49 protein-coding genes and 1 rRNA gene (1 of these 50 running past the window's edge) are annotated in these 57,671 nt (G+C 32.7%); 22 read left to right on the plus strand and 28 right to left on the minus strand.

The window, feature by feature from the left end:
- Positions 1-89, plus strand: a 5S ribosomal RNA gene (rrf, locus tag OM075_RS14810); the annotation flags it as partial.
- A 68-nt stretch (positions 90-157) separates the two neighbouring features.
- On the opposite strand, the gene OM075_RS14815 is transcribed toward rrf, so the two are convergent.
- Entirely contained in the window at positions 158-1,204 is a 1,047-nt protein-coding gene (locus tag OM075_RS14815; RefSeq protein WP_301191310.1) for an NAD(P)/FAD-dependent oxidoreductase, read from the minus strand.
- 167 nt (positions 1,205-1,371) lie between these two features.
- Positions 1,372-1,665, minus strand: a complete 294-nt coding sequence (locus OM075_RS14820) for a hypothetical protein (protein WP_301191311.1) — start codon at positions 1,663-1,665, stop codon at positions 1,372-1,374.
- 209 nt (positions 1,666-1,874) lie between these two features.
- Between OM075_RS14820 and OM075_RS14825 the strand changes: the two genes are divergently transcribed.
- A complete protein-coding gene (locus OM075_RS14825) occupies positions 1,875-3,134 on the plus strand; it encodes a C1 family peptidase (RefSeq protein WP_301191312.1) in 1,260 nt (419 codons plus the stop codon).
- Between the two features lie 60 nt (positions 3,135-3,194).
- Here the strand turns inward: OM075_RS14825 and ahpF are convergent, their stop codons facing one another.
- Positions 3,195-4,757 carry an alkyl hydroperoxide reductase subunit F gene (gene ahpF / locus OM075_RS14830; RefSeq protein ID WP_301191313.1) on the minus strand — a complete coding sequence of 521 codons (1,563 nt, stop codon included), beginning with the start codon at positions 4,755-4,757 and terminating at the stop codon, positions 3,195-3,197.
- Positions 4,758-4,823: 66 nt separating this feature from the next.
- Entirely contained in the window at positions 4,824-5,387 is a 564-nt protein-coding gene (ahpC, locus tag OM075_RS14835) for an alkyl hydroperoxide reductase subunit C (protein WP_301191314.1), read from the minus strand.
- A 119-nt stretch (positions 5,388-5,506) separates the two neighbouring features.
- Here ahpC and OM075_RS14840 point away from each other — a divergent pair, with 119 nt between their 5' ends.
- Positions 5,507-6,433 (plus strand): hydrogen peroxide-inducible genes activator, encoded by a 927-nt coding sequence (locus OM075_RS14840; RefSeq protein ID WP_301191315.1) that lies wholly within the window; start codon positions 5,507-5,509, stop codon positions 6,431-6,433.
- Positions 6,434-6,435: 2 nt separating this feature from the next.
- On the opposite strand, the gene OM075_RS14845 is transcribed toward OM075_RS14840, so the two are convergent.
- The 10 genes from OM075_RS14845 to OM075_RS14890 form a co-directional block, all read right to left on the minus strand.
- The gene (locus OM075_RS14845; RefSeq protein WP_301191316.1) at positions 6,436-7,251 is read right to left on the minus strand and encodes a hypothetical protein; all 816 of its coding nucleotides are present in this window, start codon (positions 7,249-7,251) and stop codon (positions 6,436-6,438) included.
- Between the two features lie 33 nt (positions 7,252-7,284).
- Positions 7,285-7,959, minus strand: a complete 675-nt coding sequence (locus tag OM075_RS14850) for a hypothetical protein (RefSeq protein ID WP_301191317.1) — start codon at positions 7,957-7,959, stop codon at positions 7,285-7,287.
- Positions 7,960-8,013: 54 nt separating this feature from the next.
- Positions 8,014-8,490 (minus strand): hypothetical protein, encoded by a 477-nt coding sequence (locus OM075_RS14855; protein WP_301191318.1) that lies wholly within the window; start codon positions 8,488-8,490, stop codon positions 8,014-8,016.
- An 11-nt stretch (positions 8,491-8,501) separates the two neighbouring features.
- The gene (locus OM075_RS14860) at positions 8,502-9,050 is read right to left on the minus strand and encodes a GNAT family N-acetyltransferase (protein WP_301191319.1); all 549 of its coding nucleotides are present in this window, start codon (positions 9,048-9,050) and stop codon (positions 8,502-8,504) included.
- Between the two features lie 34 nt (positions 9,051-9,084).
- On the minus strand, positions 9,085-9,936 hold the full coding sequence (locus tag OM075_RS14865; protein ID WP_301191320.1) for an alpha/beta hydrolase: 852 nt from the start codon (positions 9,934-9,936) through the stop codon (positions 9,085-9,087).
- Between the two features lie 60 nt (positions 9,937-9,996).
- Positions 9,997-10,893, minus strand: a complete 897-nt coding sequence (locus OM075_RS14870) for a DMT family transporter (protein WP_301191321.1) — start codon at positions 10,891-10,893, stop codon at positions 9,997-9,999.
- 161 nt (positions 10,894-11,054) lie between these two features.
- Positions 11,055-12,083 (minus strand): oxygen-dependent tRNA uridine(34) hydroxylase TrhO, encoded by a 1,029-nt coding sequence (gene trhO / locus OM075_RS14875; RefSeq protein ID WP_301191322.1) that lies wholly within the window; start codon positions 12,081-12,083, stop codon positions 11,055-11,057.
- 285 nt (positions 12,084-12,368) lie between these two features.
- A complete protein-coding gene (locus tag OM075_RS14880; RefSeq protein WP_301191323.1) occupies positions 12,369-13,250 on the minus strand; it encodes a VIT1/CCC1 transporter family protein in 882 nt (293 codons plus the stop codon).
- 40 nt (positions 13,251-13,290) lie between these two features.
- Entirely contained in the window at positions 13,291-13,761 is a 471-nt protein-coding gene (locus OM075_RS14885; RefSeq protein WP_301191324.1) for a magnesium-dependent phosphatase-1, read from the minus strand.
- 54 nt (positions 13,762-13,815) lie between these two features.
- Positions 13,816-14,235: an ArsC/Spx/MgsR family protein gene (locus tag OM075_RS14890; protein ID WP_301191325.1), complete on the minus strand. Its 420-nt coding sequence runs from the start codon at positions 14,233-14,235 to the stop codon at positions 13,816-13,818.
- A gap of 270 nt (positions 14,236-14,505) precedes the next feature.
- Here OM075_RS14890 and OM075_RS14895 point away from each other — a divergent pair, with 270 nt between their 5' ends.
- From OM075_RS14895 to OM075_RS14940, 10 genes are all read left to right on the plus strand, one after another.
- Positions 14,506-15,093, plus strand: coding sequence for an RNA polymerase sigma factor (locus tag OM075_RS14895; RefSeq protein ID WP_301191326.1), 588 nt, complete (start codon positions 14,506-14,508; stop codon positions 15,091-15,093).
- 364 nt (positions 15,094-15,457) lie between these two features.
- Positions 15,458-16,606: a FecR family protein gene (locus OM075_RS14900; protein WP_301191327.1), complete on the plus strand. Its 1,149-nt coding sequence runs from the start codon at positions 15,458-15,460 to the stop codon at positions 16,604-16,606.
- 54 nt (positions 16,607-16,660) lie between these two features.
- Complete coding sequence (locus OM075_RS14905; RefSeq protein ID WP_301191328.1) at positions 16,661-19,999, plus strand: SusC/RagA family TonB-linked outer membrane protein; 3,339 nt, start codon at positions 16,661-16,663, stop codon at positions 19,997-19,999.
- Between the two features lie 12 nt (positions 20,000-20,011).
- The gene (locus OM075_RS14910; RefSeq protein ID WP_301191329.1) at positions 20,012-21,442 is read left to right on the plus strand and encodes a RagB/SusD family nutrient uptake outer membrane protein; all 1,431 of its coding nucleotides are present in this window, start codon (positions 20,012-20,014) and stop codon (positions 21,440-21,442) included.
- 44 nt (positions 21,443-21,486) lie between these two features.
- Positions 21,487-22,281 carry a DUF4843 domain-containing protein gene (locus OM075_RS14915; protein WP_301191330.1) on the plus strand — a complete coding sequence of 265 codons (795 nt, stop codon included), beginning with the start codon at positions 21,487-21,489 and terminating at the stop codon, positions 22,279-22,281.
- A 25-nt stretch (positions 22,282-22,306) separates the two neighbouring features.
- Entirely contained in the window at positions 22,307-23,920 is a 1,614-nt protein-coding gene (locus tag OM075_RS14920) for a hypothetical protein (RefSeq protein ID WP_301191331.1), read from the plus strand.
- 220 nt (positions 23,921-24,140) lie between these two features.
- A complete protein-coding gene (locus OM075_RS14925; RefSeq protein WP_301191332.1) occupies positions 24,141-24,659 on the plus strand; it encodes a TlpA family protein disulfide reductase in 519 nt (172 codons plus the stop codon).
- Between the two features lie 18 nt (positions 24,660-24,677).
- Positions 24,678-25,844 carry a TlpA disulfide reductase family protein gene (locus tag OM075_RS14930; protein ID WP_301191333.1) on the plus strand — a complete coding sequence of 389 codons (1,167 nt, stop codon included), beginning with the start codon at positions 24,678-24,680 and terminating at the stop codon, positions 25,842-25,844.
- 41 nt (positions 25,845-25,885) lie between these two features.
- Positions 25,886-26,767 (plus strand): S1 family peptidase, encoded by an 882-nt coding sequence (locus OM075_RS14935; RefSeq protein ID WP_301191334.1) that lies wholly within the window; start codon positions 25,886-25,888, stop codon positions 26,765-26,767.
- A 148-nt stretch (positions 26,768-26,915) separates the two neighbouring features.
- On the plus strand, positions 26,916-27,587 hold the full coding sequence (locus OM075_RS14940) for a GDSL-type esterase/lipase family protein (protein WP_301191335.1): 672 nt from the start codon (positions 26,916-26,918) through the stop codon (positions 27,585-27,587).
- Positions 27,588-27,670: 83 nt separating this feature from the next.
- Here the strand turns inward: OM075_RS14940 and OM075_RS14945 are convergent, their stop codons facing one another.
- From OM075_RS14945 to OM075_RS14955, 3 genes are read right to left on the minus strand one after another with little or no spacing between them, the layout of a single operon-like run.
- The gene (locus tag OM075_RS14945) at positions 27,671-28,705 is read right to left on the minus strand and encodes a hypothetical protein (protein WP_301191336.1); all 1,035 of its coding nucleotides are present in this window, start codon (positions 28,703-28,705) and stop codon (positions 27,671-27,673) included.
- A gap of 10 nt (positions 28,706-28,715) precedes the next feature.
- Positions 28,716-29,426, minus strand: coding sequence for a hypothetical protein (locus OM075_RS14950; RefSeq protein WP_301191337.1), 711 nt, complete (start codon positions 29,424-29,426; stop codon positions 28,716-28,718).
- Positions 29,423-29,971 carry an RNA polymerase sigma factor gene (locus OM075_RS14955; RefSeq protein WP_301191338.1) on the minus strand — a complete coding sequence of 183 codons (549 nt, stop codon included), beginning with the start codon at positions 29,969-29,971 and terminating at the stop codon, positions 29,423-29,425. Before OM075_RS14955 ends, OM075_RS14950 begins: the two co-directional genes overlap by 4 nt.
- A gap of 229 nt (positions 29,972-30,200) precedes the next feature.
- Here OM075_RS14955 and OM075_RS14960 point away from each other — a divergent pair, with 229 nt between their 5' ends.
- From OM075_RS14960 to OM075_RS14975, 4 genes are all read left to right on the plus strand, one after another.
- Positions 30,201-31,682: a xylulokinase gene (locus OM075_RS14960; RefSeq protein WP_301191339.1), complete on the plus strand. Its 1,482-nt coding sequence runs from the start codon at positions 30,201-30,203 to the stop codon at positions 31,680-31,682.
- 32 nt (positions 31,683-31,714) lie between these two features.
- Positions 31,715-33,040 (plus strand): xylose isomerase, encoded by a 1,326-nt coding sequence (gene xylA, locus OM075_RS14965; protein ID WP_301191340.1) that lies wholly within the window; start codon positions 31,715-31,717, stop codon positions 33,038-33,040.
- 141 nt (positions 33,041-33,181) lie between these two features.
- A complete protein-coding gene (xylE, locus tag OM075_RS14970; protein WP_301191341.1) occupies positions 33,182-34,564 on the plus strand; it encodes a D-xylose transporter XylE in 1,383 nt (460 codons plus the stop codon).
- A 161-nt stretch (positions 34,565-34,725) separates the two neighbouring features.
- Positions 34,726-35,694 (plus strand): ROK family protein, encoded by a 969-nt coding sequence (locus OM075_RS14975; protein WP_301191342.1) that lies wholly within the window; start codon positions 34,726-34,728, stop codon positions 35,692-35,694.
- A gap of 54 nt (positions 35,695-35,748) precedes the next feature.
- On the opposite strand, the gene uvrB is transcribed toward OM075_RS14975, so the two are convergent.
- From uvrB to OM075_RS14990, 3 genes are all read right to left on the minus strand, one after another.
- Positions 35,749-37,755 carry an excinuclease ABC subunit UvrB gene (uvrB, locus tag OM075_RS14980; protein ID WP_301191343.1) on the minus strand — a complete coding sequence of 669 codons (2,007 nt, stop codon included), beginning with the start codon at positions 37,753-37,755 and terminating at the stop codon, positions 35,749-35,751.
- A 120-nt stretch (positions 37,756-37,875) separates the two neighbouring features.
- The gene (locus OM075_RS14985) at positions 37,876-38,700 is read right to left on the minus strand and encodes a hypothetical protein (RefSeq protein WP_301191344.1); all 825 of its coding nucleotides are present in this window, start codon (positions 38,698-38,700) and stop codon (positions 37,876-37,878) included.
- Positions 38,701-39,024: 324 nt separating this feature from the next.
- Positions 39,025-40,884 carry an AMP-dependent synthetase/ligase gene (locus OM075_RS14990; protein WP_301191345.1) on the minus strand — a complete coding sequence of 620 codons (1,860 nt, stop codon included), beginning with the start codon at positions 40,882-40,884 and terminating at the stop codon, positions 39,025-39,027.
- A gap of 261 nt (positions 40,885-41,145) precedes the next feature.
- On the opposite strand from OM075_RS14990, the gene OM075_RS14995 reads away from it, so the two are divergent.
- Positions 41,146-42,495 (plus strand): tetratricopeptide repeat protein, encoded by a 1,350-nt coding sequence (locus OM075_RS14995; protein WP_301191346.1) that lies wholly within the window; start codon positions 41,146-41,148, stop codon positions 42,493-42,495.
- 34 nt (positions 42,496-42,529) lie between these two features.
- Here OM075_RS14995 and rbr read toward each other — a convergent pair whose 3' ends face one another.
- The 7 genes from rbr to surE form a co-directional block, all read right to left on the minus strand.
- Positions 42,530-43,105, minus strand: coding sequence for a rubrerythrin (rbr, locus tag OM075_RS15000; RefSeq protein WP_301191347.1), 576 nt, complete (start codon positions 43,103-43,105; stop codon positions 42,530-42,532).
- 159 nt (positions 43,106-43,264) lie between these two features.
- A complete protein-coding gene (gene dnaN, locus OM075_RS15005) occupies positions 43,265-44,392 on the minus strand; it encodes a DNA polymerase III subunit beta (RefSeq protein ID WP_301191348.1) in 1,128 nt (375 codons plus the stop codon).
- A 203-nt stretch (positions 44,393-44,595) separates the two neighbouring features.
- Positions 44,596-46,290: a gliding motility-associated ABC transporter substrate-binding protein GldG gene (gene gldG / locus OM075_RS15010; protein ID WP_301191349.1), complete on the minus strand. Its 1,695-nt coding sequence runs from the start codon at positions 46,288-46,290 to the stop codon at positions 44,596-44,598.
- 5 nt (positions 46,291-46,295) lie between these two features.
- Positions 46,296-47,027 (minus strand): gliding motility-associated ABC transporter permease subunit GldF, encoded by a 732-nt coding sequence (gldF, locus tag OM075_RS15015; RefSeq protein WP_301191350.1) that lies wholly within the window; start codon positions 47,025-47,027, stop codon positions 46,296-46,298.
- A gap of 30 nt (positions 47,028-47,057) precedes the next feature.
- Positions 47,058-48,188: a lipid-A-disaccharide synthase gene (gene lpxB, locus OM075_RS15020; RefSeq protein ID WP_301191351.1), complete on the minus strand. Its 1,131-nt coding sequence runs from the start codon at positions 48,186-48,188 to the stop codon at positions 47,058-47,060.
- 228 nt (positions 48,189-48,416) lie between these two features.
- Complete coding sequence (locus tag OM075_RS15025; protein ID WP_301191352.1) at positions 48,417-48,713, minus strand: hypothetical protein; 297 nt, start codon at positions 48,711-48,713, stop codon at positions 48,417-48,419.
- Positions 48,703-49,470, minus strand: coding sequence for a 5'/3'-nucleotidase SurE (gene surE / locus OM075_RS15030; RefSeq protein ID WP_301191353.1), 768 nt, complete (start codon positions 49,468-49,470; stop codon positions 48,703-48,705). Before surE ends, OM075_RS15025 begins: the two co-directional genes overlap by 11 nt.
- A gap of 291 nt (positions 49,471-49,761) precedes the next feature.
- Between surE and pheT the strand changes: the two genes are divergently transcribed.
- Both pheT and OM075_RS15040 read left to right on the plus strand, forming a co-directional pair.
- Complete coding sequence (pheT, locus tag OM075_RS15035; RefSeq protein WP_301191354.1) at positions 49,762-52,218, plus strand: phenylalanine--tRNA ligase subunit beta; 2,457 nt, start codon at positions 49,762-49,764, stop codon at positions 52,216-52,218.
- Positions 52,219-52,560: 342 nt separating this feature from the next.
- Positions 52,561-52,899, plus strand: coding sequence for a nucleotidyltransferase family protein (locus tag OM075_RS15040; RefSeq protein WP_301191355.1), 339 nt, complete (start codon positions 52,561-52,563; stop codon positions 52,897-52,899).
- A 198-nt stretch (positions 52,900-53,097) separates the two neighbouring features.
- Here the strand turns inward: OM075_RS15040 and OM075_RS15045 are convergent, their stop codons facing one another.
- Positions 53,098-55,359 (minus strand): aconitate hydratase, encoded by a 2,262-nt coding sequence (locus OM075_RS15045; protein ID WP_301191356.1) that lies wholly within the window; start codon positions 55,357-55,359, stop codon positions 53,098-53,100.
- A 240-nt stretch (positions 55,360-55,599) separates the two neighbouring features.
- On the opposite strand from OM075_RS15045, the gene OM075_RS15050 reads away from it, so the two are divergent.
- On the plus strand, positions 55,600-56,844 hold the full coding sequence (locus OM075_RS15050) for an ABC transporter permease (protein WP_301191357.1): 1,245 nt from the start codon (positions 55,600-55,602) through the stop codon (positions 56,842-56,844).
- Positions 56,845-56,863: 19 nt separating this feature from the next.
- Positions 56,864-57,671, plus strand: the 5' portion of a protein-coding gene (locus tag OM075_RS15055) for a glucosaminidase domain-containing protein (protein ID WP_301191358.1). 71 nt of this gene lie beyond the right edge of the window; the window shows 808 of its 879 coding nt (coding positions 1-808); its start codon is at positions 56,864-56,866; its stop codon lies off the right edge, out of view.

Below are 57,671 nucleotides of genomic sequence, written 5' to 3' on the forward strand. Positions count from 1 at the left end.
GTTCCACCTCTTCCCATTCCGAACAGAGAAGTTAAGCCCATTAGCGCCGATGGTACTGCATATTGTGGGAGAGTAGGTCGCCGCTGATTTTAAAGCAAGAGCAATTGAACAAGTTTCAGTTGCTCTTTTTGCGTTTATACACTTTATGTTGAAAGTATTATTTATAATATCTGTTTAAATCTATTTCAGGGTGTATTTCATATTGTGGATGTTCCATTTTATTTATGAGCTGATTTGCTACCCAGGAGGAAAGAAGAATACCTTTTGAACCAAGTCCGTTCATAATACCTAAACAAGGATTGTCTTTCAGAAATCCAATAACAGGTCTTCTGTCATTTGTTGTTGGTCTAACACCTGCCTGATGGTCTTCTATGATATAATTGAAATCTGCTATTTTATTTAGTTTTTCAGTAATTTCCTGTTTTGCATTCTCCGATGGTTGAGAATCATTAAAATCCCAACGAAAAGTTGAACCTGTTTTAAATTTGTTGTTCTGAATTGGTAATATGAAAATATTTTTAGAAACAATGTGATCGTTACTATATTCATCACTTTTTATTGTAAGTACATCCCCTAAGGTATTTTTAAATTTTACTTGTTTAAATACATTGTTTTTCTCTTCAGCGCTTCCTGTACAAAGAATTACTTTATCATAATTGTTACCTTTCCAATCAACCTTATGAGATGAAAATTTTAAGTCATAGGAAATATCAATATGTGCAGATATTAATTGCGAATTTTCCTTTAAATAGTTGTTATATGTACTAATTAAGGTTTGTATATCAAACCAACCTCCAACTTTTACTTTACCGTAGCCAAATGGTATTTTTAAATATTTTGAAATTGGGAAATATGCCGGTTCTCTATCTATATATTTTTCTAATCCATTGTCGATATATTTTTTTTGCCAAAATGAATCTTCATCTTTACCTAAAACTCTAAATATTGTTTTGGGATAAAACAGTTGTACATCTAAAAGCGTTTCTAATTCCTCACTGGTTTTAATAAACTCAGGATATAATTCATCAATCATCCATGATTTTGTAAGCCTTCTAAATACAACCGGGTTAACCATTCCTCCAGCTACAAGAGATGATTTTTTAAGAGAAGGATCATCAACAACTGTTACGTCATGTCCTTTTTGAATTAATTTAAAAGATAGTATTGTCCCCGCTAATCCTTGCCCAATAATAAGTACTTTCAATTTTCTCTATTTAAGTGATTTTACGGTACAAAAACAGAGGAAAATGAAAATTGTTTTAGCGTTTAGGTTCTACGTATTAAGATGAAAAGAGATGGGTAGCGTAATCTTATAAGGTTGAGAATTTAGGGAATAGATATTTCACTTTTGATTTTTGTATTATTCAAGTATTAAATGCTTACTTCACAGCTGTCTTCAATAAAACTTTTGTAGTCCAGAATAAATCTTCCTTTAAAACTCCCTCTAGTTAATTTTTCCTCATAACCTTCAATAACGGTGCAATTAAAATCAGCATAAACATCAATTATTCCATCAACTTCATCACTATAATAAATATAACTATCATACACGTTATTCAGGTCGGTGCCAAATACCTCACAGTTTAATTCTACACTATTAGGTGAAATAATACCTTTTAGTTTTTCATTAATTATTTGTTTGATATCATATTCAATATATTCCATGCTGAGTTTTCTTTTTTTGTAAGAGAACAAAAATAAAGATTTGAGGTTAAAAAGGAATATTTTGATAATTAATTAGGTATAAAATGAAGTAAACCTGTTATTAATCAATTTATATAAAAGTATTAAATTTTAATTTTGATGTTAATTTATTAGGGGTGACTTTGTTATAAGGTTGAAATTAGAAGTATTATATCAAAATATTAATAAGTATGTTTAAACAATTACTAACATTAGGGCTTGTGATTATTGTGTCATCATTGAATGCGCAAAACAATCAGGACAAAGCCAAAATTCAGGTTATCGAAAAGGGAAAAGGCTATTATTATGAATCTATTTTAAAGGATGTAAATGCAGTAAATGATTCATTGGATAACCAAGATCAGGATTCATACAAGCGTTTTATTATGGATCAGTCTAATATGGATTTACCCAATGATCCATCTTTGTATACTGCAGCTTGGTGTCAGCCTCTCGAATCACAAGGCAATACTGGTACTTGCTGGTGTTTTTCAACTACCTCTTTTTATGAAACAGAAGTATTTCGTTTAACAGGTAAGAAAGTTGAAATTTCTGAATTATATACAGTTTACTGGGAATATGTAGAAAAAGCTCGTCGTTTTATAGAAAAGCGAGGTGACTCAAATTTTGATGAAGGTTCTGAAGGAAATGCTGTAGCTCGAATTATGAAAGAATATGGGGCTGTTCCTAAAGAATTGTACACCGGGTTAATTGATAATAGAAAATTTCATACTCATGCAAAAATGTTTGAGGAAATGAAAAGCTTTTTATCATCATTAAAAGAAAGTAATACATGGAATGTAGATTTTGGTTTAGAAACCATTAAATCAATTATGAACCATTATATTGGTGTACCTCCAACTTCATTTAAAGTTGAAGGTGAAGCTTTTACTCCTCAAAGCTATTTAGCTGATTATTTAAAGCTTAATCCTGATGACTATGTAGAAATTCTATCATATAAACAGGAACCTTATTGGCAGTTAGTTGAGTATAAAGTACCTGATAACTGGTGGCATAGTAAAGAATATTACAATATTCCATTGGATGATTTTATGAAAGCAATTAAAACAGCAGTTAAAAAGGGATATACATTAAGCATTGGAGGTGATGTGTCAGAAACAGGTTTTAGTCGAGAAACCAATTGTGCTATTATTCCAGATTATGATATTCCATCTGCATATATAAATGAAGATGCCCGTCAGTTTAGATTTTCAAATGAAACAACGACTGATGATCACGGAATGCATTTAGTAGGTTATTTAGAAAATTATAAAGGAACAGGAAAAGATTGGTATTTAATAAAAGATTCCAGTTCTGGGTCTAGAAATATTGGTCAAAATGATGCACGATTTGGATATTATTTTTTCCATGAGGACTATATTAAATTAAAGATGATGGGTTTTACAATTCATAAAGACGCCGTAAAAGACATTCTGAAGAAGTTTAAATAATAAAAAAAGGAGCTATCGTTATAATAAACAATAGCTCCTTCTTTTTTTGAGGAATATATTTTAATTTGCCAGTTGTAAATTTTTAATGTTATCCTCAAAAGCTGATAAAGCAGCCTTGGATCCTTCACCCATTGCAACTACAATTTGTTTATAAGGAACCACCGAAACATCTCCGGCAGCATATATACCGGCAGTATTAGTCCGGCAAGCAGCATCAATTTCAATTTCTCCCATTCTGTTGGTTTTAACAATATCTGCGAATACGTGGCTATTGGGTTTTAATCCTATTTGCACAAATACTCCATCCACATCCAGAAATTTTTCTTCCTCAGTATTTCGTTTTTTATATTTAATTCCGGTTACTTTTTGTCCGTCACCTTCGATATGTTTGGTTTCAATACCTGTAAGAATTTTTACATTAGATAATGATTTTAACTTATCCTGAAGCACCTGGTCTCCTTTTAGTTCGTCCATAAATTCAAATACAGTAACTTCCGAAGCAATGGATGATAAATCTATGGCAGCTTCCAGGCCTGAGTTTCCTCCACCTATAACTACTACTTTTTTATTTTTATAGAAAGGACCATCACAATGTGTACAAAAAGCAACTCCGGATCCTATATACTGATCTTCGCCTGGTACACCCAGTTTTCTCCAACTTGCACCTGTTGCAATAATCATTGCAGGTGTTGTGATTACTTCGCCTAACGATGTTTTTAATTGTTTATAACCATCAATGATTTCAACTTCTTCAACCAATCGATTTTCCAATACATCAATGGGGTAATCTTTTAAATGGCTCATTAAATTTGCCGAGAGTTGCGAACCTGTTGTCTGAGGAATAGAAATCATATTCTCAATAGAAACAGTTTCAGTTACCTGACCACCTACTTTTTCTGCAATAATGGCTACAGAAAAACCTTTGCGGGCAGAATATACTGCGGCAGAAACTCCCGCGGGACCTCCTCCAACAATGGCTACGTCATATTTTTTATGTATAGTAAGCGGTTCTGCATTTTCATCGGAACCTACTAGTTTCTCAAGTTTATTTAATAATTCTCCTAATGAAGATCTGCCAACATGCAATTGCTCACCATTGGCATAAACTGTTGGCACTGCCTGAATTTGTAATTGTTCAACTTCTTCCTGATTTATGGCACCATCAATAATTTGATGCGAAATATTTGGATTGATAAGTGACATTACATTTAAAGACTGAACTACTTCAGGACAGTTTGTACATGTTAAAGAAATATAGCTTTTAAGTTCAATCTTTCCATTTAAGTTTTCAATTCTTTTAGCAATAACTTCATCAGGTAAATTCTTACCTATGCCATCTGCATTTAAAATAGCAGCCAAAAGTGAAGAAAATTCATGTCCTGTAGGAATTGCTCTGAAAATGATATTTAAAGGCTTGTCTTCTTTAAAAATTCTGAAAGATAAGTCATCGCCATCATTAACTTGAGTGGTAATTTTATCGGAACACGATGCAACTTCATCTAATAACTCAATCAATTCTTTTTTTTGAGAATGATTTTCATCTGCGTTTACTTGCAAAGTAAAATTACTTTTAAGATTACCAAAAACGGTTTTCAATTGATCTTTTATAGCTTGTTCTAACATGTCTTTAAATTTTAATGGGAGAGGAAAGCCTCTCCCTAAGTTTATTAGTGCATTTTCTTGTGGTGATTAAATTACACCAACAAGATCAATACTAGGTTTTAGTGTTTCAGCACCTTCTTTCCATTTAGCAGGACATACTTCTGAAGGGTGTGCAGCTACAAACTGAAGTGCTTTAAGTTTTCTCAATAACTCATCTGCATTTCTACCTACATTACCAGCAACTACTTCGTATGAAACAATCTCTCCCTCAGGACTTACAATGAATGTTCCTCTTTCGGCCATACCATCTTCTTCAATCATTACTTCAAAACCTCTCGAAAGAACACCTGTAGGATCTGCTAACATTGGGTATTTAATTTTTTTGATGGTATCACTTGCATCATGCCATGCTTTGTGTACAAAATGAGAGTCTGTTGAAACAGAGTAAATTTCTGCTCCGGTAGCTTTAAATTCATCATATGAATTTGCTAAATCTTCCAACTCAGTTGGGCATACAAAGGTGAAATCTGCAGGATAGAAAAAGTATACTGCCCATTTTCCTAATGTATCTTCTTTTGATACAGTTTCAAAATTATTATTTGCGTAAGCCTGTACTTTAAAGTCTACTACTTGTTTTCCAATCTGTGACATAGTCTTAAATTTTTTATTTGTTAAACATTTTCTTATTGTTTCTGAAACAAATGTAGAGCCCTTTGCAGTATAAATCAAACAGATATTATCTATATTTGTATAAGTAATATTTATATACTATGACTATTCAGCAGTTAGAATACATTGTGGCCTTAAATAAATACAGGCATTTTGTTACAGCATCAAAAGAATGTGGCGTAACTCAACCCACATTAAGTATGATGATTCAGAAATTGGAAAACGAATTAGATGTTTCTATTTTTGACAGAAGTAAGCATCCGGTAGAACCTACAGAAGTTGGTTTAAGGATAATAAATCAGGCAGAGGCTACCTTAAGAGAGTTGAAAAAGGTTAAGCAGGTAGTTATTGATGAAACAGAATCATTGTCGGGACCTTTAAATATAGGTGTTATACCCACACTTTCTCCATATTTGATTCCTCAGTTTATAAAGGAATTTAAGACAAATTATCCTGAAATTCAGTTAACTATTTCAGAGATGAATACAGAAACTTTAATTCAGGCTTTGAAACGAGAGAGTGTTGATATGTTTATTGCAGCTACGCCTTTAGAAGAAGAGGAGTTTTTTGAAATTCCACTGTACTACGAAAAGTTTTTAGCTTATTTTTCTAAAGACCATCCATTAAGGGACATTCCTTTATCTGCAACAAATTTACCCCAGGAAAATCTATGGATATTAGAAGAAGGTCACTGTTTAAGAGATCAGATTTTTAATTTTTGTCAGCGCTCACTACCATATAATCATACGTTTGAGGCAGGAAGTATTGATACATTAGTTAGAATTGTAGATATGAATGGAGGATATTCTGTAATTCCGGAACTGCACATGGATTTTTTAAGAGAAGAACAGCAAATAAATGTTCGGGAGATTAATGATCCACCTGCAATAAGAGAAATTTCGATAGTGATTAAAAATAATTTTATTAAGGAAAAGATGATTAATGCAGTTGCTGATAGCATAAAATCAATTATTCCTAATCATATGCTGGATGAGCGATTGAAGAAGTTTTCAATTAAATTATTGTAGTACTAATTAATTTGAATATGTATATGGTCATCATGTCGAACTGAACGACATCCTTGAAATCGAACCCGGGTATCTTTTATTCCCATTCGATTTTTGAGGTGTGGTTCAATAAATATTTTACTGATTGTTTTCTCTTTTAAAAGGGCTAACAGCAGTTGTTTGGTTCCTTTTTCAGAGAACTTTAAATTAGAATTTATTCTCCCTAATGTCAGATATTTTGGGAAATCATATTGTAAATACCCCTGCTCAAAACATCTTTGAGTTTGGTTAAATTCGTTATTTAAGGCATTTTCGAAAACACCATATCCGCTAATGGACTTACTTTTATTAATAATTATACCATCCTGATTTTCGTAAACTAAACTTAAATCAATCTTTTTTCCATCATTATGGCTAAGGTGTGGAAGAAGAGGGAAACCATTAATGAATGGAAAACAGGCATCAAGATATCTGATTTGAATGGAACTGTTTTGATATTTTAACTCATAAGCAGCACTTCTCAATAATTTATTGACTTCTGGTAATACATAATTTCTATTTAAAATGACAGATATATAATTTGCTGGTTTAATAGATGATGATTGTATGACTTTTTCTCTGCCTGAAATTTTAGCAATTTTGGGTACAAGTAAAAAGGTAGCAGTGCTATATAATATGATGAAAACCAACAATGTTTTAAATGGTAATTTATATTTTATTGTTTTCGAAAGTAGCAGTGTTATAACAAGTATAATACCTCCAATTTGTGTAAGTACAGTTAAAATAACAAATAGTAATACCAATAGTATATAGAAAAGTAATTTGTAAACTGTTTTCATTGGTTAGAGTATTTTTGATGCTTTTATACTGAATTAAAAAGATTGGTAATTCATATTGCGATTACTCTTAAGTTTGGCTAAAACAGTTTGCATGGCTTTTAATAAATAATAGCGTCTTTCTTCCTTTAAGCCTATTCCAAAGCACACTCTTCTTTTTCCCTCAAGGCATAATTTTATATTTTGTCTGCCGTTGGTTCTAATGTTACTTGTAGTTTCTCTAATGGTTGAAACTTCATCCCAAGTAAATGTTTTTGTAAAACCAATATTGCCAATTCCTGTAAAAATTTTACCTCCCTGTTTATTTAATTTAAGTTCAACCTTTCCTGCTATAGCCATTGCAGTTATGCTCCAAAAAAATATTGAACCAAGTAAAAAAGGTATTCCAAATAACGACATACCGATATTTAATTCTCCTGATGCAATTTGAGAACCGTAAATACCACCTAAAGAACCGCCCGACCAGACAAGCATAAATGGAACTAAGAAGAATGCGATAGGTGATTTTGTAGAAGCTCCAAGAATAATGATGTCAAAATCTTTTTGAAACCAAGTTCCTTTTGGTGTATCTCGAACATCAAAATCATCGTTTACAACCTGAATATGTTCAGATATTTTAAATATATGATCACAATTAATGCATTGAGCAATATCTGTTTGAATGTTGATGTTTTCTTTAAGAATAACAGAACCACATTTCGGACAATCCATATTTTTAGCGTTTAATAGTTTGTGAGTAAAAATAGTAGAATATTATTTAGATGATTACAATTCAAGAAGTTCTTGTATTTCATTCATATGAAGCAATAAATGTTCTGGATATCCTTCTATCATTTGTTTTAGCGTTGTAGTTTCACCTTCAAAATTTTTCCAGGTATTATTTAGTTTTTTAATATCTACAGCATCAATCATCTGTATAATATGTAAATTATAATATTTCCATAGTTGAATGAGGTTAAACCAATCGGCTTTTTCATATTGCTGCAATTGAATCCATAAATCATTATCCTGTTGATAATCCGGAAAAACCAACTCTTTGGAGTACTGCAATCTTACCATACGTTGATGGTTGTTAGAAGCAGAATCTATCAAGTGACCTAAAATTTGTTTTATATTTCGGTGTTGTTTATTCCGGTTTTGAGTAATTTGGATATCATTTAATTCAAGTAGTGTTTTTTCCCAATGACTAAGGCATTTGTTTATCGTAGTCTTGACTGAAGTAAAATCAGGTTGAGTATTCATAAAGATAGATTTTATTGTTGAAGTATATTCTTTTTCCATTGATTTCTTCGGATTGAGTATATCATTTCATCATGATAAACACCTTTTTTAAATATTGTTTTCTCAAAGGAGGCTTCCAAAACAAAATGGTTTTTTAACAATACTTTTTGTGAGACTATATTATTTCCAAATACTGCTGCATATATACGGTTTATATTATATTTTCTAAAAGCATAATCAACAATCCGTTTAATGGCTTTAGATGCAATTCCCTTACCCCAATATGGTTCGGCCAACCAATAACCAATCTCTGCATTTTTACAATAAATGTCACTTTGGGGCATAATTCCAATACTGCCAATAGCTTCTCCGTATACCTCAATGGCGAAGATACTGTCACTTTCATCATTCATAACGGAGTCAATAAATATTTTAGCGTCATTTTCCGAATAGGGGTGTGGATATCTGTTACTCAGGTTTTGAGCTATATTCCAATTATTTGCATGAGCCGCAACAGCCGGAGCATCAGGAATTTTCCATGGACGAATTTTAAATTCTATTTGTGCGTACAGTGTAGTCATAATTGGTTAAAGATGGAGTAAATAATTGCAGTCATTATTTGTCTTTTTTTAAGTAACCCAGATCAATTAAAAATTGATTCATATCGGTTAATGTGTGATTGTAATTTGAAGTATGCTTGTAATTAAAGAATCCGTGTTTCTGATCTTTATAAAATTTTATTTGACAAATGCTTCCAACACTATCCATCTTTGTTTTATAATTTTCTATAGTCTTTACTGGAATGAGTTGATCTTTTGTTCCGATTAGAATAATTGTGGGAGGAGCTCTTTTAACAATATTGTGCATTGGCGAAAAATGCTTGTATTCATCACCAATTCTTTCAAAGCCATATCCTTCAGGGCCATTATCTATTACCGGGTTAAACAATATGAGGGCATTAGGTTTTGGACTAATATTTATATTATCCGATATTGAATTATAGCTATTGATTAATGCAGTAGCTGCTGCAAGATGACCTCCAGCAGATCCTCCACAGGCTATAATTTTTGAAGTGTCAATTCTGAGCTTTTGGCCTTGTTGTTTTATGTATCGCATGGCCGATTTTGCATCCTCTACAGCATCAAATGGTGTGGATCGATGTCGTTGTTCAACCCGGTAATCTACTAAAATTGTAACAAAACCTTTCTGTTTATAGTATTCTGCATGAGGAGCAAACTGATTAATTGAACCATATTTCCAACCTCCACCGTAAAAGAAAACAATTGCCGGCTTCTTTTTACATTTATGTTTCTTGGGGAAGAATATCTCCAGATGTAATTGAGTTGATTCAATGGTTTTGTATATAGCTGTCTGATCAGGTCTATATTTATTATCTTCATCTTTAGGTAATAAGGTAAAAGAAGATAATGTTAATAAACAAAAAAGTACAGAAAGGATCTTATACATTGACGGAATAGTTAGCTTAAATATATTCCCAAAGTACTTACAATTTAGTATGATTGCAAACTACTTTTTGCTTTTTACAACAGCTAAAACTACTCCCATTAGTGCCATTACTGCACCAATTATAGTTAAAAATGAAAATGTTTCAGGACTAATCCATGAAACATGGTAATAACTTAAGAATATCATGGCGCCGAAAGTGATCAAAGGATTTAGTGTAACAATAACACTAACTTTGTTTGCTTCGGTGTATTTAAATGCAAGTGCCAAAGAACCATAGGCCAGCAAAGTGTTTAAACCCAGGTAAGCCATGAGTAACCATTGGCTTATCGTTAAATTAGCAAAAGCATTAAATTCAGCTACCGGAGTTAGTAATAAAGCCGGAACACCAAATATAATCAGGTTTAGTTGTAATGGATCAAAGTCGTTAACTACCTTCTTTTGAAAAATAGCATATAACACCCATGTTAGTGCACCAAAAATCAGAACTAATACGCCTATTTTAAACAGTTGTATATCCTCATTCAGACTAATCATCGACATTTTATCTTTATAAAATACCAGCATTCCAATAATCACCACAATTAAGCCGGTAATTTGTCGCAGACTCATTTTTTCTTTAAAAAGGAAAATGGAAGAAAACGCTAAAACGGCAGGACCAACTTGCGCAAATACCTGCGCAATTGTAGGAGTTGTCATTTGTACTCCTGAAATAAAACCTACATAATTACATCCTAAAAACACTCCGGCTAAAATGGCAAACAGGGGAGGTCGTTTTATAATTGAAAGCTTTTCTTTTTGTTTGAAAGCATAAAACAGAACCATTGTTGCAAAGGCTAGTGCAAACCTAAACCAAGTAACAGTTATTGGAGGAACTATATTAACAGCAACTTTTAAACCAATAGCCAGAAAGCCCCATAAAAAGGCAGTGAAAATAGCGTAATATATTCCTTTGTTCATATTGTGCAAATTATCTGGTAAAGGTAAAGTGTATCTGTAATAAATACTCTTAAATAAACTTTTTTATTGTTTAATAAATTTGAAACTATTCAACTACTCATTCCATTAATAAGGAAGAGTTGTTGAATAGTTTGCCAGAAATTTAATAGTAAAGAAAGAAGTTAAATTCTATGGAAATATCTTTTTACTGGTCTATAATTATGTATTTGATCCAATTGAATACGTGTGTCTGTATTTGCTAAAACATATTCTTTACATTGATCAGAACAAGTGTGCTCATATTTTTCAGCACAGCTAGTACATTGAATAAACAATAAATTGCAGCGAATGTTTTTACAATTTGTATGTGTATCACAAAGTTCACCACATTGATGGCACCGACTAATTACATCTTCACTGATTCTTTCACTTAATCGATTATCAAAAACAAAGTTCTTACCCTTAAATTTATTTTCAAGTTGATTTGTTTCTTTGATTTGTTGCTTGTAATTGATGATACCTCCGTACAGCTGATTTACATCATTAAATCCATGATGCTTTAAGTAAGCACTTGTTTTTTCGCAACGTACGCCACCTGTACAATAAAGTAAAATCTTCTCATCTTTTTTATCCTTTAAAATATCAAGTACTTCAGGAAGTTCATCTGTAAAGGTTTCAGCTTTAGGAAGTATAGCTCCTTCAAAATGGCCTATTTCACTCTCATAGAAATTACGCATATCAACCACAATAGCACCTTGTTCCATTGCAGCATTCCATTCGTTGGCATCTAAATGTTTACCTACATTGGTAACATCAAATTCATCGTCATTTAGTCCATCGGCTACAATCTTATGACGAACTTTGATCTGTAATTTTAAAAATGATTTACCATCATCTTCAATGGCAATTTTAAATGGAATATCTTTTAAATAAGGATTTTTCTGAATACCTTCTACAAATTGTTCCCAGTTGTGTTCAGGAACATTCATTTGAGCATTAACGCCCTCATGGGCAATGTAAATACGCCCTAAACAATCTAAGTTTTTCCATTCGTTATATAGAGCATCTCTAACTTCATGAGCATTTTCTATAATAACATATCTGTAAAAGGATACGGTTTTACGTTTGAATGTTTCGTTGTTTAGCTTTTCCAGAAGTTGTTCAGGACTTAATCTGTTTATTAAATGAGTTTTGCCTTTATTCGGATCCATTATTATTTTTTTTCGGCAAATATAATAAAAGATAAATAAATCCGAATATCTAAAATGTGGTAATGGAGGTGTAGAAACTTAAAAGACATTGCTTTAATAAAAGAATTTATTAAAGCAATGTCTTAATTATAATAGTTTGGTAAATTTTTATGACTATTTGTGGTTTGATGTGCGATATTTATAAATTATTGATTTTAAACATCATGAAAATGAGTCTATAATCAAGGATCTAAACTCTAATGATCTATTGAATTAATATAATTATAGATTTAATTGAACGATAGATTATATTTCAATGCCAAACAAATGTTTTACAGCAAAACCAATTCCAAAAGATAGGGCAGATACGCCCAAACTGATTAATGCCATTTCAGTAAAACGTTGTTTAAAATTTAAGTCCTTGGCAATTGAGATATAGTAATTAAATCCTAAAATAATAAGAATGGCAATAGATAAAGTAATACCTAAACAAACCAGATAATTATCTAACAATAGATAGGGGAGAATAAGTAATGCAACAGTAATAATATATGCAACCCCTGTATAAAGGGATGATTTAAGCGCATCTTTTCCTTCTCCATCAGCTTTTTGAGATAAATAATCAGATGCAGCCATCGAAAAGGATGCCGCAATACCCGTAATTAGTCCAGCCATGGCTATAATTTTTGAGTTTTGCATAGCTAAAGAAAAACCAGCCAAACTACCTGTTAATTCTACCAGGGCATCATTTAAACCAAGTACAATAGAACCAACATATTTCAGTCTTTCTTCATTGATTAAATCAATCAGTTGTTTTTCATGTTCTTCTTCGTGTTCAATAATTCTTTTAAAGTCAGGAATGGTTTCTACATATTGTAAATATCCAGCTTGGGCTTTTTCCTCTCTTCGTTCAAGTAGCTTTACGCCAAAGGTAATTCCAAATATTCGTGCGATTATAAAGAACCACCAAATCTTAAATTTATTAGGAGCAATGTCTTTCCCGCTGTACCTTTTAAGCAATTCGTAATGCAATTTTTCATCATGAGCAATTTTACTCAGAACCTTTGCATTTTCGGGGTTCTTAATTACTTTGGATAGTCGTAGATAAGTCAGGTGGCCATTTATTTCGTCTTTTTGAAAACGTTCAATTGCTTTTTGTTGCTTGGGTGATAATGATATTGACTTCATTTATTTTTATTTATTGAAAAGATCTGTCGTTAAGGAATTTTTATTGTTTGTGATTTAAAGCTTCATTTACCAGATGGTTGTTTATTCCATTTTCAACATAAACAGCATGAACACCAAGAGAACCAACCTCGCTGATGTTTCTCATTTCGTCGTCAAAAAATATCATGTCTGAATATTTAAAACCACGGGCTTTTTGCAATCTTGAAAAATGAAGGATTTTGCTTCCTGGATATATTTCCTGAAGTTCAAAAAAGTGTTCTATTTCAAGCAAATTTAATAATTGTCTGGCCCAGGATGGTGCACTGGTCCTTGAAGCAAGAGCCATTTCAATCTTTTGATCCTTCAATTTATTTAAGATGTCTAATACATCCGGATATAATTTAATTTTACTTCCGGAAGCATCAACTACATGATTATTCACCTTTTTATAAGGTGGATTTGTACAATCACACCAGGTTCCTCCTGCGTCCCACAAAGTAAAGTCTAGATCAAAAACAACTAACTTCTTCATATTAAAATAGGATTTTGAGCCTCAAAATTAAATAAATTAAGACAAAATCATCCTTTATATAGAAGTTAGATCATCGCAATTTTTGTTTTCTGCCATTTTAGGGCATTGTAATAAAGCATCTACATTTATCCCTTTAATTAAATCAGTAGCTAATGAGCTGTCGAATCCGCAACCAAATTTCTCACCGTACTGAATCAATGGACGTTTAATTAAAAATGGATCTTTTATCATTGCTTCAAATGCAGATTGTTCATCAAAATCATGAATAGAAACTTCACCATTTTTTATCCGAGGCGCACTCATATTAAACCTTTCTTTTAATGGGCGATCCTTCATGAAAGTTTCCAGTTTTTCTGCAGTCCATTTATATGTTAGAATGTTTTCAGCAATTACAGTATAACCTTTTTCTGCTAAAATTCTCTTCTGTTTGGTATTATTAATACAACCCGGTTTTTCGTAAAAATGAATTTCCATAATATTTTTTAATAGGAGATAAAACAATGGTTGATCCATTTTTGTTATATGTTTTATTAATAATGATTTAGATATGCATGTTTATACAAAAAAGTAGGATTGTGATATTTGAAATTACTTTATTGTTGTTTAAATTATTACGCTTATTTCCCCAATTTAGATTAGAGGAGAAAATGTAAGTAATTATTGTGTTTATGCTTACAACTATTAATTAAGATTTCTTTTTTTAAAAGATTTTCTAAATTTGTCCGGTGAGAGGGGAAAATAAAAATGAATATTAAAAATGAACAAATATTAAAGGGAGTAAATGAAAAGGATAAACAATCCTGGCAATTCCTGTTTGATCATTATTACCCCTCACTATGTTCCTATGTTGAGCGTTTTTTAAAAGATACAGAAATGGCTCAGGATGTTGTTCAGGAAGTTTTTATTGGACTTTGGAAATCGCAACAACAATTTGATGATGTTAAAAATCTCACCTACTACTTATATAAAAGTTGCTATCACAGATCACTAAATCATATTCGTAATCAAAAAGCACGCGATAATAAATTAGAGTCTATCGACGATAAGAATGCGTTTGAAAGTGAGGAAGTGTATGAAGAAACATTAAAGGAGGAGATTGTACGGTTACTTTATCATCATATTAATAAATTACCTACACAGCAAAAAGAGGTATTGCTTCTTAGGTTAAAGGGATATGGATGGACAGAAATAGCCGAAGAGCTGGATATTAGTATTAATACAATTAAAACTTATCGACAAAGGGCATTTAAAAGTCTAAGCGCTCAAATGAATGTGTCGGAACTATTTGTTGCTATACTATTCTTTTCGGTTCAAATGTTCTCAAATCATTAGCAAATAGCTCTTTGGTATTCTTCTTATTACTTGCTTATAGTAATACACTATCACTACTTTTTTTCTTGCTTTTTTAATTAAGGTATTATTATTATAAACATATAGATTATAAAAAAGGCCCTGTTAATTTTAGTTACAGTCTGCTAAAAATGTATCAAATAAAGTTACTGTTTGTTGTTAAAAATAAGGGTCAACTAAAAAAAAAGTAATTTTTTTTTATTCAAATGACACCCTTTTAATTTTTGAGGGTGTCTTAATAGAAAACACAGGCATGAAATGAGCCATGAATGTACTTTTTTCGTAATGGAGAATAACAAAAATGGTAAGTTTTATAGAGCAATTAAAGAAATTTTAGATTAGACATATGAAGAATAGTCAGAAGCTACATAAAGAGACTCGAAAAATTGGTGAAACAATTATTAATTCATTAGAAAAGGATAATAATGCCGATTTGGGATTGAAGAATAAGCAACTGGAAAATGTGTTTAATTATTTTTTGAGTAATAACAATTTGGTGAATCATATAAATAAATACAAAAAGTATTCATCAAAAGAAGGATACGAAAGATTTTTATTAGCCATTGAAGATTTACCAGCAAATGTTAATCGTAAAAGTTTAACATTAAAATATTGGATGTATGGTGCAGCAGCATCAATTATATTAATTATAGGATTTAGTTTGTTTTTGATGCAACCAAAACAATACCAGCATCAGGCCAATATTAGCCATGGTATTTCAAAATCAACATTAATATTATCGAACGGAAAAACAATTACAGCATCGGCAGAAGATTTTACATACGAACAACAAAATATGAGTGTAAAATACCAACAAGGTACTTTCTCATATTCCAATGACGTTAGTTCGGATGAATTAGTCGAAAATACGTTGGTTGTTCCTGTTGGAGGAGAAGCTAATATGACTTTGAGTGATGGTACAAAAGTATGGGTAAATGCCGATTCATATTTGAAACATCCTGTTAGGTTTATTGGTAAAACAAGGGAAGTTACTATTAGTGGAGAAGTGTTTTTTGAAGTGGCAGAAGATAAAGAACATCCATTTATTGTGCATACAAATAATGGAGACGTAAAAGTGTTGGGTACAGGTTTTGGAATTAGTTCGTATCCTGATGAAAATGCTTATGTGACTTTAGCTCATGGTAAAATTGCTTTTAGTGATAACAGTCACGAAACAATGTACTTAGAGCCAGGCGAACAAATTAAAATTGTAGGTGATGAGTGGGAAAAAAGAGTGGTGAATGTAGATGAATATGTAGGATGGAAAGATGGAAAATTTGTTTTTAACGACAGGCGTTTGAGTGATATTATGAATACAATGGAAAGATGGTATGATGTGGATGTTGTGTTTGATTCACCAACGTTAAAAGACATTCGTTTTTCTGGAGATATCAAACGTTATGGATCGATCAATGTTTTACTTGATGCTCTTGTTTTGACACGAGAGATGGAGTATTCAATAGAAGATAGTACGATTATTTTATATCAGAAATAGCATACGAATAAAGAATATCTTAATCTAAATATTAAATAATAAACAATTATTTTTATGGGAAACTTATGCAAAAAAAGGTGGAAAAAAACTTTGCTCTATTGTTTTTTTCTATGGTTAGGAGCCGGAGTTTTTGCAGCTCAACCAGTGCGTAGTCAGCAGGGTAATACAAATGCCAGAACCGTTTCAATAGAAACAGTTATAAGCTACGTAAAGGAAAAAACCAGTTTAAACTTCTTGTATAATTCAGACGTGCTGAAGGAGTTATCTGAAGTTAGTGTTAATTTTGAGGAGGATTCGTGGGAGTCAGTTTTAAAGCAAGCCCTTGAGCCTAATGGTTATACCTATCAGGTAAAAGATGATATTGTAGTCATTAGTCGTGAGGTAAAAGTTAATATTCCGCAAGATCCGCAAAAATTTAAACCAAGAGACATCGAAGGTACGATCAGAGACCAGGATGGAGAAACGCTTGTTGGTGCTACTGTTGGAGTAATGAAAAAAGGTGGTAGTTCAGTATATACTATTACTGATTACAATGGTCGTTTTAAAGTTCAGTTAAAAGGTGACGAAACACTTATTTTTGTTTCATTTATTGGATTTAAGGAAAGTAAGGTTGCTATTGATCCTGAGGTTTCAAACTATAACATTGTTCTAGAATCGGAGATCAATGATTTAGATGAAGTTATTGTAACAGGTATTTTTGATCGTCCTAAAGCTAGTTTTACTGGTGCTGCTACCATTATTACTAAAAAAGAGATTCAGGCATCAGGTAACAGAAACTTGTTAAGAACACTTTCTAATATCGATCCTTCGTTAGATATTCAGGAACAAAATGATTTTGGATCTGACCCTAACAACACAAACTTAAATATTCAAATCCGTGGAGCTTCTTCTATTCCTGATGTGAATCAACTTCAGCAAGAATCAAGAGGACAGTTAAATACTCCTTTGTTTATTTTAGATGGTTTTGAAGTTAGTGTGGAGAGAGTTTTGGATATGAACCAAAATGATGTGGAATCGGTAGTAGTTTTAAAAGATGCCAGTGCCACTGCAATTTATGGATCAAGAGGTTCAAATGGTGTTGTTGTAATTACATCAATGCGTGCACCTGCAGGTAAATTAAGAGTAACTTACTCAGGGGGTGTAAATTTTGAAATTCCGGATTTATCCTCTTATGATTTGTTAAATTCTCGTGAAAAGCTGGAAATTGAACAAATTGCTGGATTATATACAGATGAAGATATTGATGAGCAGTTAAGATTGAATGAATTATTTAATCAAAATAATAAAGCTGTTCAGGAAGGTGTTAATACTGATTGGTTAAATATTCCTACCAGAATTGGTGTAGGACAATATCACAGATTAGGAGTTGGCGGAGGTGACGAGCAGTTCCGTTATAACTTAAATGTTTCTTATAACAGAATTACAGGAGCCATGAAAGGTTCTAATCGTGATAACGTGAATGCCGGGCTTAATTTGCAGTATAATTACCGAAAAATTAATGTTTCTAACCGTTTAGAGTTAGGTTTCAATAAAGGAGTTAACAGCCCTTATGGTCGTTTTTCACAATATTACTATATGAACCCATATTGGCGTCCATATGATGAGAATGGTGATCCTGTTGTATCATACGAAACATTTGGACCGGATAAATATAATCCATTATATGATGCTAAGTTGGCTAGTTTTTCAACTTCTGATTATACTAACATCCGTAACCAGACTTCTATTGTTGTAAACTTTACACAAAATTTAAAATGGGATTCTAGTTTAGGTGTTACACTTCGTAAGGGAGGTACTGATAATTTTGATTCACCTCTTGCTTCAAGTAACATTATTCAAAATATTCACCCAATGTCAAGGGGTAGATATATGAAAGGCTCAAGGGATGAAAGTTCTTATCAAATCATGTCTACATTAAGCTATGGTAAAACCTTTGATAAACATTCGGTTTATGTTGGTGTGAGTGGACAGCTTTTAGAAAGTCAATCTGAATCAATGAATATTATTGTAACAGGATTTACCAACGAAAAGTTAAATGATATTTCAAATGGTATAAACTATTATGGGGAGCGTCCAAGTACATCAGAGTCTACAACTCGTAGCGTAGGTGTTACTGGTATATTAAACTATAATTATGATAACAGATATTTTCTTGATGTTTCAGGTAGGGTAGATGGAGCTTCTTCTTTTGGTGAAGAGAGTCGTTTTGCACCATTCTATTCATTAGGATTAGCTTGGGACCTTGGTCAGGAACGTTTTATCAAAGAAGGTCTACCATTCATTGATCAGGTTAAGTTTAAGTATTCTTATGGTATTACCGGTTCATTAAACTTTTCTGCTTATCAGGCATTAACTACCTATAATTACGATACAGATCAACAATATACCAACATTACTGGTATGACTGTTGCTGCCATTGGAAACAGTAATTTGAAATGGCAAAATAAGAAAGAGCATAACTATGGTTTAGATATGCAGCTTTTAAATAATCGATTAGGTGTTACGTTTAACTATTACAGAAATACAACGGATAACTTAGTATCTCAAGCAAGTTTGCCATTTTCTAATGGATATACTTCATATACGGAGAATTTTGGAACAACCAGAAACGTTGGTTACGATGCTAATGTAAGTATTAATATACTAAGAATACCAGCAAAACAGATTTCATGGTATATTAAATTAGGTGCTTACCACAATGATAATAAGTTAGTGAAACTATCCCAGGCTATTAAAGATGCCAATGAGCTTTTTGAAGGATCTAACTATAGTGATGGAACATATTATCAGTACAGAGAGGGAGAATCAATGGAAGATATGTATGTTTTAAAATCTCCGGGAGTTGATCCTTTAACAGGACGAGTTATTTATGAGGATGCTGAAACTGGTAATATTACAACGACTTCTGCAGGAGAAATTAGAAAGATTGCAGTGGGAAGTACTTTACCAAAGATTAATGGTAGAATAGGTTCATCACTTCGTTATAAGAGTTTAATGGTTGATTTATCTTTTACTGCAAGATATGGTGCTAAAAAGTTAAATAATACGCTCTTAAGAATTGAAAACGCTTATGTTATAAATAACATGGATAGAAGAGTTTTAAATACAAGATGGCAACAACCAGGAGATATTACAGCATTTAAAAATATTAGTAGTAACGAAAATACTTATCCTAACGACAGGTTTGTATTTACTGAAAGAACGCTTGCTTTAAGTAACGTAAATATTAGTTATCAGTTACCACAAAAGTTAATTGAGCCATGGCATTTAGTACAGGCATCTATTACAGGTTCTATTGCAGATGTTTTTTACTTATCTAATATCAAAAAGGAAAGGGGAACTGATTATCCATATTCAATCAGACCAACATTAACTTTATCTGTAACCTTTTAATAATTTATGATGATGATAAAAAAATATATATTACTTTTTGCTTTAGCCATTACAGCACTTACATCATGTGATGAATGGTTAACTGTAGAACCAAAAAACATGGTTTCTGCAGATAAGGCTCTTGATTCAGACGATGGTTATACTGCCGCATTAGTAGGAGTTTATCAGCTTTTAGAAGGTGTTTATAATCCAAGTGGATTTATGATGGGAAGCGGAGTAGATGTGTTGGCTAATATTTATCAAGAGCAAACATATACTTCTAATGCCTATTTAAGTAGTTGTTTTAATCACGATTACGAAAATACAAACTTTGATGGAGCATCCGGAACTTCATACTTACAGTTCTACAAAGCTATTGCTAATCTTAATTTATTAATTACTTCAATTGATGAAAAAGATGTATTACGTGGAGATCTTAGAAATATGATCGAAGGAGAGGCAAAGGCGTTAAGAGCTTTCTTACATTTTGATTTGTGGCGTGTTTACGGAACAGTACCTGGTGATCCTTCTGGTTTATCAGAAGAGGTACTTCCTTATGCTACTGAAATGACAATTGATTTAATTGAAAAACAGAATTACACAGATTACTTTAATTATATTTTAACTGATTTAGAGGAAGCTAAAGAATTACTTGCAGAATCTGATCCAATTGTAAAGTACAGTAATGATGAATTAAATAATGAGGGATCTATTTCTGAGTATGGAGTTGAATTAGGATGGTATAATCGCCAAAACAGATTTAATTATTATGCAACTCTTGGTGTCTTAGCTCGTGTACAGTTGTGGATGGGAGATTATGAAGGTGCATATGCCAGTGCTAAAGAAGTAATAGATGCTACAAATCCAAATGGATCAAATAAATTTAGATTAGGAGTTCGAACAGATTTAGGTTATGATAACGTATTTTTTGCTGAACAACTTTTCGGAATAGAAACTGTAGGTTATGATGATGATCCTTATAATGGTGCAGCAAGTCAGGTTGTTTGTTATAATGATATAAATCTAATCACTCAATATTTCTCAAGAGTAGAAGATATTCGTTTAGAAATGTTGACTAATATAACTGCTGATCCATATGAAACAAGAGTTTCTTCAATAAAGTATGATCAAATGTCTGAAACTGATTTAGGAACCAAGAGTTTCCCTATTATCCGTTTATCAGAAATGTATTTAATACTTGTGGAATCTGCAAGTTCATTATCAGAGGCTCAAACATACTATGATGCTTTTGTTAATACAAGAAACGATCAGAATGTTGAGTTAACTCAAGATAACGTTTTAAATAATGTGATGCTTCAGTATATCAGAGAGTTTTGGGCTGAAGGACAGATTTTTTACGCTTATAAAAGAGTTGGAGTAGGAACATTACCAATTTCAGGTAATGAAATGAGTTATGACACATACCGTGTGTCACTTCCTTCAGGTGAAGCTACTTCTAATTAATTTACAGGGTATTTAGTTGAATAAATAATTTTAGAAATAAGAAAATGAAATACTTAATATATATATTTTTATTCTGTGTAGCCCTTACTTCATGTGAAGAGGATTATCCTAAATCATACGAGGGATTACCATATATCAGGTTTTCAACTGATGAGCAGGCTACAAGTGTGTACGTTCAGCATCAATACGTAAATTATTTGTATTTAGGAGATGAAACTATTGTACGTGATACAATCGATATTCCAGTAGAAATAGTTGGTGCTGCACCTGAGCAAGATCTTCATTTGTCACTAGAGGCTTTTGATAGTGATGATTTATCTTACCCTGAGCGTATTGACAGAAATACAATAAATGCAGAAGCTGGTGTTCATTATGTTCCTTTTGATGATGCAGAAATGTCAGATCTGCTGACTTTCCATGCTGGAAGAATGCAGGATACAATCTCAGTAATTATTTTAAGAGATGCTACTTTACAAGAGAGTACATATCGCTTAACATTCAAATTATCAGATTCTGAAAATTCAATAGTAGCAGATAACGATGAAAATAGAGCTGTTGTTTATATGGCTGACAGATTAAGTCAACCAAGTAACTGGAGCAGCCTTTTATTCACTTTGGGCAATTACGGATTTGTAAAGCATGAATTCATGATCAGGCATTCTGATTTAATTTGGAATGATGAGGATGTTGAGATGATTGCCAATGATTCATTTTTAAGCTCTTATTATAAATACAAGTTTATGCAAGACTTGGAGGCCGAAAATGAAGCTTTAGGTGAAAATGGTCCTCTAAAAGAAGCAGATGGAAGTGTTGTTACGTTCCAATATAGTTATTATTAATTTGATATTTAAGCATATGAAAATTATGAAATCATATATAAGCTATTGTCTGTTAATTGTTTTATCAGCAATGACAATGTATTCATGTTCTGACGATATAGAATATGTAAAGCCGCTTCCTGAAATGAATATTGATTTGGGAACGATTAACGAAGTGTATTATTTTAATGATAACCTGGTTATTGAACCTCAAATAACATTAGGCGAAAATGCAGAATCAACAACACATGATTTTTCATTTGAGTGGAGTTTAGTAGGAGAAAGTAACATTGAAGTAATTTCTCAAGAAAATATACTTAACTATACTTTAGATTCTATTGGAACAATTAATTTATTGTTAGAAGTAACAGATAATAATACCAGCATTATTAAATCAAGCATTAATACTATTGAAGTAGTAATGAATGGTACAACGAATCAAGGATGGTATGTTTTAAAAGAAACATTAGAAGGAAAAACAGATATAGATGGTTTTTACCTGATAGCAAAAAATCCTGATTACAATATTGTTGAACGACTTTTAGGAGAGTCATTAGAAGGGGCTCCTGTTTCATTTGCATTCTCAGATCGTTACCATTATAGAGGTATGGATCCTTTTGAGTGGCAATATCCTGCAGCTTTAATGGCATTTAGTAAAAATGGAGGTGTTGTATTTAACATCGCTAATCAATATGATGAAAGAGTACTAGCTGGTTTAGAGGATATGTTCTTCCTTGATCCAAGTCAATCTGAACATACTATTAACAGTGGTTTGGTTTGTAACAACAAAGTTGTTATTTCAATGGATGATGGTTGTTATGCTATGAATAGTGGTAATCCAGCCTTTTTCCCAGCAATAGAAGGAGACTATACTGTAGAAACTAGCTTTGTTTCAAAGGGTAGTTATTATCCTACTTTTACTTATGATAGCAAAAATGAACGTTTTATTGCTTTTGTAAATGATTATTCAAGCCAGGCAGATACACTAGTAGTATTTAATGATGAGTATGACTCATATTATAACAATGGTTTACAAATTTCTGCAAACAACATGAATGGTCAGGTAATTTTTATGGAAAATACATTACATGGTTCAGGTTGGTCTGCAGATACCTATGCGTATGCTTTATTTAAAGAAAACGGAATTGATAATTCATTAATTCTTTATGGATTGGATTATGATAATTTGGTAGCTACGACTTATGGAACGTATAAAGTTGGTAATTTTAGTCCTATCAACTTTATGAAACAAATGGATGCAGCCACTTATCCAATGCTTGTGGATGCCGATGAGTACACATTAAATAAGTCAAATAATGTGCTTTATTTTGCAAAAGGAAATGTAGTAGGTTCGTATAATGTTGATTATGATGAATATAATGAGTCCTTTATTACAAATATCCCGGCAGATGAACAGGTTACATTTATTAAGCATATAAACACTGCTTATGAAGCAACAGATGTGAATTTTAATGGACTGATTGTAGCAACTTATAATTCAACTTCTGATACCTATAAAGTATATCGCTATAACTTTAATGGATTAAATTCTTTAACACTTCAGGATGAAGTGCTTACTGGTCAGGGAAAAGCAGAGAAAATTCTTTATGTAAGTCCATCAACTTATTACTGGCCTAGCGATTTATTCTTATACAATTAAACATCTATTATACTATATCGGCAAATGAGTCTTTAAAACTCCGGCTCATTTGCCTATTGTAAATAATCTTTAACAAATTAAACCTTAATTAATATGGAATGGTATACCCCATTCGAAAATTTAAACAAGATTAAAAGGTAAGACATCATAATATAGTATAAATATTTGATGTTAAAAGGTAGCCGCGAGTTAAGTACAGCAATTAAAAACAAATTTAGATATGAATAAAATAATAATAGCAATATTATTCTTCTTTGCATTTACTACAGTTTCATTTTCAATGAAATATAGTCAGGAAGAAGTAAAAGACACATTGAATGTGGGGGATATGTGTCCGGACTATGCATTTCAGGATACTGCAGGAGTAAAGCAAAGCTTAAAATCATTGAGAGGTAAATATGTTTTTATTGATGTATGGGCATCTTGGTGTGGTCCTTGCCGTCAACAATTTCCTTATTTAAAGGAGTTGGAAGAAAATTTTAAATCGGAAGATATCGCTTTTGTAAGTGTGAATATCGATTATCAGGACTTTAGGTGGTTAGGAGATGTTCAAAACCTTCATCTTTCAGGTTTACAATGGAAAGTTTTAGATAGTAGAGCTTTTAAAGATCAATTTAACATGAAATACATTCCTCGTTGTATCATGTTGGATAAAGAAGGAAAGGTGCTTCGTTATAAGATGTCGCTTCCTTCTAAACCCGAAACAAAAGAGTATTTAACGCATTTGCTTGGTTTATAAAATTAAAATAATAACAAAATGAGATTAGAGAGAACGAAAAAGAAATTAAGTCTTTTAACCATCGCGGCATTAGCTGCATTTTCTTTTGGTTTAAAGGCGCAAGAGAGTGATCCGCTTTATCATATTGTGATTAAGATGGACAACGTAAATAAAGAAGCACCGGCAATGCTTGGTTTTAAAACCAATACAGGCATGCATATTGATACAGCTTTTGTTAATGCTAATAATGAATTTGTTTTTGAAGGACCAATTCCAAAAATTAACAGAGCGTTTTTAAATTTAGCTCACGAAAAAATTGATCCTACTATGCCTCCTAACAATGGTGATGGCATTTCAATTTATCTTGAGGAAGGAACTCTTTTAATTGAAGGTAAAGATTCTTTACAAACTGCTAATTATTCTGGTACTCCATTAAACGAAGATAACAATAAGTTAGGTGCTATTGGAAAAGCTTATACAGCTAAAATAAACGTTATAAATAACAAGTATTCAAAAGCTATGGAGGCGGGTGATAAAGAATTAGCCGCTAAAATGGAAGAAGAATATGCAGCTTTAATGGACGAGAAAAAGCAAAAAGAATTAGAGTTTGTTTATGCTAATAATAACTCAATTGTTTCATTAGATTGGTTACGTCAAAACGTAAATGTTATTCAGGAAAAATCTTTGGCAACAAAAGTTTTTAATCAATTTACAGAAGAAGTTAAAAAATCTCCTGCAGGATTGATCTATTCTAACATATTAGGTCAAACTAAAGGTGCAGACATCGGTTTTGAAGCTCCGGATATTAGTGCAAAACAACCTAGTGGAGAAACTTTAAGTTTACGTTCATTAAGAGGTAAGTATGTATTATTAGACTTTTGGGCATCATGGTGTGGACCATGTCGTAGAGAAAATCCAAATTTGGTTAAATCATACAATGAGTTTAAAGACAAAAACTTTACTATTCTTGGTTATTCATTAGATGGTGGTAATAAAGCTTTTGATAACTGGACTGCAGCTATTGAGAAAGATGGTTTAGTTTGGAATCAGATCTCAGATCTTGGAGGTTGGAGATGTCTACCAGTTCAGCTATACGGAATTAGCAGTGTTCCTACTAACTTTTTAATAGATCCAAGCGGTAAAATTATCGCTAAGAATTTAAGAGGTGCTGATTTAGATGCCAAATTAAAAGAGATTTTAAAATAATCGGGAGTTACATCAGGTATTAAAAAATCACATTTAAACACATGAATAAATATATTATATCGTTCATTTTACTTGTTGCATTTTCGGTTAGTGGAATAAGTCAAAAAGTTAGTTTCTATAATTTTGAACAGCTACCAAAGGTTATTAATGAAAATTTAAAAAAAGTTCAGCAAGATAAACCTTTTGCAACATTAAATGAATTGAAAGCAAACTGTGTTACAGCCCAATATGAACAAGGGATTAATTATACTAATCTGCCAAAAGCCAACAAAAAGGTTTTAAAAACAAAAGATTTAGTACAAACAATTAAGCCTACATCATTGGTTTTATGCAAGCTTAAAAGAGGTTTTGGGATGTATGAAGACTTTGTGTTGATTGGAGCTTCGGCAGTAGTTATTTCTGAGGATGGATTATGTGTTTCAAACTATCACGTATTTGAATCATTAATCAACGAAGGTCAAAGCATGATGCCTCAGGATAGTTTGTTTTTTGCTGCAGACTCTCATGGAAATGTTTACGAAGTGACAGGTGTTAAGAGTTATAGTAAATCAGGCGATTTAGCTTTATTTACTATTGATACTCGAGGTGCAAAGTTAGCGTGTGCTCCTTTGGGTAATGACTTGGAAGTTGGAGAAAATGTTCATACAATGACAGCTCCAAATCAGCAAGCGTACTATTATACTCAGGGAATTGTAGCTCGTAACTCAGGATTTGATAATAATCCATGGGAAAATAGAAGTGAAATTACTGCAGACTTTGCCATTGGTTCTAGTGGTGGTCCTGTATTCGACGATAGAGGAAACTTGGTTTCTATCGTTTCTTCAACAACTTCGGTTTATGCCGGAAATGGAAATAGCAGAGATTGGCAAATGGTAATGAAATTATGTATTCCGGTTAGCTCTGTTAAAAAATTGGTTAATTAGTATAGGTTAATTAATAATTGTGTATTTAAACAATGTCCGGTATATTTTTATGCCGGACATTTTTTATTTAGATGGGTTCTATCTACAGAGTTGCTGCTTTCTTTTAAAATTTTCACTTACTTTTGATGTACCAAAAAAATAAGCAACAATGAAGAAGTTACTATTATTATTAAGTTTAACCCTTGCAATTTTTGCATGTACACAACAAAAATCACGTAATATAATCGCCTTAGGAGATTCTAACGGAGCTTTTGATATTGGATGGGTAATGAAAATTGACTCCATATTAGTAAACGATACCGTTAAAAATTATTCAAAAGGAGGAAGAACAATTGGATTCGATAACCTTGGAAGAGCAGAGTTGAATGAGTTAAAAATGATGGAAAGTCAATTGAAAGATGCTGATTCAACTCTAAAAAATATAGATATCGTTATTCTAAGTTTGGGAACAAATGATTGTAAAGCGTGTTTTGATTCGCTTCAGTCAGAAGTTCCTAGTAATATGAGAAAAGTGATTGACTATGTAAAATCTTTTCCATATTCAAATGGAAAGACGCCTAGAATTATTTGGTTAATGCCACCTCAGGTTGCACCAGACTCCATGTTAATCGCAAAATATACAGGTATATCCGAAAGGTTAGATAATCTAATTCCTAAAATGATTGATGTGGCTAAAGAGGAAGGTATTGAATATGTAGAATTACGTCCTGTTACAACTCCAAATTTTGCAGAAATTACAAAAGATGGTATTCACTTTAAACATGAAGGCTACAACAGAATGGGAAAAGTGATTAGTGAAAAAATCAACGAGAAGAGATAAAGGTTCTTCTTAAAATGAAATATTAAATCCCGAAAGGACTAATGATCTTGTGTTTCTAGTCCTTTCGGGATTTTTTTATATAATTACAAAATCGGAATCCCAACAGATATAGCTGGAGCTATATTTTTAAATGCTCCGTCAAAGTATATCTTAGGAGTTATATTAAATCGTTTACCTACCTTATGAGTTATAGATAAACTAAATGTATCATCATTATATAATCCTCCATTTCTATTTAATAAATACCCTACTTTGAATGTGTACGATTGGCTTTTTTCCGGATCTTGAGAAAAATCTCTGGAATATCCAATATTTAAAAAGTGATTAATATTACCATCTTTACTATCTGAAAAATCATATTGCCATTCGTATCCAACAAAATATTTGTTTTTAGTAATACCCTTATTAGCAAACGAAAGAGCCATAGTAGCTTCCAGACTGGAGGCAATAGTATTTTTAACACTTTCAATACTTGAACCTAGCGAAAGCTCGATTTGGTCGTTGGCTCTTTTGAGATTTTCATTAATCTTCTTGTATTCAAGGTCATCATTAACTAAAAAATCAGCATTTTCTATATGTTTACTCTTCTTTGAAAGATAGTCTTGCATCACAGAATCAATTACTGTAAGCATATCTTTCGATTTAATGGAATGGAGCTGATCCATATCATCAAATAATATATTTATTGTGAAGAACTTATTTTCAAATTCAAATTGATGTTTCTGCAAGTAGTAAAGGTTCTCCGAAAAATCGGCTGATGAAATTATTTTGTTAGGTATTTTTCTTTCCTCAATAGATAGTTCATAAAAAGAATTTTGATTTGATCTTTCAAAATAATAGTTTGTTTTAGAATTCTCATTCAATATTTTAATTGATTTGGGGCCTGATTGTAGCATCTCTTCAATGTTTGAAGATTTTGAAAAAGCAAAAAATCGGTCAATATAATCCGTAATAAATGCAGTGTCAAGTTCGTATTTATTCACATCAATACTGCGTATTTCTATAGCAGCATTATTAGGTAACGATATCTTAATGATATCTTTTTTTTCTTCAGCGGTTATGTTTACAATCGAAAACATAAGCATGAAGAATACTGATAAAAATATTTTATTAGTCATTTTATTTGTGTTAAAATCGAATTCCCTGTTGAGTTGGCGCCTTGTAAACAGTGTTTTCTTGTTTATTGAATATGGTAAATTTTATTTTTTTGCTTTGATTATTGGTGTTTGTTTGATTTACTTTTGAGTTGGTAGATTTAATATCTTCTGATTCGTAGACTTTCAAAATTTGATCAGAGATGTTACCTGAATTAGCAATTTGTGGCTTTGTATTTTTATTAAAATTACCAGCTAAAAACTCAATACTGTCGTTTAATGTTTGATTTATATTGTATTGTTCCTGAATTAGTCGTTTTAATTCATTGAGTTCATTATTAAGATCCTCATTTTGATTTTTTAGTTGGTTCAGGGTATTATTCTCTGTTTCGCCAGGAGTTTTGATTACTTTAATAATAGTATCTGTTTTTATAATAGTTTCAATTTTTATTTGACCTTGGTTCTTTAATTGTCGAATTTCTTCACCAAGAGTATGGATGTTACCAGTTAAAGCAATTTTTTCTTTTTTTAATTTATGATTAGATATAATGGAATATGCTAGTCCGGAACTTAAAAGAATTATTATAATTATAGATGCAATTTTTGTCCATGTAAAAATGGTCTTTTTGTCTGCTTTCCCATTGATAGAGTTCCATACCAAGTCTTTATTAAAACCAATGTCTGATTTTTTATTCTCCCAGTTTTCTATGGCCTTTTTAAAATCTCTTTCCACTAATTCACTCATCTTATACAAGTATTATAAGTTTGCTTTTCTATCTTATTAATCATCTCTTTTAGTTGTAAGCGGGCTTTCCGTAACTGCGATTTTGAAGTACTAACAGTAATCCCCAGTTTAGTTGCAATTTCTTCGTGTTTATAGCCTTCAATTACATATAAACTAAAAACAGTTCTGTAACCATCCGGTAAATCCAAAATCATATTAACTAAATCCTCTTCCAATAATTTTTCATCAGATGTTATCGGAGCTTCTTCTTTGTCTACAATTAAATCCAGTTCCATAAAAAACAACTTTCTTTTACGGAGTTCCATAAGGCATTCGTTAATGGTAATTTTTTTCATCCATGCACGTAACACAATTTCATCAGCAATTGAAGTATTGCCTATATGATCGAATATTTTTAAAAAACTTTTCGAAAGTACATCATGGGCATCTACCTGATTATTCATATAACGGAAACATATTCTAAATAAATAGTCACCATATAATTGAAATAATCTATGCTGTGCTTTCGATTGTTTCTTTTTTAATTCTCTGATTAGTTTGCTCACTTCTTAAATTTTCGTCTCTGGTTTAAAAATGCAGAATTTTATACCAAGGTTGCCTGAGGACTTGTTTTTTCTTAGAATTAATATGAATAATACTTGTTAAAGTGTTGAAAAATAAGTGCTAATATATAAATGTTAAATGTTAAAAAAATATGTATCTCTTGTTTAAATGAATTTAAAATGTATATTTGCAAACAGAACAGACCAGAACGGATAAATTAACTTTAAAATTATGCAACTATTAGGATTTGATATTGGAAGTTCATCAGTAAAAGTTTCAGTACTTGATGTAGATAAAGGTGTAACAGTTTCTTCGGCTCAGTATCCGGAAACGGAAATGACTATTGTTGCCAATAAACCGGGATGGGCAGAGCAAGATCCGGAATTGTGGTATCAAAACCTAAAGAAGGCCTGTAACAAAGCACTTTCATCACCAGAGGTAAAAAAAGATCAAATTAAAGCCATAGGTATTTCATATCAAATGCATGGGTTGGTAATTGTTGACGAAAAGGGAGAGGTTTTACGTCCTTCAATTATTTGGTGTGATAGTAGAGCTGCTGAGATTGGAAATAAAGCTTTTGCAGAAATTGGTGAGGATTGGTGTTTGCAAAACCTTTTGAATTCTCCAGGTAATTTTACCGCTTCAAAGTTAAAGTGGGTAAAAGATAATGAACCAGAATTATATAGTCGAATTTATAAAATAATGTTGCCGGGTGATTATATAGCTTATCGATTAACCGGACAAATAATGACAACCGCTTCAGGATTATCTGAAGGTATTTTCTGGGAATTTCCTAAGGATGGAGTGTCAGATAAACTGTTGGAGTATTATGGTTTTCAGTCTTCAATGATTCCTGAAATCAAGACTTCATTCTCCGATCAGGGAACCGTATTAGATCAAATTGCGGAAGAGTTTGACTTGCCTAAAGGAGTAAAAGTTACATACAGAGCCGGTGATCAGCCAAATAATGCATTTTCATTAAATGTTTTAAATCCAGGTGAAGTCGCTGCAACAGGAGGTACTTCAGGGGTGGTTTATGGTGTAACAGATAACAATGTTTATGATGATGATTCAAGAGTAAACACTTTTGCTCACGTTAATCACCAAATGCCAAGTTCAAGTTTAGGTGTGCTGTTATGTATTAACGGTACAGGAATTCTAAATTCATGGATGAATAAAAATTTAGGTAAGAAAGAAGTCTCATATCCTGAAATGAATGACTTAGCTTCAGGTGTACCTATTGGTTCAGACGGATTAACTATTCTTCCATTTGGAAATGGTTCAGAAAGAATTCTGAAGAATGTAGACTATGGTTCGCAAATCAATCACTTGAATTTTAATATACACACTCCGGCTCATTTTTATCGTGCAGCACAAGAAGGTATTGCATTTTCATTTAAATATGGAATGGATATAATGGGGGAGATGGGAATTGAAACAAATGTAATTCGTGCCGGCAAAGCAAATATGTTCTTAAGCGATTTGTTTAAGAATACCTTATCAAATATTTCTGGAGCAACCATAGAGTTGTATAATACAGATGGAGCTGCTGGTGCTGCAAGAGGTGCCGGAGTTGGAGCAAATATTTATGCCTCATTTGAGGAAGCATTTGGAGGTCTGTCAAAAGTTGGACAAACAGAACCAAATACTGCAGATGTTGAAGCCACACAAGAGGCTTACGAAAAATGGAAATCAGCTTTAAATAAATTATAAAATATTAAACATAATTCTTTAAAATTATAATCATGGATGTATTAATTGGTAATAAGGAATACTTTAAAGGTATTGACAAAATTAAATTTGAAGGACCGGATTCAAAAAATCCTTTAGCATTTAAATGGTACGATGAGAATAGAGTAGTGGCTGGAAAAACCATGAAAGAGCACTTGAGATTTGCTGTTGCATACTGGCATACATTCTGCGGCGATGGTGGAGATCCATTTGGTGCAGGAACTCAAAATTTTGAATGGGACAAGGCTTCAAATCCAATGGATGCTGCAAAACAAAAAATGGATGCTGCTTTTGAATTTATTACAAAATTAGGTGTTCCTCATTACTGTTGGCATGATACTGACCTTGTTGGTGGAGGTTCTGTTTTAGATATTGAAAAGAGATTAGTTCAGATTGTAGACATAGCTAAAGAAAAGCAAGCTGCTTCAGGTGTAAAATTACTTTGGGGTACAGCTAACGTTTTCTCTGATCCACGATATATGAATGGTGCTGCAACAAATCCTGATTTTAATGTTGTTGCTAATGCAGGCGTTCAAATTAAAAATGCAATTGATGCAACTATCGCTTTAGGTGGTACTGGTTATGTATTCTGGGGAGGACGTGAAGGTTATATGAGTCTTCATAATACAAAAATGATTGATGAGTTAAATCACTTAGCTCAAATGTTAACAATGGCTCGTGATTATGCTCGTAAACAAGGATTTACAGGAACTTTCTTTATTGAGCCTAAACCAATGGAGCCAACAAAACATCAGTATGATTTTGATGCACATACAGTTATTGGTTTCTTAAGACATTATGGTTTAGATAAAGATTTTAAATTAAATATTGAAGTAAACCATGCTACTTTAGCTCAACACACCATGGAGCACGAATTAAGAGTAGCTGCTGATAATGGTATGTTAGGATCAATGGATGCTAATAAAGGTGATTACCAAAACGGATGGGATACTGATGAGTTCCCAACTAATATCACAGAAACAACAGCTGCCATGTTAGAAGTTCTTCAAGCTGGTGGTTTTACTGATGGTGGTATCAACTTCGATGCAAAAGTTCGTCGTAACTCAACTGATATGGAAGATGCATTTATTGCACATATTGGTGGTATGGATGTATTTGCTCGCGCCTTAGTTATTGCTGATAGAATTACTACTGAATCAGATTATTTTAAAATGAGAAATGCTCGTTATGCATCTTTTGATTCTGGAAAAGGAGCTGAATTCGCAGGAGGTAAATTAACTCTTGAAGATCTTTATAAGATTGGTAAAGAAGTTGGAGAACCAATTCCAACAAGTGGAAAACAAGAATTATTCGAGCAAATGCTTAACTGGTATATGTAGAATTATTTTTAAGACAAATATTTCCCTGACGTGTTCCCTAGCGTCAGGGATTATTTCTTTTATGCTACATTATTTTAATTAACCAAATCAATTCCTAAATCACTAACAGCCTTGTTAAACTACTTTTCTAAATATTAATCTATGAAAGAAGGAAATAATATTGGCTATATCATTCTTTTAACTTTAGTCGCAACCCTTGGCGGATTATTGTTTGGTTATGATACAGCTGTAATATCTGGAGCTGAAAAATCTATTCAGGCATTTTTAATTAATGGATTGGATTTAAGCTCATTTGCCCATGGTGCTACTGTTTCAAGTGCGCTTATTGGATGTATTATTGGAGGTGCAATATCAGGACTGCTGGCTGCAAAATATGGCCGTAGAATATCATTAATAATTGCAGCTGTTTTATTTTTTATTTCAGCTTTAGGATCAGGGCAACCTGAATTTTTATTTTTTGAACAAGGAAAAGCTACAATGGGGCTTTTATATGCGTTTAATTTCTATCGTATTATAGGAGGTATTGGAGTTGGATTAGCTTCTGCTATTAGTCCTATGTACATTAGTGAAATTGCTCCGGCTCATCTACGTGGTCGGTTAATTTCATTTAATCAGTTTGCTATCATTTTTGGTATGTTGGTCGTTTACTTTGTTAATTGGTCAATCGCAAAAGGAAAAGATATCGAATGGATAAACTCTATTGGATGGCGTTATATGTTCATGTCTGAAGCAATACCTGCAGGACTTTTTGGAGTACTTCTTTTGTTTGTTCCTGAAACGCCTCGTTATTTAGCTATGCAAGGACATGATTCAAAAGCCTTGTCAATCCTGGAGCGAATTAATGGTGTGGATGCTGCTAAAAAGATATTTCAAGATATTAAAGGAACAGTTCAAAAATCATCAGCACATTTATTGTCTTATGGTAAAATTGTAATAATTATCGGGATTTTATTGTCTGTATTTCAGCAATTTGTAGGTATTAATGTAGCCTTGTATTATGCACCTCGTATTTTTGAAAGTATGGGAGCAGCTAAGGATGCATCAATGTTACAAACAATTGTGATGGGACTGGTAAATGTGGTGTTCACTGTAATAGCCATAGTAACAGTTGATAAATGGGGACGTAAACCATTATTGATTACCGGTTCTATAGGTATGTCTATAGGTATGGTGGCAATCGGAATGTTATCCTTTATGGAAGTGATAGGAATTAGTACCCTTGTGTTTATTATCGTTTACACTGCATCTTTTATGATGAGCTGGGGACCAATATGCTGGGTTTTAATTGGAGAGATTTTCCCAAATAAAATAAGAGGAAAAGCTATAGCTATTGCAGTTGCTGCACAATGGAGTGCAAATTATTTTATCTCTTCCACATATCCTGCAATGATGGAGTTTAGTGGAGGGGCTACTTATATGTTTTATGGAGTGATGAGTATTTTATCTGCAATCTTCGTGTGGAAAATGGTTCCGGAAACAAAAGGTAAGTCCTTGGAAGAAATGGAAAACGTTTGGAAAAAATAGAAATATTATAAAAAAGTTGCTTTTTACCCCTGAAGGTAAGTTGATTGGTATTATTCAATTGGCTTACCTTTTTTTTGTTTTATAGACCAGCTTTTTTTTATACATTTGGCATGCCTGTGCTTAATATTTAATTAAGATGTAAAACCAGTAAAATAAGTAAAATGAAAAAAGTATCAGTTGGAGTTGATATAGGTGGGACTAATACAGCTATCGGAGTTGTTGATGAGGCTGGAAGAGTAATTGCCAAAAACTCTATTCCTACACCAGGTCATGGTGATATTGAAAAGTATATGGATGATTTAGCTGCAGCTATTCGTAAGTTGTTAAATTCTGCAGATGAAATCTTCACAGTACTTGGAATCGGAGTTGGAGCTCCAAATGGAAATTATTATCAGGGAACCATCGAATATGCACCTAATTTATCTTTTAAAGGAGTAGTTCCTGTTGTGGAGTTACTTAAAAAGAGATTTCCAGAATTGGATTACCTGGCATTAACAAATGATGCAAATGCTGCTGCTATTGGAGAAATGATCTATGGAGGAGCAAAAGGTATGAAGAATTTTGTGATGTATACGTTGGGTACAGGTGTAGGTAGTGGATTAGTTGTAAATGGTGACTTGGTTTACGGGCATGATGGTTTTGCAGGAGAATGCGGGCATACAACATTAATTCCAGACGGAAGATTGTGTGGTTGTGGTTCTAAAGGGCATTTAGAAGCTTATTGTTCTGCTCCGGGAATGAAACGAACAGCATTTGAACTATTAGCTAAGTATAATGCGAGTGATAGTTTGCTGGCTACAAAATCATTTAGTGAACTTGATTCAAAAGCAATTTATGATGCAGCTGAGCAGGGTGATAAAGTTGCCTTGGAAGTTTTTGAACTAACAGGTAAGTATTTAGGACAAGGATTGGCTGATACTGTTCATCATTTAAGTCCTGAAGCTATATTCTTATTTGGTGGACCAACTGCAGCCGGGGACTATATTTTTAAACCAACAAAAGAAAGTATGGAAGAACATTTGCTTCCTATTTTTAAAGATAAAATTGCTATTCTTCCTTCTGAATTAGATTGTGGAGATGCAGCTATAGTAGGAGCTAGTGCTCTTGTTTATAAAGAAATTGAAAAATAATTTTCAGAATATATTTTATTAAAGGAACTCAATTTAGAGTTCCTTTTTTTGCTTTTATTTGTCGGTCTTCTTAAGTAAATCTTGTAATTTGAACATCTCATCTCTGAATTGAGCAGCAGTGATAAAATCCAGATCTTTGGATGCCTTTTGCATGGCTTTTTTAGCTTTCTCAATGGCTTTTTCAAGAGCCGGTTTATTCATATATTCAACAACAGGATCAGCTGCAATTTCAAAATTTTCGGGTTCAATGTAAGCATTTTCTTCAACTGCTTTTCCAAGTATACTGGTTTGTTTCTTTATAATTTGTTGAGGTGTTATTCCATGATCTGCATTGTATTTTAATTGCTTCTCTCTTCTATGATTGGTTGAGTCTATGGTTTTTTGCATTGATTTGGTGATTGTATCTGCATACATGATAACAAAACCATTCACGTTCCTCGCTGCCCTTCCTGCTGTTTGAGTTAGAGATCTTTCTGATCGTAAGAAACCTTCTTTATCAGCATCTAAAATAGCAACTAACGATACTTCTGGTAAATCAAGTCCTTCTCTTAAAAGGTTTACTCCAATAAGTACATCGAAAATACCTTTTCTTAGATTTTCCATAATCTCCACACGAGTAAGAGTATCAACATCAGAGTGGATATATTCACAACTAATGTTCAGCTTTTTAAGATAAGCAGAAAGTTCCTCAGCCATCCTTTTGGTTAATGTAGTAACTAAAACACGTTCTCTGGATTCAATTCTAATTCTAATTTCTTCAAGTAAATTATCAATCTGATTTAAACTTGGTCTAACCTCAATTACAGGATCAATTAATCCAGTAGGTCTGATGACTTGTTCAATTATAACACCTTCACTTTTTTCAATTTCATAATCTGCAGGTGTTGCACTGACATATATGGCAGAGTTAACAATATCTTCAAACTCTTCAAAACGTAATGGTCTGTTATCCATTGCCGCAGGAAGTCTGAAACCATGTTCCACTAATGTTTCTTTTCTTGATTTATCACCACCATACATGGCGCGTATTTGTGGAATAGTAACATGACTTTCATCAATTACCATTAGAAAATCTTCAGGGAAGTAATCCAATAAGCAGAAAGGTCTGGTCCCTTTTTCTCTTCCGTCAAAATACCGGGAGTAATTTTCTATTCCCGGACAATAACCTAATTCACGAATCATTTCCAGGTCATAATTAACTCTTTCTTCAATTCTCTTCGCTTCAAGATGTTTTCCTATGTCTTTCAGATAGGTAATTTGTTCCATCAAATCATCCTGAATCATTCTGATGGCTAATTGAGTTCTTTCTTTAGTGGTTACAAATAAATTAGCCGGATATATTAGGATATTGTCTCTGCTGGCCAATGTAATTCCATTGATTGGATCAAAAACAGATATTTCCTCAATTTCATCACCCCAAAAACCTATTCTATAAGCCTCATCAGCATAAGCCGGAAATACTTCAACATTGTCACCTTTTACTCTGAAGTTTCCACGGTTAAATTCCACCTCATTACGTGAATACAAACTATCTACTAATTGGCGAAGAAGTTGGTTTCGTCCTATCTCTTGCCCGATTTCAAGACTAGTAACATTTGCATGAAAATCTTCCGGGTTTCCAATGCCATATAAACATGAAACAGAAGAAACTACAATTACATCTCTACGTCCTGATAATAATGCTGAACTGGCACTTAATCTTAGTTTTTCTATTTCGTCATTAATGGAGAGATCCTTTTCTATATATGTATCTGTAACAGGTAAATATGCTTCCGGTTGATAATAATCGTAATAAGAAACAAAGTATTCAACTGCATTTTCCGGAAAAAAGTTTTTAAACTCGCTGTATAATTGCGCCGCTAAGGTTTTATTGTGGCTCAGTACTAATGTTGGCCTTTGTATCTTCTCAACGACATTTGCTATGGTAAAAGTTTTTCCCGAACCGGTAACTCCTAAAAGCGTTTGATATGGGATATTTTGCTCAAGACCTTCTGCTAGTTGTCTTATGGCTTCTGGCTGATCACCTGTAGGTTTGTAGTCCGAAATTATCTTAAAATCCATATTTAATAACTTTTATAATGAAAAGGTTAAGAGGTGTAAGATAATTGCAAATTTGTAAAAAACAGAATTAAAAAAATAAAAAAAGGCTCTTAAAAAAGAGCCTTAATATATAATGAAAGATTATCTTCTGTAACGTTTTGTTCTACCCCTTGAAGGTCGTTTTATCTTTTTATTGGAGACCTTGTAAAGGCTTCTTGTTCTCAAGTAAGCTTTTCTATTGTATTTCGGTGAGTTTTTCCATCTTGAATCACTAAATAAGTAACTAACACCTATTGTTCCAACATAGAAAAAGTCATTACTGTCAGTTTGAACTACAGTTCCATCAGCCATGTACCAAACATCATGGGCATCAACACGGTCATTAAAAGAAAATGAACCAATAAATTCAGCATTAATACTTAAGCGAGAAGTATAAAAAATACTAACTCCACCACCCATTGAAAATGTAGGAGCCATTTCACTTACTTCTCTCCAAACAGAACCTTCAGGATTACCACTTCCAGCTCCCCAATATTCTGTTGAAGAAAACTGCATGACACCCATTTGACCAATAATATATGGGCTTACTCTTCTTTGCTTAAAAAGACCATAGGCTAAATCTAAAGGTCTAAATGTAGCTCCAACATTAAAATGAATGTAAGTGTTGTCAAATGTTGCATAGGCAGTATTAAGACCAGGTAAAAGTTGTGTACCTTGCATGGAACCATAACTTAAATCAACTCTACCATTAATATAGGAGCTTAATTCTTTTTCAGCAGCTACACCCAAAGTATATTTAGTTCTTTTTTCTGAAACTAAATCACCATAGAACATATTAAAACCAACCTTAGGTTGAATTTTAAGTCCCTCAAGAAACTGATTTCTTTTGTAATATTGACCAAAAGATGAAACAGTTGTAAATAATATGATGCTAGCAAAAAGTGCCTTTTTAAGGTATTGTTGCATTTAGATTAGTTTATTGAACAAGTTTATTACGTATAAAAATGATAAAAAAAATGAAATAAATAAACAATTTCTGTAAATATATTTATGACATCTAACCTAAATAAATATGTTTATTGTGGTTGCAAATGGTTTATTAACAGAATATTTAGTAATTTCTTAGCTTATCATTGATAATTAATTACTCCAGATTCTACTTCTAGAATATTGTATGCAAAAATAGAATTTAATATCTTTTTGCAGCTTATAAATATTATATTTTTTGATATTATTTCATTAATCTTCAAATTTATCAGGGCAACGTATCTTTTTTTTACTTAAATAATATCATTGTATTAGTTTTTTAAGGTTGGTTAGGTTGTTTGTGTTGGCTATGTTTTTGCCTTCTGAGCTATAACAAATATCAATTTCCTTTCTGAATAATTGGGTTACATTATCACGAACCATTTTCATTGTGCTGTTAATTAATTTATTTTGTTCTGAAAATGGTTCAAAAGCAATAGCAAAGGTTGACGGCAGCCAGCGTTGAGGAAAATGATTTTCAAATTTTCCACCAATTTTGAATTCCTTAATTTCTTTATCTATTTGAGATATGATTTTTTGCATTTCGAGTTCTGAATCTTCAGTTATTAGAGATTTAGCTTTATTAATATTGGGTACAATAATGGCAATAGTATAAGCGTTTTGATTGTTGTATAACATGATTTGATCTATACTCTGGCAATGATCTAGGATAGCTTCTTCAATTTCCTCGGGGCTATATTTTTCTCCATCAGAACCGATTAATAAACTTTTAAACCGTCCTTTTACGTATAAAAAATCATCTTTATCTAAATAACCAAGATCACCAGTATAAAGCCAATTATTTTTTATTGTTTCTTTGGTAGCTTCTTCATTTTTCCAGTAGCCCTTCATTACATTTTCTCCCTTTATAACAATTTCTCCTTGTTGTAACGGTTTTAATGGATAACCATTGGAATCACATATCTTAATTTCCAGGTTATTTACCACCTTACCGGATGAACCTAGCTTATGAAACTTGGGAGTGTTTGCAGAAATTATTGGTGATGCCTCACTGAGACCATACCCTTGATACATTGGAATGTCAATAGCATAAAAGAATTGTTGTAAATCAATGTCAAGTAATGCGCCTCCTCCAATGAAATACTTTAAATTTCCGCCAAATCCTTCTTTTATTTTTTTGAAAATCATTTTCTTGAATAACAGGACTAAAGGGAATGTAAGTTTTTTGATTCCCATTCCTCTGTTAAAACCTATTCCATTATACCACATTGAAGTCTTTAGTGCGACCTTAAATAAAGCATTAATAAAAGCCCCTTGTTGTTCAATGTTCTTTTCAATACTCTTTTTTAAATTTTTAGCTAATGCGGGAACACTCATAAGTACATGTGGTTTTACTTCTTTAATATTTATCGAAATATTTTTAAGTGTTTCTAATGTCGTTTTTCCTGTTTGAACAGATGCTATACTAGCGCCTTTTAACATGAATGCATATAAGGATGCGGTGTGAGCAAATGCATGATCCCATGGAAGAAAGGCAAGCGTTTTATAATAAGAAGGGATGTTAATATAACTAAAGGCTTGTTCTACATTAGCGGTATAATTTCTGTGCGTTAGCATAATGCCTTTGGGCTGAGAAGTAGTTCCTGAAGTATATGTAATTGTAGCAATGTCATCGGGTAAAACTTTATCAGCCATTGCATCAAAAGCCAGTGGAGTTTCATTTAAAGATATTTTTCCCTTATTTAATAATTCCTCAATATATAATTCATTTTTTTCATATCGATCACAAGGATCGAGAATTATTATCTTTTTTAAAGCAGGTAAGTTATGCTTAATTTCTCTTATTTTTTGTAACTGATTTTTAGAAACGATAATGAATTTACTTTCGGAATGTATTAATCTAAACTCAAGTTCATTTTTGGCTTCTAACTTTATGGACAAGGGAACAGTTATGGCTCTGTTACATAAAACTGCAAGTTCGCTAATGAGCCAAAGGTTTCTACCTTCAGATAACAGTGCAACTTTGTCACCTTCAGAAATGCCTATTGAAGTTAATCCTAAAGCAAGTTTTTTTACCTGATCTAAAGTTTCTGAATAAGTAATTGAAGTATACTTATTAGTCTGTTTTTCCCAAAGAAGTGGATTGTTGGGAAAAGTATTCACTCGATTAAAAAAAAACTTACGATTGATTTCATGACAATAAATTTGAGTGTATATACAAAGATACTGTAATATCCTTTGAAATAGAAGTGTACGAAAATGAACACGATTCATCTGTTTCTGAACACTTAATAAAATATGAAACTGGTATTATTAGTGTGTAAGTGTCATAAAATGAAGATGAAACGTATTTTGGTATGAGTCTTGAAAAGTAGCTGATGTTCCTATATTGGTTATTAGAGCTATTAACGAAATTATAAACAGATGAAGAAACTATTATTTACCTTATGTACAGTTATTGTATGTAGCGGATTATTTGCGGAATCAAGAAGTGAAATGGAAACTAATACAAATAAAGAGGATAGTATTGCTTGTTTAAAGCATTATTCTATTTATGTATTAAACCTAAAAAAGAAAATGTATGATTATACTCTGGAGTCATGGAATTACATGTTTAAAAATTGTCCGGATGCTGGTGTAAGGATATATGCAGATGGTTTAAAACTGTATGAACATTATTATAAAGTAGCACAAACGTCAGAACGTCAATCTGAAGTTGTAGATACGATTATGATGATTTATGATCAGAGAATCAAATATTTTGGTACTCATCCCAAATATCCTGAAGGTTGGGTAAGAGGTAGAAAAGCTTTAGATCTGGTTAAGTATAAAAGAGGAAACAGAGAGGCAATGATGCAGGCCTACAAAGAATTTAAAGCATCCTTTGAACTTTTAGGGAATAAATCTGAAGATGTTGTGTTGTTTAATTATTTAAAAACATCGTCGGTATTGTTTGAAGAAGGAGAGCTTGATGCCATGCAATTTTTTAGTGATTATTTAACGATTTCAACAGTGCTGGATGTACAGATAGCTAAAGCGGTAGGTGACTCCAAAGAGCGAAAGGGATCCGTAAGAGAGAGTTGTGATGAATTATTGGTGAAAAGTGGAGCAGGAGATTGTGATTTAATTCAACCGTTTTTAAATGACCAGTTTACTGCTGATCAGGAGAATATTCAGAATGTAAGTAGGATTGTGAAATTGTTAGATCACTTAGGATGTACAGAGTCAGCATTGTATTATACAGCAGTAGAGACTAATTATGCATTAAACCCATCAAGTAGTGCAGCACACGAACTGGCAAAAATGTATGTAAAAAAACAAGCATTTGACAAGGCTAAAGAGTTTTATCAAAAAGCAATTGAAAATTGTAGCATTGATGACGAAAGATCAGAACTGTATTATGAGCTTGCTGTATTAGATTTTGCTCATTTCGAGGATTATAAACAAGCTCGTGATTTAGCAAAAAAGGCGATAAGTACAAGAGGAGATTGGGGAAAACCTTATATACTAATTGGAAATATATATGCTGCAGAAAGTAAAAAATATGGAAAGAATGATTTTGAACACTCAACGGTATATTGGATTGCCTTGGATAAATATCAAAAAGCAAAATCCATAGATAAATCTTGTGAAGAAGAAGCTGATAAGCAAATTACACTTTACTCACAATATCTTCCGGATAAAGAAACCGGTTTCTTTCATGGTTTAACAGAAGGGGATCAATATACCATTGAATCCTGGATTAATGAAACAACAAAAGTAAGATTTAGATAAAGTAAAAAAGGTTCCCATTGGGAACCTTTTTTTATTAATAATTTGTTTCTTTAATTTCAAAGTAAGATTGCGGGTGTAAACAAGCCGGACAGTTTTTAAGTGCTTTAGTACCTTCGTGTAAATAACCACAGTTTCTGCATTTCCAAACTACTTTTCCTTCTCTTTCAAAAACTTTACCGCTCTCTAAATTATCATAAAGTGTACGATAACGATTTTCGTGAGCTTCCTCAACTTTTGCAATTAATTTAAAGGCAACAGCTACTTCTTTAAATCCTTCTTCCTCTGCAATTTTTGCAAATTCAGGATATAATTCAGTCCACTCTTCATTTTCACCATCAGCAGAAGCTTTTAAGTTTTCAAGAGTAGTACCAATTTTTCCTGCAGGGTATGAAGCTGTGATTTCTACCATGCCTCCTTCAAGAAATTTGAAAAAACGCTTAGCATGCTCTTTTTCATTTTCTGCTGTCTCTTCAAAAATGGCTGCAATTTGCTCTAAACCTTCTTTTTTTGCTTGTTTAGCAAAATAATTATATCTCATTCTTGCCTGAGACTCACCGGCAAAAGCCTTAAGTAAATTTTGTTCTGTTTTTGTTCCTTTTAAACTATTCATGATTAATCTATTTGTTTATTTTGCTTATTCTAACAAAGGATTTGAAGATACGAAAAATATAGTTTTGTAAAGGAGAGAAAGGGTAATTTAGATTGGTTATGATTAATAAAAAAAAGGAGCCTGAATCAGACTCCTTTTCATAAATATTTTATAGTGTTATTATGCGTTAATCATCATAGGCATCAATAACATCAATTCATCTTCTGGTCCATCTTTTTCTAATGGTAAGAAAATACCTGCTCTTGCAGGATCAGCTAACTCCATAACTACTTCTTCCGAAGAAATGTTATCTAAGATTTCTGCAAGGAAAGCTGATTTAAATCCAATTTCAATAGCTTCACCGTCATATTGGCAACTTAATTTTTCGTATGCAGATATAGAGAAATCTATATCCTGAGCAGACACCATTAACTCATCACCATCGATAGATAATTTAACTAAGTTACTTGCCTGATTTGAGAATAATGAAACTCGACCTAAAGTATTAACTACATCCTGACGGTTGATGATAATTTTGTTAGGGTTATCCTGCGGAATAACAGCATTATAACTTGGGTAATTTCCTTCAACTAAACGACAAACTAACCTGTGATTTTCCATTTGGAAGAAAGCATTTTTGTCGTCAAACTCAATACTAATATCGCCATCTTCTTTTACAAGAACATTCTTCAGGAATGAAGCTGGTTTTTTAGGTAATATGAATGATGAAGAAAATTCTGTTGTAGCATCAGTTCTCTGGTAACGTACCAATTTGTGAGAATCACTTGCAACAAAAGTTAAATTTTCAGGAGACATTTCTATAAGAATTCCATTCATTACCGGACGAAGTTCATCATCAGCTGTGGCAAATAATGTTTTGTTAATTCCTGATAAAACAAGCGATGCAGGTAATTGCAGTCTTGAAGCTTTATCTGCATCAATTTGTGGAATTTCTGGAAATTCATCTCCGCTTAATCCAACAACACTAAATTTACCTTTATCTGTAATAATATTTACAGCTCTGGTATCAAGAGCAATATCAATTGTAATAGGTTGTTCAGGGAATTTCTTTAATGTTTCAAGTAAAATCTTTGCTGGTAGAGCAATGGCTCCGTCACCTTCAGTATTATCAAGATTCATGGAAGTCACCATAGTGGATTCTAAATCAGAAGCAGTAATGGTTAATTTACCGTTTTCTAATTCAAATAAGATATTTTCCAGAATTGGAATAGTGCTCTTACTACTTACAACTCGACTTACTGCCTGCAAATGATAAAGGAGTTCAGAACTTGAAACTACAAATTTCATTGTATTATAATTTAAAAATTTACTTATCTTTTTATCTTAATCTTGGTAATAATAAGCTAAATCTTTGATTAAACCAAAATTATAAAACTGTAGTTATTACAAATTAATTAACATGGTTAATAATCAAAACTTTGCATTACCAAATATATCAAAAAAAGTATTGCAAAATATATAGTTCTTTGCATAAAATTATCAAATCACTTTTATTTTGTGTAGGTTATTTTTCTATACATAAAAACGATGAGTGCTAATATGAAAATAAAAGCCAATGGAAGTAGCATATTGATCAATTTCCATTTGAATGATTCATTAGAAACTTTGTTTTTATCCAATAGTCTTAGCGTATAACTTCTTGCTCTTAAATTCATCCATCCTTCATCATCGCACAGATAATTAACAGCATTCAGGATGAAGTCTTTATTTCCAAAATTTTCTTTAGTCAGTTCATCGTATCCTAAAGGTAAAACTTGTGGATTGGTACTTTTAAAACGCACCTTATTTTTAATGATATCACCATCAGCTACCACAATAATTTTAGTTGGTGTACTTTCAGATTTTACATCCTGAGGCTTTATATTTATTTCCTTTGGAATCATTCTGTTCTGAAATACAGAAGGGAATACGCCTTCTTCAACAACAGCAACCGGTAAATACGATTGATTAAAATCTTGTTGTTTAGGTTTTTCATTCACAAAATTAAGAGATACAAATACAGGAACCTGATCTGATTTGGTATATTTTGAAGTACGTAAAAGAAAATCTCTTTTCAAAGGTAGTTGAGGGTTAACTGTATCTATTGAACTTACAAATTCGCCCTTTACAACATTTAGATTTTTAGAAATGCTATGTTGTGGTTGTGGAATAAGCAAGGGATTGTATAACCATGGAGCAGGAACAATTTTAGGTTTGTTTCCATCCGCTACTGTAATTGGAATCATAGATGCCTGGACATCTTGCAATAATACAGGATTGATACGTACTCCATATTTGAATAGCTGATCGTCGATGTTTAAATCGCTTAATAGGCCAATTGTTTCAGAGGTTTTTCTTAAACTATCTACAGTTATATTAACGGCATCAACAAGCCAAAGAACTTTTCCTCCATTCATCAAATACTGGTCAATGATAAACTTATCACTCTCTGAAAACTTCTTTTGAGGTTTTGCAATGATGATGGCTTTGTAAGGATTTAATATATTGGGATCAGTCCCTAAAACACCCCGATCAACCTGATAATATTGCGAAAGATGATCGGTAATGTCTAAAACATCCAACTCATCTAATTCTCCATGCCCCTCAAGGAATGCTATTTTTATTTTTTCATTTATGGTTAGCCTTTTAACAGCATCGGTGAATTTGTATTCTAAGCTTTCAATAGATTTATTAAGATTCTCAGCTCCTGAAAATCCGGTTATATTATCTAAAAGATTAATGGGTAACTGATAATCTCGATAAGTTACAATGGCGTATGGATAAACGTATGATGTTGTTTTACGTCCATCTTCCTGAGTTTCAAAAACAGACTGAGGACTTAGTCCTAACTTCTTGAATTCTTCCTGTATTTGTTTTTTCTCCTTAACGGATCCGGATGAGGGATCGGTAAAAGAATAACTTAAATTATTGCCTGCATAAACGTTTAATTCGTTCAATAATTCATATGTGGCTTGCGATAGTTTCTTAAAGCCAACATTTAAATCACCTTCAAGAAAAACATCAATCTTAATATCTTCATCTAAATCTTCAAATAAATCTTTAGTGTTTTCTGATAAAGAATATCTTTTTTCACTCGTTAAATCAATCCTGAAAAACCAGTCGGACGCAATGTAATTGATGCCTATAACCAGAATGACAAGTATAATGGATTGGCGTAGTATTTTTTGTTTGATATTTTTTGACATAATATTTACCACTTTTTACTGATTAGTGTTAATCGTGTAGCATAAGTAATGATGGATATGGTACTCAAAAAATAGATGATGTCTCTTGAGTCAATTACACCTCTGCTTATGGATTGATAATGATCATCAATACCCATAAATACGATTGTATTTTTTATTTGATTGGATTCAAATACTTGAGAAAGTGCTTCGAAGCCATAATAAAATACGAAACAAAGCATTACTGCCAGTACAAAGCTTACAATCTGGTTATCGGTAAGAGAGGAACAAAAAGTGCCGATGCTAACGTAAATTGCAGCAAGAAAGAAAAGACCAATGAATGATCCCCAGGTTCCACCATAATCGATATTTCCTACAGGATTACCCAGTTGAACTACTGAGTAGAAATAAATCATAGTGGGTAAGAGACTGATAACAACAAGCGTTACACCTGCCAAATATTTAGCTAATACCACCTGAAGTTCTGTTAGTGGTCTGGTATATAATAGTTCAATAGTTCCGGTTCTTTTTTCTTCAGCAAAAAGTCGCATGGTAACAGCCGGAACCAGGAATAAATATAACCAGGGTGCCAAATAAAAAAGCGATTCCAGGGTTGCATATCCTCCATATAAAATGTTCATTTCCCCGGGTATTACCCACAAAAATAAACCTGTAATTATAATGAATACGCCAATTACCAAATATCCTGTTAAGCTACTAAAAAATGAGGCTATTTCTTTTTTGTATAAACTCCACATAAAAATGCTTTTTTTATTGTTGTTAATACACTATGATCTTAGTGCTTTTACCATTAGTTTTGCTGCTCTGTCACTAGTTCCTGGCTTTCCCATGATTTGGTGAAGCTGGTTGTAGTGATTAAAAATATTTATCCTGTAATCCTGATTATTCAATAGCTTTTCCAGTTCCAATTGAACATTGGTTTCATTTAGGTCATCCTGAATAATTTCCTTTACAGCTTCTTTGTTTACAATCAGGTTTACCAACGAAATGTACTTTACTTTTAAGATAAAACGCTTTACAAACTTCGTAATTGTTTTTCCGCCCCACATTTTGTAACAAACTATTTGCGGACACTCTAAAAGTGCAGTTTCTAGAGTAGCAGTTCCTGAAGTTACCAAAGCTCCATGGGCTTGTTGCACAAGTTCATAAGTTTCATTAAAGATTACTTTAACCTCTTCATCTTGTATAAACGGTTTGTAATCATCAATAGTAAATGATGGAGCACCGGCAATTACAAATTGATAGTCTGGAAAATGTTTGATCATGCTGATCATAACAGGAAGTACATTGTTTAATTCCTGTTGTCGTGATCCTGCCAATAAGGCAACTATAGGTCGGTTATCTAATTGATTTCTTTCCTTAAAAGTTTCAAGATCTTCGTTTTTATGAGGCCTGTTTTCAATGGCATCCAAAACCGGATTTCCAACATAATCAATCGGAACCTGATGTGTTTTATAAAAGTCTGTTTCAAACGGAAGTATTGTAAACATCTTGTCTACATATGCTTTTATCTTTTTTACTCTTCCTGTATTCCATGCCCAAATTTTGGGTGATATGTAATAAAAGACTTTAATTCCTTTTTTGTGGGCAAATTCAGCCATACGTAAATTAAATCCGGGGTAATCTACCAATACCAAAACATCCGGATTATATTTCAAAAGATCAGATTTACATAGTTTAAAGTTTGCCCTGATTTTGCCAAGGTTAACTAAAACTTCTTTAATGCCCATAAAAGCAGTTTCATTGTAATGACGAACCATTTCTCCACCAACTTTTTTCATCAAATCACCTCCCCAAAATCTACAATCAAAGTCATTGTCTTCTTTAACTAATGATTTCATAAGATTTGAAGCGTGTAAATCGCCTGATGGTTCTCCTGCTATAATGTAATATTTCATCTGCTATAATCTGATTTATTTAGTTACACGGTACAACCAAGTTTAATCATATCCTTGTGGGAAAAGATTTACTTTGACTAGTTTTAATGTAACTCAAATGCTAGTAACATACATAGTCAAAAATAATCTCCCGAAAGAGTGTTTTTGCATATGTAGTGTTTTTAATTTGTAGTATTTATGTTTCGACAGAGAATTGATTTCTCATTCATAAATTTTAATAATATTGAATTAAAGTGCGAATCTTAAAATAATAATTGCCAATGCATAAACTAAAGTAGCTGTTACAATTCCTCTGGCAGCTAATAATCGGTCGAGTTTAATGGCGATCATAAAAATTGCCAGATTAGGAAGTACACTTATACTTAATAGTTTTGTAAATCCATGTGCTTCCATTAATCCTGTTATAAACTCATTCAAGCTTAATGAATTTCCAAAACGGAAGTAAAAGATTAACCAAGATGTAACAATAGGTAAAATAAGTCCTATAATGAGTCCTATGTATAATTTATTGCATTTACAGGGCATACTTAATCTCCTTATTTAATGTTTCAAAATCAGTTATATCAATTTTACATGGAACAACAGTTGCAAAGTTTTGCTCTAAAAAGTACTCATCAGTGTCTTTTGCTTCAGGTTCCAGGTTTTTAAAATGACCGGTAAGCCAGTAATATTTCTGACCTCTGGGATCTTCTCTCTCAATAAATTCTTCAACCCATTTACCGTTTCCTTGTCTGCAGTGTTTAATGCCTGCCAGTTTCTTTGATTCAGGGATGTTTACATTTAAAAATGTACCAGATGGCAAACCATTTTTAATGGTTTCGGATAAAACACTTCTGATAACTTTTTTACTTTCACTAAAATCAGCATCAGGATCATAACTTAATAATGAAAAGCCAATGGAAGGAACACCATTTAAACAACCTTCTCTTGCAGCTCCAAGAGTTCCTGAATAATGAACACTTGTTGAACTATTGGTGCCGTGGTTTATTCCGGAAACAATATAGTCTGGTTTTTCATCTAAAATAAAATGAAGAGCAAGCTTAACGCAATCGGCAGGAGTACCATTGGTTTGGTAAAAATGAATCCCGTTTCTTTCCTCAACTTCCTTAATTCTTAATGGATCTTTAACTGTGATGGCATGAGACATTGCAGAATAAGATCTGTCTGCTGAAACAACAATAACTTTACCAAATTCTTTTACTGTTTCTGCTAAAGTAAGTATGCCTTTAGCATGAATTCCATCATCGTTAGTTACTAGTATTACTGGTTTTTCTTTTGTCACGACCGTGTTGATTTTATTTAGATTCCAAATATAAATAGTCTTTCTTAGAAAAGTTGAAATTACAACACAAAAAGCTCAAAGCGAAATCTATGTTTAAATATAAAAAAGGAATATTTACAATTTTTTCAATAGCATTTAAAATTAAGAATAAACATATCATCTTTAATTCACAAAAATTCGGTACTTGAAATCAAAATAATTACTTTTGTTGGCTCAAAATAAAATTCTGATAAAGAATAGACTTTTGAATTGTTATATTCCTTGTTAAAGGTTAAATCAAAAACATTACAAATGCAAATTTCATATAACTGGCTAAAGAATTATTTAAATATTGATATTGAGGTAGATAAAGTGTCTGAAATATTGACAGATATCGGACTCGAAGTTGGCGGAGTAGAAGAGGTTCAGTCTGTTAAAGGAGGACTGGAAGGATTGGTTATTGGCGAAGTATTAACTTGTGAAAGACATCCGAATGCCGATAAGTTAAGTAAAACTACCGTTAATGTAGGTGGAGATGAAATTCTACCGGTTGTGTGTGGAGCTCCCAATGTGGCTGCAGGTCAAAAAGTTGTGGTTGCAACAGTGGGTGCTGTATTGTACGATGGTGATGAAAGTTTTACGATCAAGAAATCAAAAATCAGAGGTGAGGAATCACAAGGAATGATATGTGCTGAGGATGAAATTGGTTTAGGTAAAAGTCATGATGGAATTATGGTTTTACCTGCTGATGTTGCTGTTGGTACTCCTGCAAAAGAATATTTTAAGGTAGAATCTGATGTGGTTTTTGAAGTTGATTTAACTCCAAACCGAGTTGATAGTGCTTCGCATTATGGTGTAGCTCGTGATTTAGCGGCTTACTTAAAATCAAATGGAAAAGAAGCAAACCTTCAGTTACCATCAATTGAAGATTTTAAAGTAGATAATAATGATTTCCCGGTAGAAATTGTTGTTGAAAACGAAGAGGCTTGTCCAAGATATTGTGGTGTAACTATTTCCGGAGTGACTGTTCAGGATTCACCGGATTGGTTAAAGAATAAATTAAAGTTAATAGGATTATCTCCAATTAACAATGTAGTGGATGTTACTAATTTTGTTTTACATGAGTTAGGACAACCTTTACATGCTTTTGACGGAGATGAAATTAAAGGCAATAAAGTAGTTGTAAAAACACTCGCTGAAAAAAGTAAGTTTACTACTTTAGATGAAATAGAAAGAGAGCTTTCAGATAAAGACTTAATGATTTGTAATGCAGAGGAAGGAATGTGTATTGCAGGTGTATTTGGAGGAATGAAAAGTGGTGTTAAAGCGTCTACTACTAAAGTATTTTTAGAAAGTGCTTACTTTAATCCTGTTTTTGTTCGTAAAACAGCAAAAAGACATACGCTAAGTACTGATGCATCTTTCCGTTTTGAAAGAGGTATTGATCCAAATATTACTGTATTTGCACTAAAAAGAGCTGCTTCATTAATTAAAAAAGTTGCTGGTGGAACTATTTCTTCTGAAATTACAGATATCTATCCTAATCCAATAGCCAACTTTGAAGTGGATGTAAAATGGAAGAATATTTTACGATTAATTGGTAAAGATCTTTCAAAAGAAACCATTAAAACCATTGTGACTTCATTGGAAATGGAAATTCTTAACGAGGATGAGGTAGGTATGAAACTTTCAATTCCTCCTTATAGAGTTGATGTTCAAAGAGAAATTGATGTTATTGAAGATATCTTAAGAATTTACGGATATAATAATATTGAGATTCCGGAAGCTGTTCACTCAACTTTGGTTTACTCCGATAAACCGGATGACCATAAGGTTAAAAATATTATAGCTAATCAGTTGGTTTCTCAGGGCTTTAGTGAAATCATGTGTAATTCACTTACAAAACCCGGATTTTATTCCAATTTGACAAAATACCCTGAAAATAATGTTGTTGCAATATTTAATCCATTGAGTAATGATTTAGGAGGAATGCGCCAATCATTAGTGATGGGGGGATTGGAATCAATCGTTCATAATGTAAACCGAAGAAGTGCTGATTTAAAATTATTTGAATTTGGTAACTGCTATAGTTTAAATAATCCGGAAGGGGAAAAAGGATCATTGGATAAATACTCAGAGCATCATTCATTAGGTGTGTTCTTAACTGGTAATATGATTACAGCGAACTGGAATGCTCAGGAAAGAAAAGTTTCTTTTGCAGATATGCGAGCTGTGGTTAATCAAATCATCTTACGTTTGAATATTCCTGAAGCAATGTTAGCTGAAACAGATGTTGAAAATGATGTATTTATTGAAGGTGTTTCGTTAGCAACGAAAAATAAAATTCACCTGGTTGATTTCGGAATTGTTAGTCCTGAGTTAAGTAAAATATTCGGATTAAAAGAGACTGTTTACTTTGCTGAATTTAATTGGAATAACTTATTGAAAGTTGCAGGAAAACAGACTGTTATTTATAAAGAGATTCCTAAATATCCTGAAGTAAGTCGTGATTTAGCTTTATTAGTTGATAAAAACGTTACGTTTGGGCAAATTAAAGAGGTAGCATTAAAAACTGAGAAAAAGTTATTAAAAAGCGTTTCTTTATTTGATATTTACGAGGGTGAGAAGTTAGGAGCCGACAAGAAATCGTATGCTGTAAACTTTATTTTACAAGATGAAAATAAAACACTTACAGATAAGCAGATTGATAAAATAATGAGTAATATGGTTAAGAATCTTGAAAGAGAAGTGAATGCTTCGTTGAGATAATCAGTTACAAAATAAAATATTAGAAAAGAGTTGTTGGAGTAATCTGGCAACTCTTTTTTTATTGCGCATCGCAAATCTACACGGGTTTATCGCAACGCCATCGCAAATTTACGCAAATTTATCGCAACGGCATCGCCAGGGGATCGGGTCAGGATCGGAACAGCGTGGCAAAGTTTCGCTACCTGATCACAACCTTATTGCAACATCATGGCCATATATTTGCGATGATCTTGTGATTAGGAGTTGATAAGATATGGAATATTGGAGTAGGAGGGTCATGTTTGGGTAGGAGTGTTTTAAATATATTAGGGTGAATGTAAAGCGTTAAAACCACTCAAATTTATGATTGAAAATTTATTATCTTTGTTTAGAATGAAACTATTAAATCAATATACAGAACAGATTAAGAGGCTTTGTGAATTAAACAAGGTAAAAACGCTTTTTGCTTTTGGTTCAATTACTACAGATGATTTCAGACCAGATAGTGATATTGATTTAATTGTTGATATAGAAGACTCCGATCCAATTTCATATTCAGATAAATATTTCAATCTGAAATTTCAACTAGAAGATATTCTAAAAAGGCATATTGACCTACTTGAAAAAAAAGCTATTCGAAATAGATTTCTAAAAAAAGAAATAGACCAAACAAAAGTTTTAATTTATGGAAATAGAGATTAAAACTTGGCTTGAAGATATCATTTGGGCAATTGTTTGTAATGATTTGAAAAAATTACAAAACGAAATCATAAAACTTATCGAAGAATAATATGCGCATATTGTTGAGTCATTTATTCCTGTTAATGCGGTATGATAACAAATAAAAAAGGCTGCTCAAAAAATGAACAGCCTTGATATTTTGAAGCAAAGTCTTCTTAATTAAGCGTTTTGCTTTTTAATTAAATTTAAAGCACTACCATTTTTAAACCACTCAATTTGTTGTGCATTATAAGTGTGGTTTGCAACAATAGAATCTGTTGAACCATCAGCATGAACCACTTCAATGGTTAATGGCTTACCAGGTGCAAAATCAACAAGATCAATAAAGTTGAAAGTATCGTCTTCCTGAATTTTATCGTAGTCAGCTTCGTTGGCAAAAGTTAAACCTAACATACCTTGTTTTTTTAGGTTTGTTTCGTGAATACGTGCAAAACTTTTTACCAATACAGCTCTAACGCCAAGATGTCTTGGTTCCATAGCTGCATGCTCTCTTGAAGAACCTTCTCCGTAGTTGTGATCACCAACAACAACAGTAGGGATTCCAGCTTCTTTGTAAGCTCTTTGAGTAGCTGGAACTTCACCATACTCTCCTGTAAGCTGAGATTTAACTTTGTTTGTTTCACCGTTAAACTTGTTAACAGCACCAATAAGCATGTTGTTTGAAATATTATCAAGGTGTCCGCGATATTTTAACCAAGGACCAGCCATAGAAATGTGGTCAGTAGTACATTTTCCTTCAGCCTTAATTAAAAGCTTAGCACCGGTAATATTTTTACCATCCCATTCTGCAAAAGGAGTTAGTAATTGAAGTCTGTCACTTTCCGGAGAAACAATGACCTCGATACCAGAACCATTTTCAGCTGGAGCTTGATAACCCGGGTCTTCAACATCAAAACCTTTAGGAGGTAACTCATTTCCTGTGGGCGCTTCCAGTTTTACTGTTTCGCCTTTATCATTCACTAAGGTATCGGTAATAGGGTTAAAACCTAAGTCTCCGGCAATAGCTAAAGCAGTCACTAATTCAGGAGATCCAACAAAAGCATAGGTGTTTGGATTACCATCTGCACGTTTCGCAAAGTTTCTGTTAAATGAGTGTACAATGGTATTTTTTTCTTGTTTTTCTGCACCCATACGAGCCCACATACCAATACAAGGTCCACAAGCATTGGCAAATACCACTCCATCAATCTTTTTAAAGGTATCAACCATTCCATCTCTGTCGATAGTATAACGTACTTGTTCAGAACCAGGAGTGATTGAGAATTCAGCTTTAGCTTTTAATCCTTTTTTAACAGCGTCTTCAGCAACTGATGAAGCTTTTGAAATATCTTCGTATGATGAGTTTGTACATGAACCAATCAAACCAACTTCTACTTTTAATGGCCAACCGTTTTTCTCAGCCTCTTCACGCATTTGACTGATAGGAGTAGCGCGGTCCGGAGTAAAAGGTCCGTTTAAGTGTGGCTCAAGTTCATCAAGATTAATTTCAATTACCTGATCAAAATATTTTTCAGGATTGGCATATACTTCAGCATCAGCAGTAAGCAAATCTTTTACTTCGTTAGCTGCATTGGCCACATCATCTCTGTTTGTAGCTCTCAAGTAACGCTCCATGGATGCATCATAACCAAATGTAGAAGTTGTGGCTCCAATTTCTGCACCCATGTTACAAATGGTTCCTTTACCAGTACAGGATAATGATTCGGCACCTTCTCCAAAATATTCAACAATGCAACCAGTACCACCTTTTACAGTTAAGATTCCGGCAACTTTTAATATGATATCTTTAGGAGCAGTCCAGCCATTTAGTTTTCCTGTAAGCTTAACACCAATTAATTTTGGAAATTTAAGTTCCCAAGGCATTCCTGCCATTACATCAACGGCATCAGCACCACCAACACCAATGGCAACCATACCTAAACCACCTGCATTTACAGTATGAGAATCTGTTCCAATCATCATACCTCCCGGGAAAGCATAATTTTCTAAAACTACCTGGTGAATAATACCAGCACCCGGTTTCCAGAATCCAATGCCATAACGGTTTGTTACCGAGCTTAAAAAGTCATAAACTTCTTTGTTTGATACTTTAGCTGTGGCTAAATCCTTTTCTGCTTCAACTTTTGCCTGTATTAGGTGGTCTGCATGCACAGTAGATGGCACAGCAGCTTTATCTTTTCCGGCTTGCATAAACTGAAGCAAAGCCATTTGTGCAGTAGCATCCTGCATGGCAACCCTGTCAGGATTAAAGTTTACATAAGATTCACCTCTTGTAAATGCTTCATTCGTATCTTCAGCAAGATGGGCATAAAGGATTTTTTCTGTAAGAGTAAGTGGTTTGTCCAAGATGGTTCTAGCTTTATCAACTTTTTCTCCCATTTGGGCGTACACTTTCTTAATCATGTCAATGTCAAAGGCCATAGCTATAATATTATTTTAAAGTTTTTGTAATTTAAGTATAAAATTAGGGTTGAGCAAAAAACGTTATCAAACATTTTTATTTGATTCTGTTATTTAAAATTGGAAGAACACAAAAATATAAAAAAAATGAATTAATATGCTTTTTGTCATGTTTAAATAGTAACCAAACATTCTGTAAAAAGTTTAAAATGTATGTCATTTTATTATATTTATAAAATAATTTAAGAACAAACCTGTATCATGGTTTCAAAACTATTCATTGAAAATGTTAAGATTGCTTTTGGAGCAATAAAATCTAATAAATTAAGAACAATCTTAACGATTCTGATTATTGTAATAGGAATTACGGCCTTGGTAGGTATTATTACTGCGGTAAAATCAATAGAGACAGCTATTTCAAGTAACTTTACAAGTATGGGAGCCAATACTTTTACTATTGAAAGCAGAGGATCAAACATTGTTATCGGTAAGCAAAGACATAGAACCAAGAGTTTTGGCTATATCTCATATAAAGAAGCAACAGAGTTTAAAGAATCATTTCATTTTCCGGCTGTTGTTACCATTTCGTATGTTGCTTCAGGTAATGCAACCATAAAGTATGAATCAAACAAATCAAACCCCAATGTTAGTGTAATAGGAATTGATGAGAATTTTATAACAACATCGGGGCACATTATAAAAGAAGGGAGAGGGTTTTTAAAGCAGGATATTGAAAATGGCAGAAATGTAGCAGTGATTGGATCTGCTTTATATAAAAAGTTATTCCCAAGTAAAATTAGTGCAGTTGATAAAGTGATTTCATTGGCTTCGGGCAGATATAAGATTATAGGAGTACTGGAAGAAAAAGGAGCCGGATTTGGAGGTCAGAGTGATAATATTATTTTATTGCCTGTAAGTAATGTGAGGCAATATTTTAGTCGTCCGCAAATGTCTTTTAAAGTTGAGGTTAAGGCAAACAATCCCTCGCAGGTAGATGCCGCAGTAAGTGAAGCTACTGGTACATTTAGGTTAGTAAGAAGATTAAAAACAACAGATGAGAACAATTTTAATATTGTAAAGAGTGATAATCTTTCGCGTATGTTAATAGAAAACTTATCCAATGTTACAATAATTGCCAATATTATTGGTTTTATAACATTGTTTGGTGCAGCCATAGGATTAATGAATATTATGCTTGTGGCAGTTACCGAAAGAACACGTGAAATAGGAATTAGAAAAGCAATAGGTGCCAATAAAAGAGCCATCCGTAATCAGTTTTTAATGGAGTCCATTACAATTGGAGTTTTGGGCGGAATTGGAGGTGTTTTATTGGGGATATTAGTTGGGAATTTATTATCAATGGTTTTAAATAGTGGTTTTGTTGTTCCCTGGGGATGGATTATAATCAGCATTGTTTTGTGTTTATTGGTTGGTTTACTTTCAGGATTAATGCCTGCTATAAAAGCTTCTAAATTAGAACCAATAGAATCTCTTAGATATGAGTAATCTTTAATTAAAATGATACATGCAAAGTGAGTTAAAAAAAGTACTTACCAGTCAAAAGTATATTCCATTGGCAGGAATGATTATAGCTGCCCTTGTTTTATATTTTCTTAATCGTAGTAATAATAAAAAGCAGATTGAAGGAACAAATATTATTGTTTGTGATTGTAGCTCTGTTGATTCCATTGCAGAGATAACCTCAGAGGTTGTTAATCCTGTTTTATATAGTTCAATTCCTGATATGAGGGAAATTCATTACAAAGAACGTACGCAGAAGTTTATTGATTTAATGCTTCCATCGGTTTTGTTAGCTTGCCAAAAGATGGACTTAAAAAGAGAACGGGTTCTGAAAATTAATGCTGCTATTAATAATGGGGTAGCCAGCGAAAGAGATTCCTTGTATCTGGATAGTTTGAAAGTGTTTTACAAGACCGATGATGTTAATGATGTGATTAAACGTCTTTATCCACATCCCGTATCTATTATAATAGCTCAGGCGGCAATAGAGAGTGGTTGGGCTACTTCCCGTTTTTGCAGAGAAGGCAATAATATTTTTGGAATATGGTCATATAATTCATCCGAAAAGAGAATTAAAGCAGGACAGTCGAGAGGTGATAATACCGTTTATTTGCGCAAGTATGATTCCGTTTTTGAGTCGGTTTATGATTATCTGGAGACTATAGCAAGAGCTAATGCCTATAAGCAATTTAGAGAGATGAGGCTTTACTCAGATAATCCATATCGTTTAATCTGGTATTTGAATAATTATTCAGAGAAAAGATTTGCATATGTTCAGAATTTGCGCAATATGATTGAATTTAATGATCTTC

The organism is Plebeiibacterium sediminum (assembly GCF_026013605.1).
GTDB classification, from domain to species: Bacteria; Bacteroidota; Bacteroidia; order Bacteroidales; family Marinilabiliaceae; genus Saccharicrinis; species Saccharicrinis sediminus.

Excerpts from the sequence above, each read along its gene's own strand:
- OM075_RS14820 (WP_301191311.1), bottom strand. The coding sequence starts at position 1,665 with ATGGAATATATTGAATATGATATCAAACAAATAATTAATGAAAAACTA.
- OM075_RS14825 (WP_301191312.1), top strand. The coding sequence starts at position 1,875 with ATGTTTAAACAATTACTAACATTAGGGCTTGTGATTATTGTGTCATCA.
- ahpF (WP_301191313.1), bottom strand. The coding sequence starts at position 4,757 with ATGTTAGAACAAGCTATAAAAGATCAATTGAAAACCGTTTTTGGTAAT.
- ahpC (WP_301191314.1), bottom strand. The coding sequence starts at position 5,387 with ATGTCACAGATTGGAAAACAAGTAGTAGACTTTAAAGTACAGGCTTAC.
- OM075_RS14840 (WP_301191315.1), top strand. The coding sequence starts at position 5,507 with ATGACTATTCAGCAGTTAGAATACATTGTGGCCTTAAATAAATACAGG.
- OM075_RS14845 (WP_301191316.1), bottom strand. The coding sequence starts at position 7,251 with ATGAAAACAGTTTACAAATTACTTTTCTATATACTATTGGTATTACTA.
- OM075_RS14850 (WP_301191317.1), bottom strand. The coding sequence starts at position 7,959 with ATGGATTGTCCGAAATGTGGTTCTGTTATTCTTAAAGAAAACATCAAC.
- OM075_RS14855 (WP_301191318.1), bottom strand. The coding sequence starts at position 8,490 with ATGAATACTCAACCTGATTTTACTTCAGTCAAGACTACGATAAACAAA.
- OM075_RS14860 (WP_301191319.1), bottom strand. The coding sequence starts at position 9,050 with ATGACTACACTGTACGCACAAATAGAATTTAAAATTCGTCCATGGAAA.
- OM075_RS14865 (WP_301191320.1), bottom strand. The coding sequence starts at position 9,936 with ATGTATAAGATCCTTTCTGTACTTTTTTGTTTATTAACATTATCTTCT.
- OM075_RS14870 (WP_301191321.1), bottom strand. The coding sequence starts at position 10,893 with ATGAACAAAGGAATATATTACGCTATTTTCACTGCCTTTTTATGGGGC.
- trhO (WP_301191322.1), bottom strand. The coding sequence starts at position 12,083 with ATGGATCCGAATAAAGGCAAAACTCATTTAATAAACAGATTAAGTCCT.
- OM075_RS14880 (WP_301191323.1), bottom strand. The coding sequence starts at position 13,250 with ATGAAGTCAATATCATTATCACCCAAGCAACAAAAAGCAATTGAACGT.
- OM075_RS14885 (WP_301191324.1), bottom strand. The coding sequence starts at position 13,761 with ATGAAGAAGTTAGTTGTTTTTGATCTAGACTTTACTTTGTGGGACGCA.
- OM075_RS14890 (WP_301191325.1), bottom strand. The coding sequence starts at position 14,235 with ATGGAAATTCATTTTTACGAAAAACCGGGTTGTATTAATAATACCAAA.
- OM075_RS14895 (WP_301191326.1), top strand. The coding sequence starts at position 14,506 with ATGAATATTAAAAATGAACAAATATTAAAGGGAGTAAATGAAAAGGAT.
- OM075_RS14900 (WP_301191327.1), top strand. The coding sequence starts at position 15,458 with ATGAAGAATAGTCAGAAGCTACATAAAGAGACTCGAAAAATTGGTGAA.
- OM075_RS14905 (WP_301191328.1), top strand. The coding sequence starts at position 16,661 with ATGGGAAACTTATGCAAAAAAAGGTGGAAAAAAACTTTGCTCTATTGT.
- OM075_RS14910 (WP_301191329.1), top strand. The coding sequence starts at position 20,012 with ATGATAAAAAAATATATATTACTTTTTGCTTTAGCCATTACAGCACTT.
- OM075_RS14915 (WP_301191330.1), top strand. The coding sequence starts at position 21,487 with ATGAAATACTTAATATATATATTTTTATTCTGTGTAGCCCTTACTTCA.
- OM075_RS14920 (WP_301191331.1), top strand. The coding sequence starts at position 22,307 with ATGAAATCATATATAAGCTATTGTCTGTTAATTGTTTTATCAGCAATG.
- OM075_RS14925 (WP_301191332.1), top strand. The coding sequence starts at position 24,141 with ATGAATAAAATAATAATAGCAATATTATTCTTCTTTGCATTTACTACA.
- OM075_RS14930 (WP_301191333.1), top strand. The coding sequence starts at position 24,678 with ATGAGATTAGAGAGAACGAAAAAGAAATTAAGTCTTTTAACCATCGCG.
- OM075_RS14935 (WP_301191334.1), top strand. The coding sequence starts at position 25,886 with ATGAATAAATATATTATATCGTTCATTTTACTTGTTGCATTTTCGGTT.
- OM075_RS14940 (WP_301191335.1), top strand. The coding sequence starts at position 26,916 with ATGAAGAAGTTACTATTATTATTAAGTTTAACCCTTGCAATTTTTGCA.
- OM075_RS14945 (WP_301191336.1), bottom strand. The coding sequence starts at position 28,705 with ATGACTAATAAAATATTTTTATCAGTATTCTTCATGCTTATGTTTTCG.
- OM075_RS14950 (WP_301191337.1), bottom strand. The coding sequence starts at position 29,426 with ATGAGTGAATTAGTGGAAAGAGATTTTAAAAAGGCCATAGAAAACTGG.
- OM075_RS14960 (WP_301191339.1), top strand. The coding sequence starts at position 30,201 with ATGCAACTATTAGGATTTGATATTGGAAGTTCATCAGTAAAAGTTTCA.
- xylA (WP_301191340.1), top strand. The coding sequence starts at position 31,715 with ATGGATGTATTAATTGGTAATAAGGAATACTTTAAAGGTATTGACAAA.
- xylE (WP_301191341.1), top strand. The coding sequence starts at position 33,182 with ATGAAAGAAGGAAATAATATTGGCTATATCATTCTTTTAACTTTAGTC.
- OM075_RS14975 (WP_301191342.1), top strand. The coding sequence starts at position 34,726 with ATGAAAAAAGTATCAGTTGGAGTTGATATAGGTGGGACTAATACAGCT.
- uvrB (WP_301191343.1), bottom strand. The coding sequence starts at position 37,755 with ATGGATTTTAAGATAATTTCGGACTACAAACCTACAGGTGATCAGCCA.
- OM075_RS14985 (WP_301191344.1), bottom strand. The coding sequence starts at position 38,700 with ATGCAACAATACCTTAAAAAGGCACTTTTTGCTAGCATCATATTATTT.
- OM075_RS14995 (WP_301191346.1), top strand. The coding sequence starts at position 41,146 with ATGAAGAAACTATTATTTACCTTATGTACAGTTATTGTATGTAGCGGA.
- rbr (WP_301191347.1), bottom strand. The coding sequence starts at position 43,105 with ATGAATAGTTTAAAAGGAACAAAAACAGAACAAAATTTACTTAAGGCT.
- dnaN (WP_301191348.1), bottom strand. The coding sequence starts at position 44,392 with ATGAAATTTGTAGTTTCAAGTTCTGAACTCCTTTATCATTTGCAGGCA.
- gldG (WP_301191349.1), bottom strand. The coding sequence starts at position 46,290 with ATGTCAAAAAATATCAAACAAAAAATACTACGCCAATCCATTATACTT.
- gldF (WP_301191350.1), bottom strand. The coding sequence starts at position 47,027 with ATGTGGAGTTTATACAAAAAAGAAATAGCCTCATTTTTTAGTAGCTTA.
- lpxB (WP_301191351.1), bottom strand. The coding sequence starts at position 48,188 with ATGAAATATTACATTATAGCAGGAGAACCATCAGGCGATTTACACGCT.
- OM075_RS15025 (WP_301191352.1), bottom strand. The coding sequence starts at position 48,713 with ATGCCCTGTAAATGCAATAAATTATACATAGGACTCATTATAGGACTT.
- pheT (WP_301191354.1), top strand. The coding sequence starts at position 49,762 with ATGCAAATTTCATATAACTGGCTAAAGAATTATTTAAATATTGATATT.
- OM075_RS15040 (WP_301191355.1), top strand. The coding sequence starts at position 52,561 with ATGATTGAAAATTTATTATCTTTGTTTAGAATGAAACTATTAAATCAA.
- OM075_RS15045 (WP_301191356.1), bottom strand. The coding sequence starts at position 55,359 with ATGGCCTTTGACATTGACATGATTAAGAAAGTGTACGCCCAAATGGGA.
- OM075_RS15050 (WP_301191357.1), top strand. The coding sequence starts at position 55,600 with ATGGTTTCAAAACTATTCATTGAAAATGTTAAGATTGCTTTTGGAGCA.